Origin of the sequence: Paenibacillus turicensis (assembly GCF_017873435.1) — a bacterium.
Taxonomy (GTDB): domain Bacteria; phylum Bacillota; class Bacilli; order Paenibacillales; family Paenibacillaceae; genus Fontibacillus; species Fontibacillus turicensis.
In genome coordinates this window covers 115,343-173,013 of the sequence record NZ_JAGGKG010000008.1, presented here as the reverse complement: position 1 = coordinate 173,013, position 57,671 = coordinate 115,343, and the positions used below count along the sequence as shown (strand labels likewise).

The following is a 57,671-nucleotide window of genomic DNA, read 5'->3' as shown; positions in this document are numbered from 1 at the left end:
ACCAGTTCATTCCGAATTGGAACTCTTGAAGAATCCCTGTTACTACCCCAACTGCGAAGTTAATTAGAAATAAATGTCCCCAGAACTTTGCCATCTTTTTGTAAATTTCTTTGCCCTTGACGACATACATCGTCTCCATGATCGCGATAAGCAACACCAGACCAATAGACAGTGGCACAAAGAAGAAGTGGAAAATGGTAGTCACTGCGAACTGAAGGCGTCCAAGCATAACCGGATCCAACATGTCTCTTCCCTACTTTCTCATCATTATAATTATCTAGGCATTTTGCATAAATGCTCAACTATTGTGAATTCTATCACTGTTTTCGTGCAAGCTAACACATAAAAATCAATAATTTTGTGACAAGAATCACATGATTAATGTCACAATTGAGTTAAGTATCATCAAACCCTTGCTACACATAGCTTTATCGTAATTAGTACATGTGAATAAAATGTGTCCATTTACAATTAATTCGCTTACATGAAACTAAAGGCAAGGAAAATCATCAAAAAATGACAATTCCCCCTGCCTTCTGCTGTTATTTTATATAGATATTATATCTTAACTCCACGTAATAATACGTCTTTGGTAAAACCCTTATTCCACGCAACCCAATTTAAAGCAATGACCACCGCCATGTACAAGTAAGTGCCATACATGACCTGCAAAAATGCAAAATGAATAAGTGCAATTAAAAAAGCAACAAGCATGATCGGCACAACCTTTACGCCTTCTGCTGATTCGCCAACGCCAAAAGGCTTAGAAAAAGGTAATGACTTTTCAAAATACATGAAGGTTAAGACGGTGTATAAAAACAAGCTCAACAATACCGAAATTAAATCAGGTACAATGACAATCCCAAATAGATAGATCATCACGATACTAACAAGGAAAAATACAGGAGCCACTAGACGTAAAAAGCAAGCTTTAATCATACTTTTATAGATTACCGTCTCATCCTGGACTGGAGTAATTTCATAAATCCAAGCGCCTTTATGCTTTTCACTATATTGAATCATAATGATAACCGTCGGAATAAGCATGGCACAAAAATAAATGAGTAAAAACATGGGCGAGCCTTGAGTTTTACTAATCCCCCCAAAGCCTGGGCTAAATAAAAAAATAAATGGAAACACCAGTGACAACCCTAGAGAGGGATAGACCTTAAGCTTAAATTTGCGTTCCTTCTTAATCATGGTCCAGGTAAACTGGAAAAACACTCTTTCGATTTGACTTCGACAGCTTAGCTTAGCAAGGAGCTTAGCAATTTTGTTTTTACTTTTATCCACCCCACTTGGTGCGGCTAACTTCTGCACATAACGCTCTAGCGTAGGCAAAAATTTTAGATAAATGATAAATGACAAAATAGGAATCACGAGCGCAAGCAGGCTGAATAGTATAAACAAGGGGTCATGTATACCATTTAACGTAGTCTCAAATAGAGCCGCAAACCAGATCGGTGGAATTAAAAATTGCCACCACTGGGACTGAAATACGACAGCCATATCTACAACCCCAAATAAACGTATTAATAGCTGATACCCCACCGTAATCCCAACAGTTAGTCCAATTTGCACATAATTAATCATATCCTTAAGCTTCTCACCATCAAAAAAGCGTAACACTAGTAAATAAATAAGTGCGGTTAAAACGACTGTAAATAAATCAATCAGCACTACACATAAAAGCATCAGGAGAAAAAATAAAATACCATGCCGATACAGTCCTACGCCTAAGGGAATGAGAGCAATCGATCCTGTTAAAAACAGCATATAGATGGATACGTGCATTGTTTTTGCCATAGCAAGCGTTTTTTTGTCAATCGGCTTACTGAACAATATCGTTCGATCCCGAACATCTAACAATATTGAGGAAAAGCTGGAAATTAAAATCGTTAATAGCATAAATGTAAAAATGCCAAAAAATATACTCATCTGAAACAGATAATTGTCAGCGATATAAATGAGTGGACTGGTAATTAAGCCAAATAAGCAATAAAACCATAAAGAACCTATAAATTGATTTTTTTCTTTTTTTGCCTTAGTTTGCTTCTCTCCACTAGATTTAGCATTGGCTAATAAAAAGGAAGAGGTTCTTGCATCGAGCGTTAGCTTCACCTGTAGGATATGCCGCATCGCTGTATAATCAATCCCGAATTTAGTAAACCACCCACTACATTTATCTAATAGCTGCAAAGTTCGATAATCCTTCATATGGTTACCCTCCTTGCACAATTGATACAAATCGTTCAGCAATCTCACGATGCTCATTAAAGCCTGTCAGCTGATTAAAAATTTGTTCTAATGAACCTTCATGACTCTGCTGTTGTAGCTCCTCAAAGCTGCCATCTGCGACAATCCGCCCTTGATCTAACAAAATGATACGACTACTGATCTTCTCCACCACGTCCATAATATGAGAAGAATAAAAAATCGTTTTGCCCGCAGCTGCAAGCAATGCCAGCATTTCTTTAATAATGATGACACTATTAGCATCTAGTCCACTTAAAGGCTCATCCAAAAATAAAATATCCGGATTATGAAGCAAGCTTGATATGATCATAACCTTTTGCTTCATCCCTTTTGAGAATGTGGATATGGTAGCATGACGCATCTCCCACAGCCCTAGCTGATCCATCAGCCTTCCTGCCTTGCTCTCTGCTTCATCTGCATCCAAGCCATATAACTGTCCAATAAAAACAAGATATTCCATTGCGGTTAACATATCATACATCTCAGCAATTTCAGGGACGTAACCAACTCTTTTCTTAAAGTCTATTCCCTCTTCACCTACACGTGCACCTAACACAGTCACATCCCCAGTGAAGCCTTCCACGAGACCAAGCATGATTTTAACGGTAGTACTTTTACCTGCGCCATTTGGGCCTATGTATCCAATAATTTGTCCTGGGTAAACCTCTAAGTCAACACCATTTAACACGTACCGATCGCTATATTTCATCCTTAAATCTTTAATTGAAATGACTGGTTTATGATGGGTTAACAAGCCGATCAACTCCTTTTAGGTCATATTTAAAAAAATTACTAGACCTTAGTCTAGTTTATATTATCCCTGTAGACGGAAGCATCAGTTTTAAAAAGTATAGTATACTGAACTTGTTCCAAAAATGATAAAAAGTAAATTACATATTATAAACAAATTCCAGGGAGGAATTATTAAAATGAATAAAAAAACTTGGTTAGGACCTATTTTAATCATTATCGGTATCTATTTGTTGTGGTTTAAGGAGCAAGCACTCACCCCGGGAGCTATATTTGCTACCTTTTGGCCTACGATTTTTGTAATTCCAGTTGGACTATTGTTACATTGGTTTTATTTTTCGTTTTCTTACCGCAGGCTTACAGGATTGCTCATCCCCGGCGGTATTTTGTTCACAGTAGGTCTCGTTTGCCAAATCTCTACCTTATTTGATAGCTGGCAATACATGTGGCCAGGGTTTATTGCAGCACCCGCAGTAGGACTCTTTGAATTTTATTGGTTTGGCAAACGGAACAAATTTTTATTAATCCCCATTAATATATTAGCTGGATTATCCTTATTATTTTTTGCCGTCTTTTCACTTAGCTCCCTATACAATCAATTTGTGTTTGGGCAACCTGTCCTTGCGCTCGTCTTTATTATTATAGGAGCTTTTTTCATGATAAGACCTAAACGTAATTAGGCATAGATAGCCGCCAAGATCAAAACAACAATACGGGACATATTTGTCAGCATAAAGTTACTCACTGCTAATTTAAAGGTCAACCTTTTAACTGGCTGAGCAATAAATTGCTTGGCATTTCTAGTGACTGGAATGATCGAGAGTAAGGCAATCAACAGTAAGATTGGGGAAACACCCAGCAAATAGAGTACAATGAGGTCTAGAAAAGAGGCGTAATATAATATTTTAAATAAAATCAAGGCATTTTCACGACCAATATAAACAGGAAGGGTATAACGTTTATTTTCAATATCCTCTTCCATATCGCAAATGTTATTGGCTAACATAATGTTTGCAATACATAAGATTGCAGGAATAGAAACAAGGAACAACCATAACGTCTCCGTCCATACTAATTCCAACAGTATTTTGTTGTGCTCAAATGTTAAGATTGCTAATTGATTACCCACTTGAATGTAGGTTGAAATATAAATTATGACAAAACCCATAAAAAGACCCGAAAAAATTTCACCAAGTGGCATACGTGAAATGGGAATAGGACCAAACGAATAAAGGATACCAACCCCAAAGGAAAGTCCACCTAATACGAGGACAAGCCAACCCGTGTGTAAAAATAATATGACACCTGCCCCAATCGCAAGCACCAATAAAACAATAATTAATAGCGCCACATTACTTGGATTCATTTTATACCTTACAATTGCATTATGCGCCTCATAACCATATCCGTGTTTTTTGATCGCCTTACGATAGTCATAATAATTATTTATGGCGGTTGTAGCCATGTCGAAGCTTAGCAATGACACTAACATTAATATAAAATGCTCTACTTGAAACGTATCAAAGCGAAACCACGCATAGGAAGTCCCCATTAAAAAAGGGATCATACTGGCTGCTTTTGTTCTTATCTCTACTAAATCTAAAAATTTCTTCATGTTTGTCTTGTCATCCTCCTACTAAAAGGATATATAATTTTTGAAGTAACGTCCATAAAAACTATAACTTAACGAATTTTCATTACTAGAAGAGGAGTTTCCACTCACATGTTAAATCTAAACCAGTTAAACCGATTCACCTCCAGCTTTTCAAAAAGAAGGACATTATGGTTAACCTTGATTTTTGTAGTTGCTGTGTTACTACGTGCGCTTTATGTTTTTGTGACAGGTACGCAAGACTTCTTCGGTGGGGATGGTAAACGCTACTACAGTATGATAGAGCAACTAGCTAATAACCACATTTATGGTTACGGAAGTGAGACCGCTAACGCAAGAGTAACACCCGGATTTCCGCTCTTTGGTTATGTTATTCTAACCTTAACCTCATTTAGTTTAACCGCTTATAAATGGGTGCAAATCCTGTTGGGGGCAGCAACCATAATTCCAGTATTTTATCTGATACGAAGCAAGGCCTCAGTGGGCTTAGCGTTATTAGGTTCCCTTTTTGTAGCTATTTATCCGCCATTTATTTTTATGACCGGCATATTTATGACAGAAACCTTATTTGTTTTTTTACTTGCTTTATTTTTTGCTGCATGGGAGAGAATGTGGAGAAACCCGACGTTACTTAATATCATTATGGCCTCTGCGATCTTAAGTTATGGAATTTTGACTCGACCAAGCATGTTGCCTGTAATTGTATTAGCCATTATATTTTTGGCATTTGTTAGAGAAAAGAGGAGGAGCCTCCTTCCCTTTGTGGCAACGATGGTTGTTTGCTTTTTACCATGGATCATTAGAAACTATGTCTCATTACATGAATTTACGATTTTAGCTTCGGATAGCGGTAATGCCTTATTAGCAGGTGCCTATCCTTATTTTAACGAGCCTATAAACTTTAAAGAAATGTATGCGCTTGGTCTAGATCAGACTAGCTATGGGCTTCAGGTTATTTTAGAAGGGTTTCAAGCTAATTTCCTGCTATACCTCAAATGGTTTACTGTAGGCAAGCTACAAGTCTTGTTTAGTAATATGTTTGTAAGTGATACGTTCCATTTTCCTCAATTATACGTTTACGGTGGTGTAATCTTACATTATCTTACTTTGCTCATTGCCGTACCCTCTATACTATACTGGCTATTTAAACGTAATTTCTTGGCATGGTGCTGCTCAGGCATGTTAGCGTTCCAGCTTTTATTTATACCTACTGCCAGATACGGAACCCCATTTATCCTGCTTTTTATGGTTTTAGGTACATGGGCTATTTCTCTGCTTCTAAAGCGATTGTGGCCAAGCTATAGCACTTCAAACTAAATCTGGATTTTACACAGTTTAACAAATTAAAAGGAGGAAGATGGCCCGAACATGACGGTTTATCTTCCTCTATTATTGTTCTGAAAAATGATTTTTATCTAAAAACCTAACCTCAACGTCTGCATTCCCTCTTTTTACTCCATACATCGACTCATCCGCCCGATGAATCATGTCCTCTAGCGTTTCACCTTCTGTCGCTACACAGATTCCAATGCTTGCACCTACTCTAATATGACCGGTTTGAATTTGCGACAAATTATGCTTAATGCGGTTCGCAACCTTTACTATACTTTGCTCATCCATATCAGTTAGTAAGATAACAAATTCATCGCCGCCCAGTCGGCAAATCGTATCCTCTTCTCGTACAACAGCTAATAGCTTTTGTGCTACATCCTTTAATAGTAAATCACCACTCGCATGACCTAATGTATCGTTTACTTCTTTAAAATTGTCAAGATCAATAAATAACATCGCTAAAGAGGAACGAGCCCACTGACTATATTCCTTAAATTTCTTGCTCAGCATTGCCCGATTAGGAAGTCCCGTCATCTCGTCGTGATAAGCTAAATACTCAATTCGCTGCTCCATCTCTTTACGTTCAGTAATATCGATGACAACCCCATCTAAACGAACTAAATGCCCCTTATAATCAAAATGAGGACGTCCTCGGTTTTGCAGCCACGTAATGGAACCATCCTTATTTAAAACTCTAAAGTCTTTAGAAGAGGTCTGTCGCCACAGCACCATTTCTTGCTGCGCATCCATAATTACTTTGCGATCATCAGGATGGATACATAAGTACATGGTTGCTAAATCAGTCATTGCTGTGTGATGTTCCAGCCCTAACATTTTCTCCAATCGACCAGACAGCTCCAGCTTCTCCGAATGGATATCGTAGGACCACGTTCCAATCGATACATTGTCTAAGATGGTCTGCAATCGATCCTCGTTCGAATCAGCTCGCTGTAAAATATTTTTAAGCATTTTAGTGTACATAATACAAAATATAGATATAAATCCGGAAAAGGCAACGACATAAATCCAATCTTCTTTACCCATACCAGGGAACATTAAATCGCCTTTATACCAGAAAAAATATAAACCAGAACCAATATATAATACGCTCGATAATAATACAGGTCGTAAATCATGATAAATCAAGCTAGAGATCGGTACCAACGCCATAAATAAATAATTAATGTAATGAGGAGTGTGGAAAATTAATGAGTAAAAATACACAAACATTAACACACAGATCATCATCATTGTAAAGCTCGACAAACGGGGGATTTTTATAAAAACAAAGGCAATGAAAAATAGGAGTAATGTTACACCAAGATGGCTACCAGAGATTTTGCCTCTAACCAGAGTATGAATAATAAAGGCACAACCATAAAAAAGCGCGATTATGCGCAACATCCAAGTGTTTTTCTGATGTATTAAGTTCAGCCCGCTACGCATTTATCCCACTCTTTTCTTAAAAATAGGTATAAGCAACTATGCCTAAAATACTAGTATACTAAAAAAAATCACCATAGGCGTGTTCATCCTTAAATACCTATTCTATTATCAGCCTAAAAAATACTTTCAATACCACTTTTGTGACTATTTATCTTCACCCAAAATCCCCTTTTAATCAGTATATAGCGAAAAAAATGAGCGTCAAGATGGGCATGTTATTTCAAATCCAATCATAAAAAAAGCACAAACAATCAGGAAGGGATGCTCCTGAAGCCTGTGCTTCTAATTATAGCTTATTTTCTCCCCTCATTAAGGGACATACTGTTGAACAATTGATGTAATTACACCGTCTTGAATTTTAATATGGTAAGGGAAATTACTTAAATCTAAATTTTCATTGTCAGCAAAGATTTTATTAAATTTAGCCAACGTAATTTGTTCATTTGCTTGAATGTCCATATCCTCAAGCTGGCCAGTACGATCATAAATTTGCATCATCACTGTTGCATCTGGAGAGACAGTATACGTTTCTAAAGGCTTATGGTTGTTCACGATATAATAGCCATCTGGTGGCCCATCAAGACCAGCATCTGGTTCATGCGTTGCAAAAGCTTTACGTGCTTCTTCACCTTGATACCATTCAATTGGCTCTATCGTCAATGTTGTTCCAGAAGCATCCGTACTTATTTGATTAATATATACTGTCTTTGTCACTTCAGTAATTTGTTTAACTGTTGGGGTAACATCTTTATAATCAGATGCTTTTGTATTTGAAAGTAAAAATGGTGTCATCACCACAATCATCAATATTGACAGACATGTTTTTATCCATTTATTCATGTCATGTACCACCTTTCTAGTAGAAGGTTAAACTGCTTTATAGTCATTACCCTAATTAGCATCATCATAAACGAGATGGATATGTATTTATATCTCTTATGCCATCCTTCTCCTTCATTATAATGTGCAGCAAATGTGAATTGGTCACAATCGCTTTAAAATAAAATGACAAATTGTATTAATTGTAAGTGCATTCAGCACGCTCTGTCATTTAAACAAAGGACTCTTGGAGTTGAAGTTAGTCACTTACTTTTGGTATGATATAAATTGTAAACAATTAATTGTGTAACTAATAGACAGGGAGGCTTTATAAGTGACAGATCAAGCTAAAAATCATACATCCAACATATTAGCAGGTACACCCATTTCGATTCTCGATCTTGCCCCAGTAACTGAAGAAGGAAGTGTGGCCACTTCTTTAAAAAATACAATTGACTTAGCACAACATGCAGAACGTTGGGGTTATCATAGATATTGGTTGGCAGAACACCATAATATGCCCGGAATTGCGAGCTCCGCAACTTCGATTGTAATCGGACAAGTCGCCGCACATACCAAGCAGATTCGTGTTGGCGCTGGCGGAATTATGCTACCTAATCATTCACCTCTTGTTGTGGCTGAGCAATTTGGCACCTTGGAAAGCTTATTTCCAGGTAGAATTGACTTAGGCTTAGGGCGCGCACCAGGCTCAGATGGCGCTACCTCTCAAGCGCTACGCCGAGGGCCTGGAAGCAATGGACAGGATTTCCCTGAACGTCTTCGTGAGCTTCGCGCGTATTTCCAGCCTGATCCTCATGCCCCTTCTAGAGTAAGGGCCATTCCTGGTGAAGGTTTAAATATTCCCATCTGGCTACTTGGCTCTAGTGGCTTTAGCGCAGAGTTGGCTGGTCGTTTGGGCTTGCCTTTTTCATTTGCTAGCCATTTTGCACCTGAATATTTAATGCCAGCACTTGACTTGTATCGTAGTCATTTCACCCCATCTGAGGTATTAGATAAACCACATGTCATGATAGCAGTGAATGCCGTCGTAGCGGATACGGATGAGCAGGCTAAATATTTAGCGACTTCACAGCAACAGCAGTTTTTGAATCTAATCCGAGGAAAAACAGGAAGACTTCAACCGCCAACGGACGATATGGATTCTTTATGGAATGCACAAGAAAAGGCACTGGTTCAAGGTAAATTTAGCTTTGGAGCTGTAGGTAGCCCTAACACGGTTGCTGCGAAGCTAGAATCACACTTGGAACTAACGGGAGCAGATGAGATCATCCTATCCGCACAAATATATGATCATACAGCACGTTTACATTCCTATTCATTATTAGCAGAAATATTCGGGAACACTACTGAGGTATGATTTAAAGCATTTCATGGTGCATGTTATAATTAAGGGATTACATTGTCTTTTGAAAGGAGCTTGGAAGTATGGATCCCGTAACGATGATTGCAGCCAGCTCATTAGCTATCACACTTCTGCTTACAGTTAAAGTTATTAGTTTGCAAAGACAACTTCATATTGTGCAAAAGCAATTAAGAGATGTGCTTGTCTATGGCACCTCCAATGTATCGACAGGAAACGTGCCAAAAGGAACTCCAACCTATACTTACGAAGACCAGGCAAGTCATACTTTAGGCAATGGTCCTTTAATTGTAAATGCACACTTACAAGCCGAGCTTCGCACACTGGTAGAAAATGGACAAAGCATTCGTGCGATCAAGAAGCTACGTGAAGCAACAAATTTACCGTTGATTGAAGCAAAGCGGATGATAGACCAATTAGAGGTTCAAATTAAATAATATAACTAAATGGAGAAAGAAGTGTGCTAAAAAATGAAGCAGCAATTGAAAGAAGAAATTGTAGAGGACCTGAAGCAACGCTTTATTTCATATGCAAAAGTAAATACACAATCTAATGAGGATAACTCAACTTGTCCTTCTACTCCTGGGCAAATGACGTTGGCTCACCAGCTCGTGAAGGAGCTGAACGAAATTGGCATGGAGGATGTCACTGTTGATCCCTATGGATACGTGATGGCAACCTTACCCTCAAATACAGAAAAGGAAATACCCGTTATTGGCTTTTTAGCCCACTTGGATACATCACCTGATTCCTCTGGGGAAAATGTTTCGCCACAAATTGTAGAAAATTACGACGGACAAGAGATCCTTTTAAATGCTGCATTAGGTGTTAAGCTTTCTCCTGCTGACTTCCCTAATTTGCACAACTATAAAGGACATACCTTAATTACAACAGATGGGACTACTTTACTTGGTGCAGATGACAAAGCAGGGATTGCTGAAATTATGACAGCCATGCATTATCTGATTAAGCATCCTGAAATTAAGCATGGTAAAATTCGCGTTGCCTTTACACCTGATGAGGAAATTGGACGTGGACCTGAGAAGTTTGATGTTGCAGCGTTTGGTGCTACATACGCCTACACCGTGGATGGTGGACCTGTAGGAGAGCTTGAATACGAAAGCTTTAATGCTGCAGCAGCTACATTGACCTTTCAAGGGGTTAGTGTACATCCTGGAACCGCCAAGAATAAAATGGTGAATGCCTCTAAGCTAGCTATGGAGTTTCACTCGCTGTTGCCTACGGCTGAATGTCCTGAGCAGACAGAAGGCTACGAAGGGTTTTATCATCTGACAGATATATCCGGTAACGTTGAAGCTGCAACTTTAAAATATATTATTCGTGATTTTGATCGCACTGCCTTTGAGCAGCGTAAAGCACTGATTGAGCAAACTGCTAAGCAGCTTCAAGCTAAATATGGAGAACATACCATTACCGTGCAAATTAAAGACACCTACTACAACATGCGCGAAAAAATTGAACCTGTGTTTGAAATTGTAGAGATCGCCAAAGGTGTGCTTGAAGCGTTAAATATCACGCCGATTATTCAGCCAATTCGCGGAGGTACTGACGGTTCCCAGTTATCCTACATGGGACTACCTACACCTAACATTTTTACAGGTGGGGAAAATTATCATGGTAAATATGAATTTGTGTCCTTAGATAACATGGTGTTAGCTACACACGTTGTCATTGATGTAATCAAAAGGTTTGAAGCACAAGGATAAGTTTAGTCTAAGAAGTTTAGTCTAAGTCTTGGGATTTCAAGGGTTTAAGCCTTTTCTAGACATAAAAGTGGTGGATGATCGGAAGCAAGTGAAGCTTCTTAGAACATCCACCACTTTGTTTAATTAGATTGCTTAGATTTTGAATGAAGTAATCATCTGTTGTAGCTTAATTGCAAGGTGAGCTAACTGTTCGGATGAAGATGAAATTTCCTCCATCACCGCCATTTGTTCCTCCGTAGCTGCTGAAGTGGTCTGTGCGCCATCTGCAGAGCGTCGAGACACACTAGCCAGATTCGTTACTGTCGCTGAAATCTCTTCTGTACTCGCTGAAATTTGCTGAGCTGCTGCCGAAATATCTTGGATCTGTTCTGAAATTTGCAGCGTAGAATTTTCGATATTTTTAAATACTGATTCTGCGTCTTGGCTCACCTCTAACCCAGCACCAACCTCCTGACGAACGTTACCGTTCATCATCTCACTGGTTTTATCGATAAGATCAATCATTTGTCCAATTGTCTCCCCAATGTGACTTGCTGTATCACTCGACTGCTCAGAAAGCTTCTGCACCTCGCTTGCAACAACAGCAAATCCACGTCCAGCTGCACCAGCACGTGCTGCCTCAATTGCAGCATTCAAGGCTAACAAATTCGTTTGTCTTGCAATATCCGTAATGGCTTTATTCATTTGGACAGCAGATTCCGATAAATGCGAAAGTCCATTGACCATCTCTGTCGATTCATCCACCGCGATAAGGATTCGGTTCATCTGCTCCTTCACCTTTCCAATCGCTTTACTTCCTACCGCGACATCTTGCTCTGTCTGCTCTGCTGAGCTCACAATTGAGGCAGCAGATTCTGCAATAGAGCCAACTCCCTTTGCCATTTCCTCCACAGCATCTGCCGTCTGGGCTGCCCCTTCTGCACCTGTACTAGATATTTCCGCGGTTTCTTGCATTGTCTCTGCGACATGCTGAATCGATAATGCCGTCTGCTCTGTACTTTCCTGAATGGTTCGTGATGAATCTGCTAGCTGGGACGAGGTTACCTGTGTTTCCGCTACAACCTGACGTAAGGACTGCGCCATTTCGTTGAAGCTATTGGCAAGATTACCAAACTCATCATGATTTTTCAGTTCAATTCTAGCAGTTAAATCGCCATCTCTTATACTTGTAGCACCTAATGTTAGCTTCTTCATAGGGACAGAGAACGTACGAACCATCATAATAATGATGCCCGCTGATAATACGATTGAGGCAGCAATTACAATTAAGCTTTTTAACAAAATAGGCGCTGCTGCTGCACGATAGTCAGCTATATCACTGAGTCCTATAATTCTCCAACCTGTTGTTTCATCAATAATCGTGAACATTTCCATCTCTTTATCTTGATACACAATATTTTTTAAGGAAGTGTTTGCCCCGGCATTGGGGTCCCGCTCTAAGCCTTCCAGCACCATGTTAGGCGCTAATCCATCAGCAAATAGCTTCCCTGCTCCTGTCACCACTTTATCACTATTGGTAAGTACTACAAGTGATCCAGAATCTCCGATTTTTACATCCTTTAAAGTATCCATAAGCCGACCTAAGTTTAAGCTCTGTCCAACTGAACCCTTGCCATCGGTAAATGCCATGCCCATCGTTACAATTAATTTACCAGAAAATCTACCTATCGTTGGCTCTCCAAAGGAAATTTTACCTGGTGATTTAACACTGTCCTGATACCAAGGCTGTTCCCGAGGATCATAATCTGTTCTCGTTGTTGTAGGTGATCGTAAGGATTCTCCATTTTCATTACCTAAAATGATTCCATCTAATTCACTATGTGCTTTTAATATCGTATCTAGACGTGCCTGAACCTCATCGCCACCCCGAGGATCACTCTCATCAAATTCAGTTGCAAATAGCATACCATTATTAATTACAGCAGTAATATACTGCTTAATTTGTTCTTGGACTAGCTTCATGCTATTTTCTATCGCTTCCGTCATTTGTTTCCTGACTTCATCTTTTGCACTTTGATAAGATACATATCCTATTAAGCCACTGGGGATCAACAATACAATAAGCAAAGAAGCAATAAGCTTGGTCTTAATGAGCGTAAGCTTTCCTCTTATACCAAAATACTGTTTTTGTGAGCTCTGTCGTTCATTCATATAGACAACTCCCTTCCCTTTAAAGCAGACCTCTAATTAAGGTCTCTGCTATACTTCCTATTTCGACATTTCAAGTCAAATTATGAATAAGGAATTTAGTAGGTTGGGCATGAGAGAATTGTCAAATCTGTGTCATAGAAAAAAGGGAAAAAAGAAAAAAATAAAACGAGGAAAATAAAGGAGTTTACCCATTATGTAAAGAAATACAATATTACCAAATACATTCCTGTGTCGTTAAATATAAACTTTTATCGAAAGTAGCTACAAAGGTGGTGATTGTTTGACACAGAATAATATAATAACCTCTGAATTAGAAAAATTTATGAAGGAGCACGGTTACACCTTTCAATACTTTTCAAAGCTTACGAAAATTAATGTAGGGACATTAAGTGCATTGGTAAATGGCAACCGCTCCCTTGCTATGGGGCAGCTTGATAAAATTACAGCTGGAATGGGACTACCTCCGGATGCATTTTATGATGCGTATATAGACGATTTCTTTTTGCATTCTCCACCAAATTGGCGCCGATTGAAGCCCTTTTTGTACCGTTGTGCAGAGCTCAATCGAATTGATTGTATCGAGCGGGTCATCGGACTTACGATGGATACACTCGCCTACATCCCTCAACTGTTTGAGACGGCGGAGGACTTTTTTAGGCTTGATTATTACGACGCATCACGGATACTCTACAAGGTGATTGCTGAATGTGAAAAATATCAGCGTTCAGAGCGCTTAGCGTTATGTCAATATCGCTTATTTTTATTAAGTATTGGCGAGGATTACACTGAAACTGTCAGAGCTGCCGCCATATTTGAAAACTATATTGATAATTTAAGTGAAGAAATTGAGCTTGATGCCATCAAGGACTTAGCAACAACATATCTGAGACTAAAGGATTGGAGCCGACTGGATCTTTTAGCGGAAAAGCTTACGATAAAGGCGCAATCGTATTACCAGTACAAGCACCATTCTTCTAAGAAAAACTCCTTTACTCTTAAAATAAAACAGCCTCTGTTTTCATATATTTTAGAGGGGTATTATTTAAGAGCTAAAGTATGTGGACAGCAACAAAACTATGAAATGGCGCTACATTATACAACATTATATAGGAATTTAGAATGTGTGGAGGATCATGTAGAGGAAGCTGAGACTTGGATTAACTATTATAGAGAACGTGCAACAATCGATACGTTCCAGTACCAGCTTATGATGGGTAAAATTCAGGTATTATCTACCTATTTAGATTATATTTCTAATCAAGAAAGTGAAATACTCCCTGCATTAGTCATTATTGTTCAAGCGGCTAACAAATATAACTTTGAAATTGAGCCCATTCTTCACCGTTTTCAAAGTTATTTGTTAAGCTTAGACGTAGAGCAATTGATGCACATGAGCCAAACTTCATTAGATGATGCTTACATTTCATTTTTTATTGAACTAGCTAGTTTTTATATTGAAAAAGGAAGCTATGCGGAAGGGATCAAATGTATTTTAGATGGGCTCACCTTAGCTATTCGCTTTAGTCAAGCAGGGGAGATTATAAAATGTGTAACATTATTTGAAAAATATCGTAATTTAACCTCAAAAAGTGAACAAAATCGCTATCATCATTTAATTTGTGCCGTATCTAGCCATCATGAATCTAAGCCTGTAGTTTCTGTGTAATCACTTGAGCTAACCATAAAATACAATGAGCAGTGCCTAAAATGCTAGCCTGATATTAGGGACTGCTCTAATATATTATTGTATTCCTCTTCTACTCTGCTTGCTTAACTAACCATACGATAAGAAGCGTAACGGCAATACAAGCCAAGACAAAAAAGGTAATTTTCCAAGCACTTTTAGGTGCCCTGCCTGACACATCACCTGTTTCACCGTTTACCATATATCGATATTGCTTATCCTTATACGTGTACACAGCGTTCCAGACTGGCAATAAAATATGCTTATAGGTCTGGTCAAAATAATTCGTTTTTATTCGCAATCCACGTACCTCATCACCGCCGATGATAGAACGCACACCCGATTCAATTCGTCGATCCATCTCATGACAGGCTTGATTCCAGCCATCCTTTAAAGAAACAGAATAACGCTCGGCAATGAAGCCACTCAAATATTGAGGCTGATACGAATGCAAGCTCTTCAAATTAAAGCCACCAATTTTACGTAGCAAAGCATCATCATAATGACTAGAAGCAGGAATCAACACATCATCATAAAATTGTCGATATACCCCACTAGCATGATGCCATACCGTATAACGTACACGTTCCTGATAGGTCTCTACCTTCCCATTCACTGTACGTGTTCGTGTTTCGTAACGATAGTGGTAGACGCCTACCTCTGCAGAATACGCGGAGGAGCTATCAGCGTCATAAGTCCAAAATGGAATATAAATTCCATTTAAAGTTGTATTTAAATGCTGACGTTTAAAATCATTGGGGGCAAACCAACGCTTTTTCTTCCAATTTCTAAAGGAAGCCAACGCCTCCTCTTTAGACAGACGGAAAGGCATAAGCGATTCAGGGCGAATCGTACTCTCAACATGCTGCTGAGGCAATACCTTAGGCGAACCACAAAAAGGACATAATAATGCACTTTGTAGCCCATCCACGACCATCTGTCCCCCACAATTTGTACATGAGATCACTTGTTCAGAAATATCCCATTCTGCCGCCGCAGATAACTCCATGTTAGCAACATTTAGCTTATATTCTGCGGGTTGATCTAAAATAGACTCTATGCTTTCTTCTCGTCCGCAATACTGGCACTTTAAGCTTTGGCTCTCTGTATTAAATAACATTTGACCGCCACAGCTAGCACAAGGAAACATCGATGACGCTGTATTGGGTTCACTCGTCATAAATCATCGTTCCCTTCTATTGCTTACTGCCACACCCTGAGCAAAATTTTGCATCTACAGCTAGCTTCGTTCCACATTCTTTACAAAAACTAGCGACAGGTCTTTGAGTACCACAATGAGAGCAAAATTTATCCTCTGGCTTCATCGATGTTTGACAGTTACCACACGCCACTTCACCCTGCACATTTGGAGCTGCATTGACATTAGGTTGCTCTGATGGCTGTACTGGTGGGATGTTACCACCTTGTGCGTTTGGATTTAATGCCCCTTGCATCATTTGTCCCATTGCCATCGCCGCGCCCATACCAGCACCTGCACCTGCTAACCCACCACTAGTATTGTTCGCTGATTCACGAATCGCTTCTGCGGTCTGATACTTCATATATTGATCTAAATTGCCTGCAATGTTCATTGAAGATTTACGATCAATCATTGCCTCAACTTCTGGTGGTAAAGATAAGTTTTCAATCACAAAACCTGTAAAAGCAAACCCTAACTCACGAAAATGAGATTCCAAGCGTAATGCAATGCCTTGGCTCAGCTCTTCATAACGTGTAGCAAGATCAATGACAGGAATTTGTGATTCCGCCAAGGCGTCACTCAACGTAGAAATCATTAACGTTTTAAAGTAACCATGAATATTATCTGGCGTAAACTGTTCGTTACTCCCAAACAAGGAACGCATAAATAAAGCTGGATCACTAACCCGATATGAATAATTGCCGAAGCCGCGAACACGTATTGCTCCCAGCTCAGGATCACGCATAATTACTGGATTAGTTGTCCCCCACTTCTGGTCTGTAAAGATCGCAGTGCTCACAAAATAAACATCTGCCTTAAACGGAGAGTTAAAGCCATATTTCCAAGATTTTAGCCCTGTTAAAAGTGGCATATTTTCAGTTTGTAATGTATGTCTACCTGGTCCAAATACGTCGGCAATAACCCCTTCATTCACAAAAATAGCCGCTTGAGCCTCACGCACAATAAGCTGTGCGCCCATTTTTATCGCATTATCGTAAACTGGAAATTTGTAAACAATGTCCCCTGCTGTATTGTTCCATTCGATAACTTCAATAAATTGACCTTTCAAAAACGAAAAAAGACCCATATGTTATTCATCCTTCCCCTCTTCGATGTGATAACACTACTATTTATTACTTTCTAACTTAATGCTTACTCTGAGCTGGTTAATATCCTCTAGTATACGTCAATTCTAGTAAATTTGACAAAAGCGGACATGGCTAAATTCTTTCCATGTCCGCTTAGATATAACAATATGAACAATAAGATTGTCCCGTTACATTTATATAATAAACTTGATTTAAAATTGACCACTTACATCATTTTAACAAATTCACCCACAGGCTTACGGTAACCACGAGGACGAGGTCTTGAGGTATCCTCTTTTCCAATAGCTACAAGCAGCACTGGTTCATAGTCATCGGAGATATCCAATGCACTTGTCAGTGCCGTAGCATCAAAGCCAATCATTGGGCAAGTATCCCAGCCTTGATCCTTGGCAATCAGCATAAGCTGCATCGCAGACAAGCTAGCATTACGAATCGCTTCATCACGCATGAAGTCTTCACCACGCGCTGCATATTCATGACGAACGATTTCAACCTCGCGATCAAACTCCTGCTTGCTCAGAATACCTAAATTCAGCATACCCTCATTGAGCTTTTCCACATCTTCATACGCTCTTTTATTACCTAATACGACGATGACTGCGGAAGACGTTAATATTTTGTATTGCTTATAGGCTGCCTCGTATACTTTTTGTTTATTTTCCTCTTCACGCACAACGATATAATTACCATGCTGTAGATTATAAGCAGAAGGCGCAAACTTGACTAAAGAGAAAATTGCATCAATTTCTTTATCTGTAATTGGTGTATCAGGGATAAACTTGTTAGCAGAACGTCTTGATTTCACTAAATCGGTAAATGATGAATTACTCAAAATGATTCCCCCTAGGATGTAAACTTCTTAATGACTAGTTTATCACTTGTCCATATTTTGGAACTGTGATAATTCCAACAATATATAGGCATTTATACCTAAGATTGCTCTTGCGCTGCTTTCCCTAACTTTTTCAGTAAGGCCGTTGCGATTTTTTTCTCTTCTAAGGAAAGTCCACTCACTGCCCTTTCAATCGCTTGAACATGTTTAGGAAAATTACGCTCAATAAACTGGCTACCAGCAGGCGTAACCTCCGCATAAATTAAACGTCTATCCTCGCTAGAAGCCCTACGCTTAACAAACCCCTTTTTCTCTAGCTTATCTACGACATATGTAATGTTACCGCTACTCATCAACACCTTGTTTCCGATCTGCTGAATAGGCTGAGGTCCTTTATGATGTAACAATTCTAACACTGCAAATTCAGTACGTGTCATGTCATTTTCCCGTATATCTTGATCCGAAATGGCATTTACCCATTGGTTAGCTCTTGATAATGCAATAAATAAATCCAATGCTTCATTACGATTTGGACTCATATTTTCACCCCGTCATTAAGTATCTTAATATTAAGATAAATCAATACCGTGTTGATGTCAAATTATTTATAATGGTAAGCTATGGGTGAAAACTATTATGTTGATGGAGGCGATCCAGCTTGTCACTAAAAAATAAAAATGCCATTATCACTGGAGCAGGAAAAGGAATCGGAAAGGCCATCGCCATTGCACTTGCAAAGGAAGGGGTAAATCTCGGCTTAATTGCTCGTACTACCGCTGATTTAGAATCATTACAGCAGCAATTACAGCAACAATATGGCGTTAAGGTTGAAGTTGCTAGCGCAGATATTGCTACCTATACAGAAGCAGAATTCGCGGTTCAAAAGCTTACCAATGCGCTTGGTTCTGTGGATATTTTAATTAATAATGCTGGCGTTGCTCAGTTGGGCACTGTCGCTGAGATGGACATTGCAGATTGGGAGCGTATTATCCAAGTGAATCTAATGGGAACGTATTATGTGACCAAAGCGGCTTTGCCTTTTTTACTAGAGCAAAAAAGTGGAGATATCATCAACGTAGCATCCACTGCGGGTGAACGAGGGTTCGCAACAGGCTCCGCGTATTGTGCATCCAAATTTGCTTTAATGGGCTTTACGGAGTCACTTATGCAGGAGGTTCGTAAATCTAACATTCGTGTCGTAGCATTAACACCAAGTACTGTGAATACTGATCTTGCTGTCAATGCAGGGCTTAAAATCGGAGATGAGGATCGGATGATGCAACCTGAGGATGTAGCAGAGCTTGCACTTGCCACCTTGAAGTTACCACCCCGTGTATTAGTGAAAACAGCAGGAATTTGGACCACAAATCCACAATAATTTCAGATTAAACACTTACATTATTTAATGATTCAGCAAGCTTCTCTATAAAAAACTCGCTCTAGTATTGCAGAAGGACTTAGATAAAGTTTAATCCTGTTCGCTGTTCAGTGCACAGTGTTCACTTTACCTATGACTCTCCCGCTCAAGAGCGAGTATTTTTCGATGTTATTTAGAACTTGTTATTTATATCTGTTATTTATATCTTACAGCGATAAGCTTTCCCCAGGCTGTAGCACCTTGCCCTGTAAGCCATTCTCCTCAAGCCTCATCACAAATTTATTTGCATCCTGCTGAATCGCAGGGAAGGTATTCCAATGTACAGGAATCGTCAGCTTGGCGCCATACCACTGTGCCGCCTGTAACGCATCCTCAGGGTCCATCGTATAATGCCCACCAATCGGAATGAAGGCTACATCAATATCATAACGTTCCCCAATCATTTTCATATCACCAAACAAACTTGTATCACCCGCATGTAAGATCGTTTTGCCTCCGGCTTGGATGACGTAGCCTGCTGGCATACCTCCATACATGATTTGCTGCTTATCCTCGATTACAATCCCAGAGGTGTGATAAGCTTGTACCATTTTAGCTCGAGCAAAACCTAAGTCAACCGTACCACCCATATTCATGCCAATCGTCTCTAGCCCTTTCCAGGACATATAGGTAGCCAATTCAACGATAGCGACCACCTTTGCTTGATTCGCTTTCGCAATCGGCTCCGCATCTAAAATATGATCTGTATGAGCATGAGTTAGTAAAATAAAGTCGGTTATAATATCCTCTGGTTGACTTACCGCAAGCGCATTACCTCTTAGAAAAGGATCAATCAGCAAGGATTGTTCTTCTACTGCAATTTGTACACAAGAGTGACCATGAAAGGTTAAAATAGGCATACAATCAACTCCTTCTGAGATACATATACACCTATTTTAGCTTATTAACGACGTAGATGGAATTTTCCTAGCTCATCCTGTAATTGCTGAGCACTTGAGCTGAGCATCTCGGAAGAAGATTGTACTTCTTCTAGAGAAGACATTTGCTGCTTCGTTGCTGCTGCTACATTTCTAGCTTCCTCCGCTGTATTTCTTGTAATTCCAACCATCTCTCCAATTGCCGCAGTAACCTCTTGCGTGCTCGCTGAGACTTGTTCGGCTGCTGCAGATACTTCTTGGATATGCCCGGCAACTTGACCAATCGATTGCAACACAGTCCCGATCGCCTCTACGGCTTCTTTATTTGCAGCCATCCCTTGCTCTGTCACCTTGGTGGACTCTTCCATCGATGAAGTGACCTGACCAAGCAACGTACGTACATTCCCAACTAGTGTAGCTATAGACTGCGCCGATTCACTCGCCTGCTCAGCTAGCTTCCGCACCTCATTTGCCACCACCATGAAGCCACGTCCCTGATCACCCGCACGTGCGGCCTCGATATTTGCGTTTAGTGCTAATAGATGGGTCTGTGCAGAAATTTCCATAATGACGGATACAATAGAGTCGATTTCATTCGAATGTTGATTTAGCTTCACTGTCAGTTCACTAGATTGGTGAACAGCCGTATGAATCCCGTTCATCTGCTGTAATGTTTCCTGTAGCTTCGTCTCACCTAGGGTCGCCCCCTTTGTCATCTCTGAGGCCACATCCGATACATCTGCTGCGGTCTCCGCGATACGGTTAATGGCTGTAGCCACCTCATTCATCGCTTGAGCATTTTCCTCTGATACCTTTTGTTGTACACTAGCGCCATCAGAAATAGAGCCTACAGAATGAGCTATGTTTTGCGTTACTGAGGTTGCTTCTACCGCTAATGCAGACAGCTCCTCAGAAGCTGCAGCTACCTGCTCCGAAATCTCCTGATTATGCAGCAGTAATGTATTAAGCGAGCCACTCATGTCGTTAAATGCCTCACCGACATGCTTAAGCTCATCTCTTGTATTTAGCTGGAACTGACTAGATAAATCACCTTGTGCCATCTTATTAGCCTCAACCTGTAACGTTTTAATCGTTGAACGGACATTACTATAGAAGCCGAGATAAAATAATAATACAATTAGCATCGCTACAAATACGATGGCCAAGGTAGTTATACGATTCGAATTTAACGTGTCATAACGATCACTTAAAAGTTGATCAAGCTCCTCGACAATCAATGTATACAATTTTTGTGTACCTTCAATACTATTTTTCCCTTCAGCTTCAAAATCTGTTGCACTCTTATTGAAAGAAGTTGCATTCAAAATTTCTTTATCCACCGTTTTAAGAAATTGCTCTACTGACGTTGTGCTTATACCTGCCGTACCTTCAACACGCTGGGCTGTCGCCACATTAAAGTCCTTAATTTTAGCCATCGCCTTTTGTGTGCCTTCCAATTGATCTTTAATCTGCATACTCTGAATGGCAAGGTTGGTTCTTTCCTCCACGCTCATCTGCTTCAGATCCAAAATTTGTTTCCCTTCTAAAGTCAACTGCTCAGCCATCTCCAGCATAGTGGGAACACGATTAATCATAATATCCATGACATAATAAGAGTCAATCTTAGGATCAAGGGTAAGTCCAGATTGGTCTGCGGCAAATAGATTGAGGTCAAGTAGCTTTTCAATCAATTGGGTATGAGCCTCAAAGCTTTTTTGTTGAGTAAGCTTCGTTGTATTGGATTTGAGTTCGTTCCATTCCTGTTCAATCTTTTTCCATTGATCTGTAACCTGAAGTTGATCCGAAGTCCCCTTCTGCTCAGCATCAATAGAGGTGAGTAAGGTTGTAACCTGTTTTTCAATTTCTTCAAGCTTAGCCTTCGAGGAGGTATCCCCATTTAATAATTCATCAGCAACCTCACGATGCTGTTGAACTTGAATAACAACTGGAAAAATTGATTTTATGTAATTAACTCCAGTCCTTTCGTTTTTGGCTGTCTGAATATCGCCCTGAAGCTCAGTTAATAAGCTGACTAGCAGTACGATCAAAGGGATCACCATAATCATACTCAGCAAAATAAATTTTTGGGCGTATTTAAGTCGGGACATCGTTGCAGCAAATGGTTTCAGAAGCCAATTATTCATATAAAACCTCCTATAAAATTGTGTATATTATATCGGTCATAGAAGGTTGATTTATAATATTAAAATTTGACCAAAATTAAACAGTTTTCTAAATATAAATTGCTAATTTATGTTAGCGTTTTCAAAATATTTTGCGGTGGTAAATGGATGCTGCTCGTTGCTTAACTTAACTAGAAATTAAAAAAGGTGAGGAGAACTATCATCTCCGCACCTACTCCTGAAACACATCTAAATATAATTAATTTGTAATCACATCATAAATTAATACTGGTACTTCGGCATGTTCCCCAATACTTATGTTGTCATATATTTTTTCAATCACATGATCAATGTCAATCTTATTTGTATGAATCGTAACCAGTGTTTCGCCTTCCTCTACACGATCGCCGACCTTTTTATCGAGCATCAAGCCGACTGCAAGATCAATCTCAGAATCCTTCGTTGCACGTCCAGCACCAAGCCACATTGCCGCAGTACCAAGCTCATCTGCCACAATTTCCGTCACATAACCAGCAGTTTTGGCAGGAACCTCAACGATGAATTGTGCCTGTGGTAAACGCTCTTTATCATCTACGACTGAGGCATCTCCGCCTTGATTAATAATAAATTGCTTGAACTTGTCAAGTGCTCTGCCGCTAGTAATCGCTTCCTGTAGCAATTGCTTGGCTTCTTCTAATGAGCTAGCCTTATTCGCCAATAAGACCATCTGACTACCTAAGATTAGGCATAGCTCAGTCAAGTCCTCAGGGCCTTCTCCACGAAGCGTATCAATCGCTTCCTGCACTTCAAGCGCATTTCCAATTGCACGTCCTAAAGGCTGACTCATGTCTGAGATCACCGCCATCGTTCTACGACCAACTTGATTCCCGATGTTCACCATTGCTTGTGCCAATTCCTTAGACTCTTCAATCGTTTTCATAAATGCGCCTGCGCCTGTTTTTACATCTAATACAATCGCATCTGCACCTGCCGCAATTTTTTTACTCATAATCGAGCTTGCAATAAGTGGAATTGAGTTTACTGTTGCAGTGACGTCTCGTAATGCATACAGCTTTCTATCCGCAGGGGTTAAATTGCCTGATTGCCCAATAACTGCGAGCTTATGCTCATTGACAAGCCCAATAAACTCCTCCGTCTTGATCTCTACATGGAAGCCTGGAATCGATTCTAGCTTATCAATGGTTCCCCCTGTATGTCCTAGACCACGCCCTGACATTTTTGCCACAGGAACGTCCAATGCTGCAACAAGCGGAGCTAATACTAATGTGGTTGTATCGCCCACGCCCCCTGTAGAATGCTTGTCTACCTTGACGCCATCAATAGCTGATAAGTCGATCATATCGCCAGAATGCGCCATCGCCATCGTTAAATCGGCACGTTCTCGTTCCGTCATATTTTGGAAGTAGATTGCCATTGCAAGGGCACTGACTTGATAATCTGGAATCTCATCCTCAGTATATCCTTTAATAAAAAATTGAATTTCCTCTGTCGTTAATTCATGCCCATCTCTTTTTTTTGCAATCAGGTCAACCATCCGCATGTGTACATTCTCCTTTATAGGGAAAGTGGAATTTTATTATTCATCTATTCATGACGATTATAATTGGGTTTCTAAATTTATGCAAAATATGAATATGAAAGCTAAAACTACACTGTGAAAAGAACATTAGTACTTTCCATTTACGATAGAATATGTTTTAATCAAGCATAACTGAGCGATTACTCAAAAAGACGAACATTAAGTGATCTATGATTGATACATATTCGGAAAAATCTACATTCTAACTATGAACTAGGAGGCACAATAATGAGCAACATTGATGAAATCATGAAGCTGCATTTAGGCGGAAAAATGGAGACAACACTAAAGCATCCCATTGAAACGATGGAGGATTTAGCTAAGGTGTATACGCCTGGCGTAGCAAAAGTATGCCAAGCCATTGCAGAGGATGACAGCAAAGCATATGAATATACCATAAAGCAAAATACGGTAGCAATTGTTAGCGACGGCACAGCAGTGCTTGGACTTGGTGACATCGGGCCTAAAGCCGCTATGCCTGTGATGGAAGGGAAAGCAGCTTTATTTAAGCGTTTTGCTAATGTGAATGCGGTGCCGATTTGTCTAGACACCAAGGATACAGAGGAAATTATTGCGACGATTAAAGCCATTGCGCCTTCATTTGGCGGGATCAATCTTGAGGATATTGCCTCTCCACGTTGCTTTGAAATTGAACGTAGACTGAGAGAAGAATTAGATATTACCGTCTTTCACGATGATCAGCATGGAACAGCCATCGTTGTGTTGGCAGGTATCCTTAATGCGCTCAAAGTCGTAGAGAAAAAAATAGAAGACGTTAAAATTGTCGTAAACGGCTGCGGCGCAGCAGGGATTTCCATCTCTAAAATGCTATTGAAGGCAGGCGCAGTTAATTTAATTGGTGTTGATCGTGCTGGTGCGATTAACCGACTGGAGACGTATTCGCAGCCACATTGGACAGAATTTGCAAACATCAGCAATCCGAATTTAGAAAAGGGAACCTTATCTGACTGCATTAAAGGCGCTGATATTTTCATTGGTGTTTCCGCACCAAATGTACTCACCGTTGAAGATGTGAAGCAAATGGCACAAGACCCGATCGTATTTGCAATGGCCAATCCAGTGCCAGAAATTGACCCTGCCCTAGCAGCACCTTATGTAAAAATTATGGCGACGGGACGTTCCGATTTCCCCAACCAAATTAATAACGTGTTGTGCTTCCCTGGCATTTTTAGAGCTGCATTGGATTGTGGCGCAAGTGATATTAATGATGAAATGAAGCTCGCTGCGGCACAGGCAATTGCCTCTGCCGTTTCGGATGAGAAGCGTAATGCGGAGTACATTATTCCAAATGCATTTGATCCTAATGTGGTTGATTACATTCGTAAGGCTGTAATTGAAGCGGCTGTGCGCACAGGGGTAGCAAAAGTGGATCCCATAACGAAGATTTGATCAGTGCTACACCGATAAGTTCAACAAGAAAGCATAATGACCATGATCTAAAAATCATCTAAAAAAGCCCAACTATGTTGATTTCTGAACACAGTGGGCTTGATTCATTTTGTTTAATATGCTGACTTTATTTAATTAACACTTTATTTACAGTATCGTTCCAAAACCTTATGTGAAACAAATAAAACGACAACCAAACTACACACGATAGCAAAATGAAGGGTAAAAACTGTATTTCTTCCTACCCATGCCAGCAATACAGTAACAGCCACAAACACCACATCTAGGAGGGCAATTCTGATAATATTACGTTTGCTTGAATAATCAAAAGACGTTTTAGTCACTAAATGAATGAGAAGAATCGAACAGATGATAATTAGTCCATAAGCAATTAATGCCCCCAATGAGATAGAGATACTGTACTTAGTAGGCTCACCTGCAAACCAATTCCGAACAATTGAAAAAGTATCCTTAGATGTTACTAAAAATATTAGACCTAAAATAGAGGAAGATAATAAAATAATATCCAACAGCTCTATCATTCGATCCTTCCAGGTTAGCTTTGGAACATTTGCTACAATATTATCAGCGAAGCTTTTATAGTCCTCTCCAATGACGGATGCGATATCCTCCCCACGCTCTTGTGCAGACAATACCATTTCCAGTAAGTCCTGTCGAATAAGCTCCTGATTATATTCCGAAATTTTAGCCCCACGTAAGTAAACAATAATATCCGTTAACACCTTGTTATTTTCAGGTGTTAGCTTTTTATCTAGCTTGTTGTTCAGCTTTCTAAGCTCCTTCGTTTCCTTATACATCTTGTTGTCCTCCAATCTGAAACAAATTATTAACGGCTTGCTGTAATTCCTGCCAATGTCCTAAAAATAATTCCAGCTCTACCTCTCCCGCAGGGGTAATGGAAAAATATTTACGTTTAGGTCCTACTGCGGATTGTCGATATTGCGCTGAGATTAACCCATTTTTCTCAAGACGTAATAATAGTGGATAAATTGTTCCCTCAGAAATATCTACAAAGCCATATGCCTGCAATTGCTGAGAGATTTCGTAGCCATACGTTTCTGTAAAGCTGATCACTTTAAGAATACAGCCCTCTAGTGTTCCTTTAAGCATCTGGGATGGAATCAATGTCATTCACCTCAATTAGGAGCTATCTTGCAATGCAAAATAGTGTTGTCTATATTGTAATACATAGTAGTGAGGGATGCAAGGGGAGAGAGGAAATTTAGGAGTTAAAGGTATGAAATCCTAGTTCCTACATATCGGGTATTCATCTCATGAATGGGATAACAACAGGAATTAGCAACGAGGTTTTGTGCGGTATTTTAGGCGGAATTTTGGTGAATTTCATGTAGAGGAAGGGAGGATTTTTAAAATGTTTTTACTCACCTGCTGATTCTCCGTCTAGCCAACTTGGGATATTACTGTCGGAAAATGGTCGCAAGCTTCTCAATTTATAACTTTGAGCATACAGTAATTGTTTCTTATACTTTTTTAATATATTAGGATTAAAAATAGGTATGATTTTAGCCGCTGCGTATCTGGCATCATTTGAATAGTCCTCACTTTCATCTAATAAAATTTCAATTACTACTTTACATAAACGATCATCATTATTATTTACTTTAAAAAAATCAATTAAGGCTTCTCCTGTATTGCTATTTTGAGAAAAAATTAGATATTCTCTTATTACTTCTATGTCATAATCATTATCGTTTTTAATCTTTGAATGCAATAGTTCATTTACTTTTTGTTCAACCCATTGACTATAAGCTGAATGATCCATAGTATTCTCTCCTGTTCTATGCTTGTTTGTTCACAAAGGAGCCGTCATCTACAATGCAGTCCCATTGTTATTCCTTTTTACTATCATCCATTTGGATGCCAGGTCATCAAATTAAAACTGTCCCTCTTTATCTAGGATAATATTTAAGCATCTCCAAAACATTCATCATATGCGAGCATGCCAACTGTGTTACTGCATCGGGGTAGGGATTGCAATCTAGTTTTTTAATCAAAAAATAGTTTCCATTTACCTTTCCTCATATAAAAATTAATTTAGCGAAATAAGCCCCAAGAAGAATCAAAGGGTTGATTTATGGTAAGCTAACCATAAAATCCCCTTTTATTCTTACACTACTATTATAAGAAGTTTTCTGGAAGACTGATTTATTTAATCATGTAATTTTTCCAGACATTCAGTAAATGAATTAGCTACAAAAAACACATTATCTCGTGCTCTATTTTCGACTTGTTCTTTTGATAACCCCTCTTCCTGCATGAGCATAAACTTCTCCCAAGCCCCTTCATGCTCCCAAAACACAACAACGGGGCTACCTTCATTGTTTTTATAGTCAAAACAAATTAAGTTCCCTGCTGGATCAAATGCAAAGGGAATTACTCCTGTTGGCAATATAGTTTTCATAAACCTTTAAAAAATAGTCTGGACTTGATTCATCAAATGACAGGAGAGATCCAAAAACCTTTTCCCTATTTCTAATATTAAAAGCCTCAGGCTCTACATTAGCACCATGATTAATTACTGCACATTCTATATAATCCAAAGAAAAGCTAACACCTATTTCTCGTGCTACTCCCTCAACTTGTTCTCTACTTACTTTTTCATCAGCAAACTGCCAATCAATTTTCATCATTTTATTCCATCCATATGCTTGTTTGTTCTCAAAGGAGGCAGCATCTACAATACAATCTCATTGCTGTTCATTTTTTGCTTACATCGATTATGAGCGCATCAAATTAAGACAGTCTGGCTTTTATCTAAGCTAATATTCAAGCATACCCATAAAATGAGTAATAATTTGGATATGTTCAATCAGTTTCACTTTTTTTAATTTTTCTACACTCTCTGTTCCACCTAAGCCAAGTAACGGGACATAACCAAAACATTCATCATATGCAGGCGTACCATACTGTATCACTGCTTCAGGATAAGGATTCCATTCTAGTTTTTTAGTCAAAAAATAGTTTTCATTTAAATTATTGAAGAAATGTTTACCACCCTTGCAGACAATGTCTACTTCACTCTTTCTAAATTTTAAAATTGTTATATATCCATCTTCCCATACTAAAATATCACCTAATGCCGTTGTAAATACAGGAATTGCTACCTGACTTCGCACATAGCTATCTTCTAAGATTTCTGTAAAATCATCTGGATTTATAACTTTAAGATATCCTTTTATAAACTTCCTGCACCATATTCCTTCCAAACCTCTATTATTTCATCAGGAACACGACCACTATACTTCCCAATGGTTTCTTTAGGAATTTGATTTTCGGGATTAAAATCACTAAATATACTCAATCTAATCCCTCCATAACATATTTTATTCTAATAACTTGATATTTAAATAAGTTGTTTTTCTTTGTTCAACAGTCATATTTTTATATAAATCTCGAATTCTCTTATCTAACTCCTTAATATTTGTTTTCCACTGAGATCCAATAGATGAATTTATTCTTTTATCCCCCATATCATCTACTTTAGATGCATATCCACCTGGAATCTGATCAGGGTTGTGAAGTGCAGCCGTTCGATAGTCGTTGATATGCTTCGTGATTGTGAAAAAGACTTATCTCATTTATCATTCAGAGTGAAATAGGTCTTTGCTTGTACTGTAATTCTAAGTTATATTTTATCTCTCAATGTTTGAATGTGATACATTCAACACTGGATATTCTTAATTTATGGAGAAAATCTCCCAAAAGTTTGTCTTAATTATGTAATTCTGCTAATTTATTAATCCTGAGTATTAAAGTAGTTCTCTACAAATAATTTATTCTTTTCATTTTCAGGAAGCCAACCTAAAAATTGATACTCAAAAATTATTTGTCTTTGAGTTGATGTTAGTGTTGAAGCTATTATATCATCATAACCATAATGATCTTCAACTTACCAGGATACATCCAATTGCTTAGTAAAATTTGGTTTTGCTAAGAGTTCCTCTTGTAGTTGCATTTCATTAAGGATGGCTCCAGCTAGGTTTTCTAGCCTACTTTCGCCCTCAATCCCTACCCTAAATATAGTGCTTTTTTCAACTTAAGTATGCTTCAGAGCAAGCTTTTATTCTACTTTATTAAATTATCAAAAAAAGCTTACCTCTATTAAACAGAGTAAGCTTTTAGTATATTAAAATTAATTTATAACTTTTATTTCAAAACCATCTCCACCGCAACAGGTTTTAGCCTATATACACCAGGCACTTCATCTTCATTAAGATATTCTCTTTGACAAATATTATACAAACAGTTATCTTTTAGTTCTGTATGAATTGCATCTCGTTCATTATATCTTTCAAAAACTAATTTGAACGCTTCAAAAATTCTACTAAAATTCTCCTTTTTACATCTAAATCCTATTCCATACATTCCTAGTGTGTCGGAAGGATGAATATATGTGTCAATATACAACAATTCTTGTGTTTTTTCATTTAGAAAAATATATATCTTTTCATCTTGAGAATCATCAGGGAAAAGTTTTTCTTCATACTCTTCAATAAAACTTGTAGCATCTAAGTAAATACCTATTAGTTTTAAAAATTCATATATTTGTTCAACTAGAATATACTGACAATCATAATATACTAAATACTCTTTATACATGTTTGACCATCCTTTTTAATACAATTTTATAATTATAGGGGATTATTATAATATATATTTATATTAATATTAGGAAAATCCTCTAAAAATTGAAAAATAACATGTTGACAGCTAGAACAAACACTTTTTTCAGTAAACAATTCTATTGTACCTTTAGCGTTGTTTCTACTACCTAGTTGTTTTCTTATTTCCTCTAGTATTTTTGCTTCAGTATCCTTACTTCCAGGTCTCTTAATAGAATCGTCTAAAGTTTCTAAGGGACTTCTAGAGTTTGTTTCAAATACTAAATTATTATCCCTTATAAACTTCTCTCGTTCTATTGTGTTTAGGTTTATATCTTCAGCAGATTGCCATTTACTAAACGCATTCATTTCACTCTGAACACCTTCAATTTTTATTTCCGCTCTTCCTATGTTACCACCTCTTTTTTGTTTCCTTGTTAAAACTTTTTCCACGTTATTCTTAAAAGTTTCTGAACTTGATGCAATAATTTCTTTATAAGAAGTTTCATTTTTATAAAGTTTACGGATTCTTGCCTCATTGAAGGCCTCTAGTGGTGTAAAATTTCTTATTCCACTTTTATCACTATTATTAGTCGTGGTTAATAATTTCCTTATATCTGATGATTTAATTTCATCGCCATTTCTAAATTTAAATATTTCATTTTTTTCTAAAAGTTTCAAAATATCAGAGTCTGCTGAGTTTTTTAAGTTCTTTACACTATCTATATAGTAAACTTTATTTCCTTTACTAGGAAGACCGTTTACATAATCCTTCCATCCTGAACTCTTCCTAGCCTCTCTCACTGCCTCACTCTCGGCAATATTTCCTTCCACTCGTTTACGTATTGCAGCTTGCTCTAGTCGCTTCGCATCTTCTATCCGATCCATCTCTACTAATGCCTTAACCCTTCGTGCGTCTGCCCCTACATTAGCAGCCTTCCATAGCGAGACCCCAATTGTAGCTGCAAACGAGGCAAGTCCCAATATATTCACGACACTCTGATTCATCCCTAAAAATGTCGGATCTGTTTCGAGCTTCCCTTCCATGAGATCATTTTTCTTTTTCGATGCAATCACAATATCTGCCACAGATAAACCTATATCTGCTACCGCTAATACTGTTAATGTTAGCGATCCTCCTAATGAGAATGGGGCTAACACTAATCCTAGCAAACCCGCTGCTATTTGTAGATCACTCCAGAACATTAACGGGGCAACTTGGAATTGTAAAAAGGTGTACCTTGCATAATATTTACCCCCATCATCCAACTGCTTTGTATAATAATCTGGTTTTGCTGATAGTTCCTTCTGTAGCTGCATGTCATTAAGAATGGCTCCCGCTAGGTTTTCGAGTCCGCTTTTACCCTCAATCCCTGCTCTAGACATATCCATGAGCTTTCCTAGGTAGTTTCCTGCTTTACTTACTTTACTACTTATATATCTACTTGTACTCCCTTGAGAGCCAACACTTTCCTGATGCCCACTGCTTTGACTTTGTGCAGCTGCTGCGCCGAGTACAACTGTGCCTGTCCCTGACTGTTGCTCCGCTCGTTGTGCTTCCTCTTTTCGAGTACGATAGAGATACTCCTTATGCCTCTGCTCTATTAAATCTGGTTTCCATTCTTCTACCCGTGCCCGAGCTTTTGCACTTGCATTAGGATCTTTACCTACTCTCTCCCTTACTCCTTCTCTAATTCCTGCACTCTCTTTATCTGATATTGAACCTGGATGAGTAAATCCATATGTCTTTGTTGAAAGCAGATTCATTTCTTCAATAGACGCTTCACTATCAATATACATCTCTTTTAAATCTTCTTCATTCAGCATATCAAGCAGGCTCATTTCAACCTTATGGAAATTCACCTTGTCACTCTGTATACCCACTTGATTGTCCCATATCTTCATGGCACTGTTTCCACTCTGGGTTTGAAATTGGATATACTCTACTGCCGACATTCGAATCCGTTTCGACATAGAGTTTGAATTACCCATCTCCATTGTGTTCTCTGCATGTACATAGAGCACACCGTCGGATTCCACTAATATATTTGCTTGATCTAGCCGCATCCGAACTGTATTCTTTTCAAATAATACTCCATCTTCTCCTAGCTCCATCTTCGCCGCCCCTGGCATATGGAAGACCTTCGTAGATGGCTTCTGGAAGACCGTTCTGCCCTTCATCTCCTCATGTTTTCCACGAGAAGAGTTCACTGCCATTGCCCCCTTTTCTGTGCCATTCGGAAAATAAACCTTGATCCGTGCACCTTCCTCTGGCATCGCATGCACCATGTTATTGCCATCTGGTGAATAGGGGAACCACCAATTGCTCTGCTCATCAAAGCCATTATCAATATCCAGATGAACCTGCACCATATTATTCGCTCTTTGGACCACTTTTCCTTCTAACGATACGCCTTGGATACGTTGATTCATCTTGGACTTACGCTGAAATGCGCTCCGATCTACAAGTACATGCTGATAACTAAGCATTCCTTGTTCATAAGTGATTTGAGCGCTAGTCACTACCCAAGACTTACCTTTAAAAGTGACATTGCTCCCTACCTCATGATAGTTATTCGACTTCACCTCATAGTGAGCAACATCAGTAGGATGGATTGCACTAGTACTTTCTTCTGTATGCGCAGCATAATCAAGATATTTAGCATGATCGTTCACATAACGATAGTAATAGGCCTCCATTTTTTCGCCCCAAGAAAAGTCAGGCACGCCAAAATAAATCCGTGGGGCATCCATGGTGATATCGGGTAAAATCATCGTACCCACTCTAGAAGCTAGTCGCTTCATGAACTGCCAGTCTGTCTCCTGATATTGCACAACTAGCTCACCAATCACGGCACTTGGATGTGTCGCTTCGTTGCGAGCTGCACCTTGGGAGTAGGACTTCGCTAACTGTTCAATCAATGAGGAATACGTCGTTTGTTTATTTTGAAAAGATCGACTTCTTCGCTCTACATCCATCTGATGAGAACGCGATATCCCTGTTACTTTGACATGAGAAATACCATCCTCCATATCAATATCTACCGCTGCAATGCCTCCACTAAACCAATACTGTGTCTTGTCTTTATTATTATGACGAATCTGGATGGTATGAATAAAACTTCCCTTTTCCATCAGTTGCTGTGCATCTTCCTCAGACATGACGAGCGCAAGTGTACATGTTGTATGTGCATTGAAGGTTCGATCTATTGTAAAACTGCGTACTGCATGAATGGAGAATGGAAAGTCTAATTCAAACCCGTCGCCTTGGAATGAATTAGTAATTGAGATCACCCCACTTTAGATCGTCTGGCATCTCTTCCATGCCATTTGTAAGAAAACGAATCGTACCTCCCCATTTACAATGTAAACAAGCATTAGTAGTCAACGCAGGAACTCCTTCAATCGTAACTTTAGGATGACCCGGTTCCCATTGTGGTAATGGGGCTAGTTGAGGTTTAAGCAAATTAATAATTGAAAGCAAGGACTCTGGGGTTGGAAGTGGTGTTATTTTCATCATAGAAGCTGCTGCCATTAATTTAGGTGCACAAGGGTATATTTCTTTACCGGAGATCGAACTCAGTGTATTGGGATCTACATCCTGAATCCAAGAGGACATATCTACTCGCTTTCCCTCTTCTGCATGATTTTCACTGCGACAAAAGCCAAATGAATATAGATTGCCATCCATCTCATTTTTGAGATGATTGTACGTATCAGAATACTGCTCAGACGAAGAAACCTGGCAATCACTAACTGTCATTAATTCATTCCTATTTACAAAAACACCCTTAGAGGCTGGTCGGTTTAACCTTTCCTCATGTGTTCCCATACTGCAATACATAAATGCACCACGAGCAACAAACGTCTCCCTTTCATCTAATGCGGCTCTTAGCTTCGCAATCGTTTCCGTTTTTAAAAATGTTTCATTTGGTGGTACCATCATTGTTAATTCCCTCCTCCAGGTGGACTTTCTCAATATGTAAACCAAATATTTGCACTTTAAGTAGGCGCTCTGCTACATCTAAGTTGCTAATCAAGATGGACTGATGATAATGCTTTACACACAATAAATTTGGAAGCTGTGAATGATGTTCATGGAGCTGAACAAGCAGAGTATCCTCTTGCTTAATAATTCCCCCGAGAACTTGCTGAAATTGACAATAAGCATATTCCTGTCTTGTCCCTTGCTTGGCATTGAAAATCGTAATGATTTTATATTCCAACTCAGGTATACATTCACAAAGAACACGCCTAATTTGATCAGATACTAGTAATACAGGTTGTTCGATTAGACAAGGATAGCGGAACAGTTCCTCGTTCTGGATCGTTACTACCTCACCATTTTCTGTCTTGTCATAACTTTGAATTAGGTGTGCAGGCAACTTTAAATTCCCCCCCATACTTTCTATACGTGGGTCTAGGCCTAATTTGAAATATTCCATCTACGATCCCCCTATCTATTTCTTGCTACTCCCTTCCAACCCATTCAATGCTGTCTTGTTGTACTTGTGTTAGTTTTATTTGGTCTCGGTCTGCAATTAACATCTTGCTCCCACGTAGGTCTGCACCAGTGAGGTCAACTCCAGCTAATTGTGCATACCTAAAATCACCTGCAATACGTGCATATCTAAATGTAGCACCCCTTAAATCCGCATACTTGAAGTTCACACCATGAATACCAAGAAATATTCCATACTTTTCACTTTCTATATGGCTCCCACCCTCGCAGTAATTAAAGGAAGCCCCTTGCAGCTTGCAGTAGCTAAAATTAGCATCAATGATCTTACTTTCTTCCAAATCTGCCTCTATTAGCTGGCATTCTTCGAATTGTGTGTCTAATAATAAACACCCTCGAAGCAGGCTATGAGATAAGTTCACTCTCTCAAAACGAGTATTATTCAGCGATAACTCATTAAACTGTGCACTAGTCAGATCCACATCTGCAATATGTTCGTAAATGTACTCGTCTGGAATCCGACTTTCTAACCACCCTTTACAAGAATCCGAGGAACGAAGCTGCTGTTTGTATCGATATACAGATTCACTAATTTCTTTGTTTCTGTATTCTCCTACTCTGATTTCAAACTCTCTTCCTTGATTCAGGGCTTTAAACGAAGTTTGTTTTCTAATTGTGTCCATAGCATACCGCATGGCGTGAACCATATAGACATGAAATGGATATACCTGTGCGGCAATCAGTTGCTCTAATAACAACTCTGGCATCTTACCCATATAAGCTCTACGGGCTTGCTCACATTGCAAAATCCAGTCATTCCAGTACTTTCTAATCCAAGATGCTTCATAACAAAATGTCGTACTTTGCTCTGCTGACTCTGGTGTCACGTTTAGCTCTATGATGTAGCTCCATGAACCAGACAATAGACTTGTTCTCATAAGTGAAATCCCGATATTGTCCAGTCTTTTTAACTGCTCCTCTTGCTGAAGGTGTAAAATATACTCCCATATAGGCTCACACCATGCTGCAATCTCAAGTGCAAGCTCATCTTTATGCTGAACAAAGTATTCATGTAGTGCATGAAGTTGCCCTTTTCGAAACACTAGCACCTCATTTAAAACAAAATTCTCCCACATTTCTGTACTCAGCAAATTTACCACCTCTACTTATTTACTTGTCTATTTATCCATGAGGACTTCTACCCCATTTACAATGACCTGTCCCTCAGAAATACTCATTCCGCCATAGCCGTCCTTGGTAGACATTTCGATCTTATTACTAACCATCACAATACTATTAGCTGACATCTCTAATTGACTGCCCGCCTGTAATGTAATCTTATTGCTGCTATTCAAGATGATATCCCCTGAATTCGTAAGGATAATCGAGGCTCCATTTTTGGCTCCTAAAATTGTAATCTTATCTTCCTCGAACATAATCCGCTGCCCATGCGGAGTCATAATAAACTTCGTGTTAGGATTGGCCATAAGATCCTCTTTTAAATCCTTATCATAATGGACAATCGGCTGTAGCTGCTCTGTCTTCACCACGGTATTGGTCACCGTTTGGGTATTGGTCACGACCGTGGTATTCCCTCCACTTGTACTGCCGTTTCCACCTGAACCACCCGTTGCTTGCCCTCCACCGGCTCCAGTCGCCTGCGCAGGTAGCTTCTTCCGCACCGTACTTAACGCAATCCCTTCCGCTTCCTGCGGACCTGGGAAATAAATGCGCACATCGTCGCCAAGCTCTGGCATACAATACCAGCCTGTCTGATCCTCAGAGGCATACATGGTGGAATATGGGAACAGATACGCTGTGCTTTTGCTCCACTCCTGGTCATATTCTAGTGAAACCTTGACCTCATCACGTACCACCTGTGCAACCTTCCCTTGAATCGAAGCGCCAATAATACGTTTGTTCACCATTTTTTGTTGGTACGCAGAGGCTTTGGAGCGCAGGGTGTAGGTATGGGTTAGCACCCCTTTTTTCATTTCTGTCACGACATTAAGGACATACAACGCTTTACCTTTAAATTTCACCTTATCCCCTAGCTCAAAAACCTGATCGGTTACAACCTCATAGCAGATGAAGTCTTGCTCATTTAGCTTCGCACCTGTGCCCTCTACTAAGCTTTTATAGGTTAAAATATCCTTGTACACACGATAATGTGTTGCCTTCAGTTCTCCACCATCTTGATGGTGAGGAATCCCCACATACACCCCAATGTGGTTTTGCGTCACTGCTGGCATTAATGGCGCGTTGTAATGTGAAGCCAGTCGTTTGAAAAATTCCCAGTCTGTCTCTTGATACTGTAATGTGAATGCACCAAGCTTCTTCTCCTCAGTAAAGGAATTGAGTACACTCGCCCCTAAATAGGACTTACAAATGTGCTTCATAACCGAGAGAATACTTCTTCCCGCATCTTGGAATGCTCGGTGCTGAGGCTTAATATCTAACGCATACGTATGCGACACTGCCTCCGCCTCTAGCCAATACGCCTCCTTATCCACCTTCACATGTAGCTTCAAAATGATGCCGTGAAATAGCGTATGTGTCGTGCCTTTAGCATCGTAATAATACATTTCAATCGGAAGCTGATTGCTTGCCATTTTCACATACTTCTCTTCTAGCTCTGGTGCAATCCGCCCAGTAAAGTAGAGACGAGCATGGTCTTGAATTTTCTTTTCTAGCTTAAGTTCATGTAAAGTCATTTCAAAAGGGGCAATTTTTAACTTTTCATACGTAACGGTCTGATAAGACATTTCTTCTCATCCTCACTTGTTCGCTGCCCTATACAGCTACAGCTTATTTTGTAAAACTTAATCTACAACCATTCGATTTAATCCCGGTCTTGACCCACTTGGATGAATGCTTCGACCTCCATCCTCAGTGAGAACACGCACCAATAGCTGGTGTAGTTTTGCATGATCCATCTCCCGCACCTGTATTCCAAAGCGAAGGACTAGGTAGCGCTGGATGACTTCATGCTCCATACGTTCCTGGTTCAGGCACAGGAATGCAAAGTTCTGATCTAGTGGATTTTCCACGCCTGAATCTAGCAATTCTCGTGCAAATGCGCGGCATATTTTAGGAGACAACGTTGGCTTCTCTTGACCTGCGTACATCGTATAAATAAAATTGAGCGTATTGTATTCTGTCGCCATATCTGCAAAGTTTAAATAAGCTGAACGGAGAATTGCTCCTGCTTTTAGCTTGAATCTAGCAAGCTCAATTTCTTGGTCTGAACAGATAGATTCGTTTAATATAACCTCACCCATAGCCTGCTCATAATCTGCCGAGGATGCAACAGGTTTAATAGCAACCTTTAGAACAGAAAGACGACCTGTCGCCTCATAGGGCACTTGAACTTGCTCCTTGAGCATGTACAATGTGCCATCATGTTTAATGATGCCTGGATGTACGATGAGGACGTCTTCCTTTACACTGATGTCCACACCTGTAATGATGCCATTGCTATAGCCTTGATACGTAATATTAGCAAGATCACGAGGGAAATCTCGCAAGCTTTCTAGCATGGCAGTTTTGAGAATTCGTCCTCTCTCGAACTTTGGACTTACATTGATAAACATAGTCTCCCTCCCCTATTTCATCCCATCAAAAAAGTCCAACTCCGACATATCGTTCTCAAATGGAAATAATACCTGCTCACCGACATACAGTTGTTCGGCTTGTCTGGCAATCGGGAATACTTGAAAGCCCCAAGCCTCGTGATCTGCGAAGACGAAAAATTTCGTTTCACCATTCATAATGGAATCTGTATCATCCTGAGGAATACGTCCGTCTAGCCGCTTGGCAATCTCCTCATAGAGCATCGCAGTATACTGTTTAGGCTGATTTATATATTTATATTTCTGACGAACCGCTCCATCACTGCCACGTAAAAACAGCTCTACCTCTGCAACCTCAGATGGTCTGGATATGGCACCAGGTGCGCCATCACTACGATTAAGATGCTGAATCAAGCCTACTTCACGTCCATTATGTGTGTATGCTGTAACCGAATACGGGATGACCGCCGCTTGATTTGTAATTTTCGCTTCGATCACACCCGACTTCCGCGCATTTAAATACCTAATTGCCCCACGCAGACAAGCAAGCTTCAGCTCGGGTACACGTCCCTCGATCGGCTTCTGGCGAAATTCAATGCTTCGTCCCGGGACAAACTCCTTCAAGGCTTCACGAAACACATCGATTCTGCACGATTGTCCAGTTAGCTTAATAATCGAGTATTCGCTTAGTCTGCCTGTGTTATAGAAGTCATCGAGAAATTTACGAACGACATCATAAATATCACCTTTGATCAGCTGTGTAATTTCTTTAATATTGAACACGACATCTGGGAACTCATATTCATCCTTCAGCTCCCCATTACGAAATACGGAGAGGAACCAGCGATCCATGGTCGTAATCTGTAAGTCATTATCACGGGTATCATCTACCTCCGAGTAGAAGCGATTCCGGAGTATCCCGGTTTTACGGAAAAACTGCTCCTTCATCTCCTCTGCAATCTCCCACAGAAAATGAAAATTGCCACGAACACGCAAATATTCATCTCGAGGTCGGTTTTCGAATAAAGCAAATGCCGTTGGAATCACCTTTTCAGCTTGTTCATAATAATCATCCAGCTTGACATACACACCTGCTAATCCATGCACATCAATTTCGCGAAATAAATCATTACTAGGAATGTCAATCAAGGTATCAATATCTGTCACACCACGCTTGCCATGGCGATAATAGTCTGCAAATACAATTTTCATAAATTGCATAATCCGATAAGTAATGTTTTGCCCCCCAAAGTGGGTATCTCCATTTTCATACGTCGTTTGAATATCGATTTTATAAGACATGTGTCCATCCTCAACCGTGAAGCTACACGAGGATAAATCGGTGGTTCCACCGCCGCAATCAATGACTAACGCTTTGTATTCCTGTCCCTCCATGAAGCTCCCTTGCTCTAGCCCATCTGCAATCGTGTTGTACAGTACTGCCATCCCTTCATCTAGTGCATCGTCTTGTTCAATCTCATATTGGGGCAAGATCGCGGCGAACATGGTAAGAAAAGGCTTCTTCATCTTCACAGGAGAGGAGAAATGCAGACGCTTAAATCTACACTTGAACTGGTGCTCTGCCATGCTAATAATGTATTTTAAATACGCCCCTAGCAGATCGCTGCGAGATACGTGCGTGGTATTGCCCTCTGCATCCATAACCTCAACTAGGCGGGTATAATCGCTAACCCATCTTTTCATACCTTGAAAAAGACTTGCCCTACTGCTATAGCTGCTACGACGAGCATACAGAAGTGCATCATAACCGAATTTGTACACCATATGCTCTGGGTTGGCGCAGTCCGCTACACAAAGTGCGGTTGGAATAGACTCAATCCACTGAAGCTCCTTATACGTAGGATCTGGAAATTTCACGAACTGGATTTCTTCCGTATCAACCAAAAAAGACCCCACCGTCGTATTGGACGTACCGAAGTCAATCGCCAGAACTGCATCTGTTGGTGCTAGTTCTCTAATTTCCAGCTCTGCCAGCGGAATTTTATAAAATTGAAGGTGAACAGGTGGCATAACATAATCCTGATAATAGGTGTTGTACAGATATTCAGAATCACGCTTACGGAAAAACAACAAGCTATATTGACGATTAGGTGTAATCACCCATTCGCTATCTGAGGATGCTGATAAATAAAATCCAGCCCCAAAGATATGCTTACGAAGGTTAAAAATTCCGCACAACTCCTGCTGTTCATTCACAAGTAGCACATTGGAGTCAACCAGACCTTGACTAGACGCAACAGCATAACCATCCCGTTCATCAATCGCAAGCCCTTGGTAAACGAGCAGGCGAGCAGGCACAGTAATTCCACCATTGCCCTGTAGAGGCACGTTTCCATACCTAGACAATGCATAGCGAAGCCGATCCATGCCCCCCTCACAAGGACGCTCAATAAATAAATGCTCCTCTGCACTCAAATATTTCAAAATGACCGAAATCAAGGCTTCCCGATCCAATCGCTGCATTAGTCCGTCGATCAGACGTTCCTTGTAACAGATGTTTCTCATTTGAAACGTCGTCATTTCCTCTAGCTCACTGCGTGTATACCGCGTAGCACCTGCACGACTACGCTTACGATCCGCTTCCGCTGAGTCTCTGTATATCGTATATCCCTTCATGAACGTACACCTCCTTAATCCATCCTATTTCATTGTAAATACCTTTTTATCCAGCACGATTCATTGTTAATACATCGCGATATGATCCTGAATCATCGTGTTTTCTGCCTCAATAATGCCAAAATGGCAGTCCCAATACACCTGTGTCTGGAACCGAACGGGTAAAAACAAAGTCATGAGTAGCTGCAATTTCCCACTACTGCGTTCGCTTTGTTTACGTCCAATAAAAAATAGCATTTCATCCTTTTCCTCACGATTGACATAGATTGTTGAACGAGGAAAGATAGAGCGGACAACGGACTTAAGTAGCTGTAGACTTTCACCTGTATCGTACATACGAAGGATGCCCTCTGCGATCATCTCTTGTTCCTCTTTGGTGAATAAGCTCATCCAGTTCTTGACCGCCGTCCCATACAGACCAGATTCTATGTCTAGCAGCACAAATGAAATATAGTATTCTCGTTTGTTCATGCCCTGCATTAAATCTAGGTCTGCTAGAAAGTGAATCACAATATCAAATAACGTATATCTTAGCTCCACATCTTCTGTTACATTAATATCAAACAAATCTCGGAAAATATCATAAAATCGATAATAAGGATTGACCTCTACAACATTAGGAATTACCCCACCATTCAAATCCTGTTGACTTAACTCCATATAGGGCGAATACACCTCAGCAGGCTTAAACGTAATTTGACTTGGATCTATTCCCGCTTGCTTCGCCTTAATCACAAGATCCCAAATATAATTCAAGCCCATTCTCCTCTACAGCTATATTCAGGGAAAAAGAGTTGTACCTGTGAGACTAAGAAGCTAAGTAAGTCATCGCCCATATACTGATGTGCCGCAGTCATCCCGACATTTCGGAAAGTTAGCACCATACTTGGCTTGGCATGATCTACTCTGACATCGTCATTGAGAAACAGGTTCAACTCATAGGTCATGCGTGGCCTGTCCCTCATTTTCTCCTGCTCATACACACTAATGTCTGTTAACTCAACAAGATTGGCACCTTCAAAGGAATGGACAATACGTACAATTTCCCCTTTAGAACGGACAATCTGACTTGCCTGAGCTACATAATTGCTTAGAAAATCTGCACGCTGACGATTCGAGACAACCGGATAGGTTGTTCTACTAACACTTGAAGTCCTTGGTTCTACTAGCTTAAGTACATTCCATAAATCGGATTGTGTATCTTTGGACACAATGGTAATTTGCTCTGGTGTGCGTTTAATATAGCGAATACGATCTGGATCACCATCAACCAGATAACCATGCTCTATACCGGTATCTTGTAATAGCAGTACATGCTCGAAATGAACCTTATCTTGCGCAGGTACAGGGAATCCACCTGTTTTGAGCTGTAGGCGTTCAATATTCCATAGCGGTACAAGATGGGTTTGCTTATAGGGCTCAAATTCCTCAAGATGAACTGACATCTCACGAATCTCCTCTTCCACACCAAGCTTACCATCACATTGTGTAAGCAGCACATTTACAAATTTATAAGCATAGGGATGATGTACTGTTTTCCATGGGAGGCCATTATTTAAAAAGATACGATACAGTCTTTCGATCTCGTTAGTATAAGCAAGATTAGCCTCAAGGGACACGGTAATCGAGTAGGTGCGACGATCCGTCACTAGCTTACCAGTAAAGGTGCGCTTACTCTTTAATAGCGCTTGAATCTCCGAATAGCTACAAGATAGAAACACAGTGAACAAACGACTGGATTCACCGCGACTAAGTCCTTCTGCAATGTCTGTAAGGGAAATATAGGTGGGCTCAACGTCTTCGGGGAGCATTGGAAACAGGTACTCATGTAGTGGATCATAGTCCTCCCGTGTACACATAGAGACAAAGATATCGTGCTTGCCATCGTAGCTACCTACCTCTTCAAATACACGTTGCTCTAATTTCTTGTTCAGCTCCTCCTGGTACTCAGTCAGATTCAAGAACACACTTGTCATCAGATTACGTAAAGCTTTACGCTGTGCCAAATCCTCCATTTTTCCTAGGCGATCCATTACAATATCTTTCATGAGTTTCCTCCCGCTGTGGTCTCATCATTTGGTTCTTTAGTTTGACCGTTCTCCTTATCCTTCTCCTCTTTGCTTGAAGATTTCGTATCAGAACTATTACCAGTACCATTTCCACTGTTATCTGTTGATGCTGGAGTAACCGGACTTAGCTTGTCATTGGCCTTGGATATTTTACGCTCCATCGCAAGCACACGCTCTAGCTTCTCAATCTCCTGATAAATTTCTTGTGCAGAGGTATAAGCGGTAATCGCCATGGAATAATCCATTGCACTCATGCTTTTGTCGCCTTTTTTCTCTAAGTTATCGGCTTGAAGTGTTTTGGTCTCCTTGTTAATGCTATCTATTTTATCTTGTGTTTCCTGAATCTTCTTCTCCATTTGCTTTTGCCCACTCTCGTATTCAGCTTCAATGGCAGCCGTTTTTGCCCGCTGATACGTTTTGAGTGCTGTATAGTAATCCTGATCCTGGAACTGCTTATCGCCATTTTTAATCACGTCATTTAAGGTAGCAATTGCGTCTGTTCGTTCAAGCTTGGCTTGAATATGCTCTTGTTTAAACACCTTATACTTAGGCGCTTCCTCAAGTGCCTTATTGTAGCTGTCCTTCGCCATGTCATACTTGCTATCTTTCACATAGCCATCGCCATCCACTACATTTTGTGCCACACGCTGCTTATTGCGTAATAACTGAAAATGAACCTTATCCTTCACCTTGCTTGCTGCATTTTTAGCTTCACTATATGCCTTTAATGCCTTAGCATAGTCTCCTGCCTGTGCATATCCATCTCCATCTTGCTCAGATTCTGTCATCTGCACGACTGCCGTTGCAATCTGCTGCGCCTGTCTGTAATACATGTACCAGATGCCACCGCCCATCAATATGGCAGATATCGCCATGATGGCAATACGCTTCGCCCACTTCTTGATATTTTTGGGCTTCTCCTGAAAAATCTTATTGATATAAATAGCAGCAGCGGTGTAATTATGTACGGTTTGCTCTTGCTTGCTAAGTACAATTTCCTCCAATGTATCTGTAAGCACATCCGGCTCACTCGCCTCTGAGAGCGCGTCGATCATTTCTGATTGCTCCACTTGCTTCCATATCCCAGGTGTACACAATAACAGGACATCGCTATCTTGTAAGGGTATTTTTTTAGAGATATAAGGCTCAAATTGATCAGGTTTACCCATATATTGCAGCAAATTACCACGTTCCTCATGATAGCTGAAGCCTTGCTCTGATATTTTTCCACTATCCAGTAATAACTGAGATAAGCTCTGATCTCGTGACTTCAGATTTAACCTACCACTTCGAAAATGGTATAACCTCGCATTACCGCAGGAAGCCCATATCAATTTGGTATAATTCGTTACAATCACAAGCACACTCGCCTTGAGCCGTACACGTTGACTCTCAAATTTGAGCCATTCATGCGCAGATTGTAGATCTCGATGAAGTTTTCTTGTTGACATAGAAGGCTTCTCCATGAAGCTCTCAAGTATCGCCTTAACTACCATTTCAGCACTCCGTAGCTCACGATCTGTATCTAGTCCATCTGCAATGACATAACAAGCCATATCGTCTAACTCTACAAAAGCAAAATAATCCCTGTTGTCGATAAATGAACCTGCTTCAGAGACAAATGCGGTCTTAAACTCACTATTCTCCTTTCTCATCGCTACCTCTCCTTCTGCCCTGATGCTCTTTCATTCAAGTCTGTACTAGCCTGTAATCATACCTGCATTATAATGACCGTCGCATTATCCTGATGCTTATAGCTTTTCCGCTCAACACATTCAATCATCTGCTCTGCCGTTTCTTGTGGACACAGTTTTTTCATCAGGATCTGCTCCATATCTACCTCAGTTAGCGCATCATAGACTCCGTCACTGCACAAAATAATGACATCATCAGGCAATACCGTGATTGGGTCACCGATCTCCATACTTTTAAAGCCTTCGTAACCAAGATAATTAATTAATTGATTACGCTGAGGATGATTTGTAACCTCCTCACGTGTAATTTCACCAGATAAAAATTTCGCTTCCAGCATCGTCTCTAACGTATGCCGAGAATTAAGTGCCATAAACTCACCATCACGAAACAACAAAATCATACTGTCGCCAACTGCTGCGTAGTGTAATCGATTGGCTGTAACTACCGCGGCTACTAATGTTGTTCCCCCATGCGCGCCTCCTAGCTGCTCTAAAATTCCGCGATTACTCATCGATGCAGCATGGTGGAAATACTCCGTAATATTTCTGGGGTCATCTAGCTTTAAAAATTCCTTGCCAAATAAAGTCACCGCAAGCGTACTTGCCATACGCCCGTGCTTAAGTCCACTAATGCCATCTCCAATGACAGCCATGGTGCCAATTCTTGTGACTAGACTCGAAAAATAATCATCTTGCTCCTGACGTCTACCAATTGTCTGTGCATTTCCAATCAATAGCCCAGTTGGCATACTCATAGCTACTTGATCATCTGATTTATTGATGTAAGAGATGCTTCCTCTTCCGCCTAATAATTTCAGTCGATATCTGATTCCAATCAACAGAAATACGATAAAGAGTGCACCTGTTAGGATCACATAAGGCTCATATGATGAATTCCATGTCAACAAATGCTCATCCCCTTCGAATTAACTGCTACCCCATTCAAAATGAGTGCCACACAGTGGAACAAACACGAACTTACTTTTACCTAATTGAATTAAGTCATAGGCATTTAGCTCTGTAGGAGAATAGACCGCTTCATCATTATGATAAGCAAGCCCTGAGGCATCACCAGGTAATAGATAAAAGCTGCGTTTCTTCGGGTCATACACGATGACAGCATGATTGCGCCTTGATACAGTGTTATCGCCAATAATACGGATTTGCATTTCCTCGGCACGACCGATGAAGTTTTTCTCCGCCATAATGCGATAATCTTGGCCATGCTGTGGCCCTTCTACACATACTAACCAACCTGTTACGGGCTGAATGCCTGTGGTTTCACCAAGATAGGGCATCGTGCGATCATCATATTCGGATGCTGCTTGTGCTTGAACACTACGATTTTCACTGCGGGAAGCAGGCTGTTGCGTAGCCGTATTACAATATGGACAAATCGTGCCGTGCTTTCTTGTGCTAAACATGTGCCCATTTGGGCATCGAGTGAGGCTCATTAAATTCATTCCCCCATATGTATAATGCCAGTTTAATTTATTTCAAAATGTTACTTAATCAAGAGTCTTGTATTTGCAATATAAATCATGTCACCTGGTACGATCGGCTCTGGTTCCTCTGCAGCTAGCTTCTTAACATCACTGCGGTCACACTTACGTATCCCTGTTCCCGTCTGTGAATCTACATCCTCGATATACCACAGATTGCCCACACAGTTCATTACCGCGTGCTCTGGACTAACGAGCGAGGCATATTCAGAGTCCGACAAATCTATGTCAACCTCGAAGGTTTGTCTACTTTTCCCAATGAGGACAGAGGTTTCTCCCTTGACGAACCATTCCTTAATCCGTTCACCGTCATCATCTAGCATGACGATTTTAGAGATTGGATCATTGCTTCTGGATATTGCCGTCTTGGTGCCTCCCCTCCAAATTAAAACCCCAGCAATAAGTGTACATATTCCTACAATCGAAATTTGTACAATATAATTTACAGGGCGGAGCAGGGCATACAGCACCATACTGGCCAATATCCCATAGATCAGCAGATCAATGATTAAGATCCACCGAGATTTCTCCGTCTTCACATCACTTACCCCCGTTAATTAAAATCCTGATTGATGATTTCTTTATTTCTTATTTCTTTATTTCTTACGTACCCCAAAAAACTGATTAAAAATATCTGTTGTATCTATCGGGTTCTTCCCTTTAGATTTTGTCTGTTCATCTTGTTGTTGCTTCTTCCCTGCCATGCCAAAAAACTGAGCATATTGCGCTTTGATTCTTTCATCAAACCCACTCAATACATCCTGCTCCGCCTTAGCTTGGGTCTTGAATTGTGGTGATGTATTTGACAAATTGGCTCTGAGCTTTGCATCATATTGCTCTCGCAGTTGATCATCCATTAAGGTCTCATAAGCTTGATGAATTAATTTGAACTTACTTTCTGCTTGCGGATTACCATGGTTCACATCTGGGTGATACTGTTTTGCTAGCTTACGGTAAGCTTGTTTGATCTCACTCTTCGACACATCCTGCTTTAATCCAAGTTGCCCATAATAGTCTGTCATGACATGCGCCTTCTTTCTATTGCTGTAGCGACACTCAGGTCTATCCTATTTATAGACTCCAAGAGGCCGTTTGATAGGCCCCCTGAAGTTGTGTTGCCTTAGTTTGCAGCGTATCCGCCGTTAAGCTTAGCAAGTTCTGTTTTGTCTTTCTTTTGTTTCACATACAATTCAAATGTTCCGATTCCTTCGGTATCACCAAATTGTTCTTTGTAATCTACAACGAACGCATTTGGGAATACAATCTCACGAACCACTTGATCCGCAGCGATCACTTCCAAAGTCAGTTTGCGATAGCAATCTGATTTTTCAGCAGGGACAAGAGACCATAACGCCAATTTCAAGGTATCATCTGCTTTGTCACCATCTGTCGCTGTAATGATTTTGCCAGAAACCTTCAAAGTTGAGCCTACATCTGTAGATCTTGCATTGGAATCATCCGGTGTATCTGTGTCGTAAACGACTCTTTGAATGTTATCCAAGCCTAGTTCAATTGTTTCAGCGCCTTCCACTTTCAATCTGAATCCCATAAGTAAAATTCCTCCTTAAAAAGTTGTTTGCTCAAAAGCTATGATTCATAGCCAATGAATTTATGTAACAAGATAGCTGCTTATTGCATGGTGCAGCTAATCTTCTACATACGATGTATATATTGATTTTCTAGGGGCCAGCCCTCAGCACATGCCCCCAGCTCGTTATCGTTTAGTAACCGTTAAATCATAGTTAAGTCTTATACCTTTACGCCTTTACAGCACTTGTTCCCTTTGTAATCATAACTTCCAAATTTTTCACATTTCCGTTATAGATCAGGTCGATATGACAAAGGTTGTTCTTCTCATCAATCACATAGCTAATGTCATCCCCATCATGTATGATCGAATTGACATATCCCCGCTTAGACAGCCATTTACTCTTCTGACTGCTCGGATTGTTACTGAAGAACTTCACAATATTTTCATGCTTGAAATCTGCTGTTGAGAAACGCAAGATACGTTCGATATATGTACTAACAAGCGTCTTGTAAATGGAATCGAAACCATCCTCCGAAGCAGCCAGGCTTCTTGCCTTGTATACTGTGATACGACGAACATCTTTTTCTTGGAGCTGTGCATTCTCAGATGAAAATACAAATCCAAAGTTTTTACGATTAATCGTGTCTTTGATTGTATTGGTAAAGCCTGTAATCTCCTTCGCCATCGTTGTTGCAGCACGTAGGCTGTTCTCTCCTGCTTCAATATCGAAGCGTACGCCCGGGAATTCCTTACTTGTGCTCTTGAAGTTTTCCTTCAGGTATTCTGGACATTGATACGCAGCAACAATACCAGCTGCAACATAAGAAGCGCCTACATACACGCCTTCAATCCACAATCTCAAGACATCCTCCTTCTCCTTTGAGAGCTGGACTCCGTATTCGGTCTGGATCATTCGGCTATCAATGACAACCCCAGACTTGTCCTTCGGAATGATGGTAAAGTTCGGGATACAAGGGATGCAGTATTCACTATAGTCTTTGCGAATGAGTGGCGCACACTTATCGATGTATTTATCTACACCAGCTGTTGCCATATTGTTAAAGGTCGTTTCCTCGCCTTGCTCAAAGCTAAAGAAGATTTGAATTTTGAAGTCCTTCACCACATCCATTAGCATAGATAAGGAGGCCATGTTATTGCTGTCTTGCTTCACGATCTTTTCATTTCCTTTGAAGCGCTCGCGTGAAACCTTCACCTTGCCTGCAGTCTCCAGCTCTACAGAAGGAACAATACCAAACCAAATTGTATCGTTGAAATCATTTTTCGAGTTTACAGTATTCAAGTAAGTTTCAAGACGAGGAATATTTGAACTTTTCACAGTCATATCTAACTTAGAGTTTGTAACTAGTAGCGTTGGAACCATACCTTTATTTTTAATTGCATATTGGTCAAAGAACATTTTTACGCCTAGAATCTTCTCAACTAAAGGCTTTACTGTCTTCACAAAATCATCTTTAGCGGTTTTATAAAATTCGAGATACGTGTTGTAGTTCGATACCTCAAGCTCTACGTTTACTTCATTGGTTACGGCTGGTAACGGGCTAAATGTACGAACAACAAGGTCCTTCACATACCCTGATGGTGTGGCAGAAATAGAGTTATAATCCTCTTCAAATACAACAGCCAAACCATTTGAGCTATTCTCATCAAGAAGAACAAGCTCTGTGCTATCACTTTTTGGTGCTTCGATAATCTTAAGCTCACCGCTCTCACCAATCGTTAATAGACCAATCTGTACCGCTTCGCCTTCATTTTCCTCATTCATTCCACCAAGCAATAATCTTGTTTTGATATCTTCAATCGCAAGTGGAAGCATTGCCATTACGTTGTTATAGTTATAGCTTGCCTCTTCAAACATGGCATTCAGCTTGTCGCCCATATCCAGCTTCTTCGGATCTTCATCCTCGAGCTTCTCATATTGCCCATACAAGTAGTGAATTTCCTTCCGCACTTGACGAATATCATCCATCACTTTTTTTGGTGAGATCATATCGAGTAAATGCTCGAATTTGAAGTCCACATTGGTACTTCCTTGGCTACGCTTGGTGTCAATCAAGGTAAATAGCATTTTTAAAAAGTCGTTATTCTGGTCAATACGAATACCCGTAATTGCATCTTCGTCAATGCCTTCTGGCTTTTTCAGGGTATAGACTACTTTTTGATTCGCAGCGTTAAAAAACGAATACACGGTTGGGGAAAACTTGTCTAGAAACTCATCAAAACTACGCACAAGTAATTCTTGGTTAATTTCCTTGATCTTATCATCACTCAAACTGTCGATACCTTTGACATCGCCAACAATCGTAATGAGATCCAACTTCTCTGGATTAATTTCCTCGAACAGCATTGTTCGATTGGTCTGACTGATAATGTCCATAGTTTCTCCTCTCAAATCTCTGGATACTTTTGTAAAACTAGCTAATTGCATAATAATTTGGATTTACATAGGATTAATTTCTTAGTGCACCTGAGTCTTAGGGGTAATATTAACTATCAACTGCGTAAATTGTCAATATATTGTATTACTGATAAAAACAAGGTCCGGAGAACTACAAAACTAACATTTGAGTCATATATATCCAATCAAAGTCCTAATTTTTGGATACGTATACAAAATAAAAGATTCAATTCCGATAAACTGATAAATATACATAAAAATTACTCAAACATACATATTTCAACAAATTCTAGTACATAAGGTGGGTATATAAAAATGAGAAAGAAATACTCAATGCTAATAAATGGTAAAATTAGGGCTTTTGCCCTGATTTTAATATCTACTATATTTTCCTCCCTGTTTTTAGGAGCTTCGCACACACATGCAGCACAATCCCAACCCCCAATTCAGGATGCATTTGATGCCGTCTTTGTATTGGATACGAGTTACTCGATGAATCGTGCCGACCCCAATAAAACAGCTAGTGAAGTTATTCATATGTTCATAGACCTTAGTGAAGCAAGCCGGACTAGGGTAGGGTTTGTTGCGTATAATCATAAGATCGTAGCTTCTCATCCACTAACAGATATTTCGATTGCTTCTAAGAAAAGCGCACTGAAGAAGGCGGTCTCCAATTTAAACCGCGGAGGGTATACTGACCTTGGATTAGGACTTAAAACAGGTGGCAATCTACTTGCAAAAAGTAGCTCAGGTAAAAACGAGGGACAACGCCAGCCTTTTATGATTTTACTCTCTGATGGAGAAACAGATTTTGGGCCCTCCTCTCCTAAAAACCGAACTGCAGCCGATTCTGCCAAGGATGTGGAGTCAACCATTGCACAAGCTAAAAAGCTTGGCTACCCCATCTATACAATTGGTTTAAATCATGATGGGACAGTGAATCCAAATGAGCTCAAGCGAATTGCAGAAAAAACGGGGGGCGCATTTTATAACACGAGTAGTGCAGATGATCTACCTGAAATTTTTAATACAATTTTTGCAATGGAGATGCGCTCAGTATTACTTCCAGTTGCAGGCGTAACAGCGACAGGACGATTACAGGAGATTGAGGTCGATATCCCTAACTCCGATATGGAGGAAGCTAATATTATTTTGCTCTCTGATCACGCTATACAAGAATCACAGTTGTTTTATAGCTCTGAAAATATGCGTATGTTTAAATCTAATAGTTACACCTTAATCAAAATATCTCAGCCCAAAAAGGGAAGTGCTAAATTAAAGTTCCATGGTACAAAGGGGGACTTAGTCAAAATTAATCTGTTAGGCAGCTATGTAATGGAAGCTTCGGCAACATTAGGGGATCAGCCCCCCATTAAAGGTAAGCCAACTAAGATTGAGGCATATTTGTCCTCTGGGTCTGGGGAACGTTTAAAGGATGAACCGTTGTATGACAAAGTAAACGCTACTTTATGGGTCACAGAAACAAGCACAAAGCAATCAACTGAGATCCCTATGAAAAATCAAGGAAATGGATTTATAACCGAATATACATTTCCTAACTCTGGTGACTATACATGGCGCATCAGGTTAGAAGGACCTAGCTTTTTCCGTGAAACCGTGTTAGCTCAACAGAAAATCAGTAATTTACCACCACTTATTCACGGTGACCAGCATATCAAGCTATTAAAAGAAGATGGTTTAACTGAAGTTGATTTACTAGACATTATTAACGATCCAAATGGGGATGTGTTAACCTATAACATTCATAATGCAGATGCACTGTCAGGCTTAGGGGTAACACTCAGCACAGGCAATAAGCTAGAGCTATCACCGAACGGAACAGGTAGCAATCTGCTTACGATTACAGCAACTGATACCGAAGGAGCATCAACAACAGTAGAGCTACAGATTGAAGTGAAGTCAAAATATACGGTATTGATGTGGAGTATTGCAGGTGGAGTGGTATTCCTATTCGTCGGAGTAGGATTATATTTTGTTTTCCGTCCAAAACCAGCATTTGAAGGGAAACTGGAAGGTTACTTCCTTGCCACCGCAAGCGGAAGTGACGTACCAGTAAAATCTTGGGTGCTGACGTCTTTCTCTAAGCGTAAAGTTACTTTGCTGGAGTTATTTCAACTGCTTGATGTGCATGAGCCATTGCCCGAAGCTGCACAAATTGTATTTGTACCTGGTAAAAAGGGCGTATTGCTCGTTAAAAATACATCTCGTTGCTCCATGGTGCGTAACCGAACTCCTCTCGCTCAAAATAAACAAGAAATCCTGAAATATAATGACAAGCTGTACATTACATTTCAGGATGGAATTACTGAAATCGAGTTAAGATACAAAGTCATTAAAACAAACACAAATATTTTTACCCACTCTGACGCCGTGAACGAATAGAAAAACTAGTAAAAAACTCTAATCGAATCGCATGTTTGAACCATATTAATGAAGATAGTCGTTTCTGCGGGGATACCACAAGTCCCCGAGAAACAGCTTTAGATAGCACCTTCCATGAACAACGATGATTTGAGGGTAAAGAGATATGCTCATCATCAAATAATCGTTGTCTTACATCTTTTGGGGCTTGTCCCTGACAGCAATAATAAATAACTGCCGCTAGGCTGTACACATCCGATACGGGACCTTGTTCTGATTTTTCAGAATATAACTCCAGTGGAGAATATCCAGCCGTTGTCATAATGGGATAACCCGTCCCGGGGTAACGTACAGCAGAGCCAAAATCGATTAACTTTAGCTCACCTTGTTCATTAATTAAAATATTTTGTGGTTTTAAATCACGATGGATCACACCTCTCGCATGTATATACTCTAACGCTTGGATGAATGGTAGTAAGCTATGATAGAAAAAAGAAGGAGTAATTATGGTGCCTTCTGCCTGAATATATTGATCCAATGTAATTCCTTCACAAAATTCCATCACGAGATACACGGTATCATTTTGCTCAAACTGATCCACATAACCAGCTACCCCTTGATGCTGACACAACTTCAATAATTCACATTCCTCTAAAAAAGCTTGCCGCAGCATTTCATATTTTTCTGGAGCGTACCTAGCACGATGCTTAGCCTTAGAAGCATTTTTATCCCGATAAAAAAAAGCTTTAGGGAAAAATTCCTTAATAATATATTTCTTCCCCTGCTTATCATCCCTAGCACTATACACGATAGCAAGCTCACTCTCGGAAATAACGTGACGGATACGGTATAATGTAGTTTGCTTATTAGCTTGATTTCCTAATTTTGTATTACGACTTAATGCTGAACTCCCAATCTTAATATTCAACTTAATCCTCCATAAGATGTGATCTAATAGGTTATTAAAATATGTATCGTATATACGTTACTTACTATTAATATCGTATTAGCCCCAATAAAATTTCACATAAAAATAAAAATCTTACATAAAAGCAAAACCTCTACCGATTAACGGTTTATTTATCTAAAAAATAAATTATTCAACTTTTTTATATGATACAGTTTATTTTTTCAACAAAACTGTTATACTCATATTAGCATCAAGCCAATTCACCATTGGTATGTCACCCAAAAAATAGAGTTAATATTTTTATATAACAGTTTATTAAAATTATTTGTATTTACTAGATTATTACAAATCATAAGAATGGGTAAGGTGAGAATAATGAAAAAGTGGACAAAACTATTAACAATCGGAGTGTTAGGGGCGATCTTGCTTAGTGGCTGTAACAGTAATGACAGCTCAGACAAAAGCTTAAGTAAAGTAGAACAGGAGAAGACTTTAACTGTAGCGACTTCTGGAACCTTGTATCCTTCTTCTTATTACAACGATAAAAATGAACTAGTTGGTTATGACGTAGATATAGCCAAAGAGGTTGCTAATCGTTTAGGTGTTAAGATTCAATTTAAAGAATACAATGTGGATGGACAAATTGCTTCCTTGACCAAAGGCGAAGCCGATTTTGCAGCCAATGATTTTGGGATGAACGCAGATCGTGAGAAGAAATTCAGCTTATCCAGTCCCATTAAATATTCCTTTGATAGCATGATCGTACGCAAGAATGATAATTCAGGTATTGCTTCCTTAGAAGATTTAGCTGGGAAAAAGGCAGCGGGTGAGCCAAACACAAGTTATATGCGATTGGCTGAGCAATACGGTGCAACACCTGTGACCTACGATAATGCAACAAATGATCAGTATTTGACAGATGTCGCTAACGGGCGTACAGATGTGATCCTTAATGATTATTATTTACAGAAGATGGCATTAGCAGCACTACCTAATGTCCCTGTAAAAATTTTAGAGGACGTATACTTTAATCCAAATGAAACCGGATTTTTATTTCTGAAAGAGCATATTGCACTTCGTGAGAAGATTAATACAATACTTGAGGATATGCATAAAGACGGCACGTTCAAAAAAATCTCGGAGCAATATTTCCAAACTGATATTTCTGTGAAATCAGATAAACCCGTTCAAATGGTTGAAACGAAAAACTAATGTATATCCCAACACTTGACTTCGACCTAATGAGAGAATCGATTCCTTTTTTACTTTCGGGTTTAGGGTATACATTAGGGATTGCAGTTAGCGCCTTTTTGGCAGGAAATGTTGTGGGCATCTTGCTTGTATTTTTGGGGATGCTCCCTAGCAGATTGGTGAAAGCAGTCGTTGCTCTTTATCTGTCGTTCTTTCGGGGAGTACCGGCACTAGTGCTGCTATTTTTGTTGTACTTTGGGTTGCCCTATCAACTACCTGCATTAACTGCCGCTATTATTTGCTTTACACTAACGAGTAGCGCTTTTATTGGTGAAATCTATCGCGGATCGATTGCAGGTGTAGAGCGTGGACAATGGGACGCTGCTTATGCGCTAGGCTTTAGTTTTACGAAAACATTACGCTTGATCATTTTGCCACAAGCCTTTCGTATCTCCATTCCTGCATTAAGCAATGTTGCCATGGATCTGCTCAAAGGAACATCATTAGTCGCGATGATTTCAATCCCAGATGTGTTTCTTAAAGCAAAGATTGTTGGGGGTAGAACGTTTGATTACATGTCGATGTATGTGCTGGTAGCCATCATTTATTGGTTACTATGTATCGGCATAGGGGTATTACAAAAGTATCTTGAACGCCGCTATGCTCGCCAATTTGAAATAGATCGGCATAAATTAAAAAGCTAAACTTAATTAAAACAACCAAGCGAAGGAGTAGAGAGATGGTGGAAAAGCGAGAGCGACCGCCTTTAAGGTCATAATTTCATCATTACAACACTTTTATCTAAGAAATTGGGACCACTTCCCTCTATTCAATTACACCACATCCTTCTGCTCAATACGATGAATTACGCTATACGCAATAAGTAAACCAACCATTGAAACAAGGGTAGGGATGATAACAATACTACTCAATGTAAAACTCGAACCTGAAACGGACACATTAGAGTACAGCAGGAGTGAAATAATTATAGAAGATACAATCGTTGTACTGACGGAATGTTTTCTCATACCAAAATAGAGTGGAATCAGACTAACACAACTCATCAAAAATGAATTAACAATCAGTTCCACTCCATTTCTCCATATAAAAATACTTGTCAGCTCTTGTTCAAAAAAGTGTGCATACTGATTAAAGAAATACACCCCGGAGAAAATTAAGAGTTTGCTAATAATACCAAAGATAAACGTAAAGGCAGAAATAATAATAAGCTTTGAAATCAGGAATTTTTTCCGCGGGATCGGGTACATAAATAACACCATAATCGTTTTGTCTTTGTATTCATTAATAATATATTTAGTAATTAAGGTTGCTGCAAAGATGATAAATGTACATGAGACTGTAATATTAATAAACCCTATTACATCCTCATAGTTTTTCATAACGGATTCTTCATCGTAATTTATGAGAATAATGAACGCCATCCAAATTAAGGTCGTGATGAATCCACCAATCACACTCCCTCGCATCTTGTATTTCTTCATTTCCAATTTCATAATATTAAGCATGTGGTTGTCCTCCATTCCATATTCCTTAGACAGCATTGTGCTACATAGCCACTTAACTCACCTCAATTACACCAGGTCCTTCTGATCAATCCGATAGATTGCGCTATAAGCAATAAGTAACCCAATAATAGAAACAAGGAAATGAACCATAACAATGTTACTCAACGCAAAATTCGAATCCGAAAAGGACACATTGGAATACAATACGCTTGCAACCAATATAGACGATAAGATTGTGGTAATAATCGAATGTTTTCGCATGCCAAAATAGAGTGGAATAAGACTGACACAGCTCATTAATAAAGTGTCTAGAAGTATCTTCACCCCATATCCCCATAGCAAGGCGCTTGTCATCTCATGTTCAAATAAATGCGCATATTGATTAAATAAATAGAATGCTGTATAAATGATAAGTTTACTAATAACGCCAAAAATAAATGTAAAGGCTAAAATAATTAGTAGCTTGGCAATTATAATTTTTTTGCGTGGGATTGGATAAGTAAATAATATCGTAATCGTTTTATCCTTGTATTCACTAATAATATATTTAGCAATTAATGATGCCGCAAAGATGATAAATATACATGAAACGATATTATTGATTAGGCGCATCGTCTCATCATAGCTCCCCATTCTCGCTTCTACATCAAAATTCAAGAGAATAATGATTGCCATTGAGATAAAGGTTATGATAAATGCACTAATCACACTTCCTCGCATTTTGTATTTCTTCATTTCCAATTTCATAATATTAAGCATGTGGTTGTCCTCCATTTAACAAGGATAAGAAGTAATCCTCTAAAGAACTATTTTTACTATAAATTGATTCAATTTCTACATCATGCATGACAAGTATTTTATTTAGTTCATTTTGTGGAATACGAGTTTCGTATACACGTAATATATGTTCATTTATGACCTTAAAATTTGAAAGGTTCAACTGATTAGACAATACAAATGCTGCAGCCTTGCTATCTCGAACGGTAATTTCAATATAGTCCATATTTTTCTCTTTGACCTCTTCCATGGATACCTCCTGGATCAGCTTCCCATGATTGATGACACCAATCGTATCCACCATTTGCTCCACTTCCCCTAACATATGACTAGATACTAACAAGGTAATCCCGTATTCCTTGGATAACATTTTGAACAAATCACGAATTTCTTTAATTCCTACAGGGTCTAATCCATTAATAGGTTCATCCAATATTAAAATTTCGGGTTTTGTGATGATGGCTCTAGCTATGCCAAGTCTCTGCTTCATTCCTAATGAAAACTCACGAACGGATTGATCCCCAATATGCTGAAGGTTTACGAGCTCCAACGCATCTTGCATCGCTTTCTTGTTATGGTAGCCCATATACTTACAATGAAGGTCTAGATTTTCCCTAGCACTTAGCTTGTCATA

At 39.6% G+C, this 57,671-nt stretch carries 51 protein-coding genes and 2 pseudogenes (2 of these 53 running past the window's edge); 11 read left to right on the top strand and 42 right to left on the bottom strand.

Going from position 1 to position 57,671, the window contains the following annotated elements:
* From J2Z32_RS10395 to J2Z32_RS10385, 3 genes are all read right to left on the bottom strand, one after another.
* Window positions 1-241, bottom strand: the beginning of a protein-coding gene (locus tag J2Z32_RS10395; RefSeq protein ID WP_210089124.1) for a cytochrome ubiquinol oxidase subunit I. It extends 1,160 nt beyond the left edge of the window; 241 of the gene's 1,401 nt are visible here — the first part of the coding sequence; its start codon is at window positions 239-241; the stop codon falls past the left edge of the window.
* Between the two features lie 317 nt (window positions 242-558).
* On the bottom strand, window positions 559-2,217 hold the full coding sequence (locus J2Z32_RS10390) for a hypothetical protein (protein ID WP_210089086.1): 1,659 nt from the start codon (window positions 2,215-2,217) through the stop codon (window positions 559-561).
* A 4-nt stretch (window positions 2,218-2,221) separates the two neighbouring features.
* The gene (locus J2Z32_RS10385) at window positions 2,222-2,965 is read right to left on the bottom strand and encodes an ABC transporter ATP-binding protein (protein WP_210089123.1); all 744 of its coding nucleotides are present in this window, start codon (window positions 2,963-2,965) and stop codon (window positions 2,222-2,224) included.
* 220 nt (window positions 2,966-3,185) lie between these two features.
* Here J2Z32_RS10385 and J2Z32_RS10380 point away from each other — a divergent pair, with 220 nt between their 5' ends.
* On the top strand, window positions 3,186-3,686 hold the full coding sequence (locus J2Z32_RS10380) for a hypothetical protein (RefSeq protein WP_210089085.1): 501 nt from the start codon (window positions 3,186-3,188) through the stop codon (window positions 3,684-3,686).
* Here the strand turns inward: J2Z32_RS10380 and J2Z32_RS10375 are convergent.
* Window positions 3,683-4,621: a 1,4-dihydroxy-2-naphthoate polyprenyltransferase gene (locus J2Z32_RS10375; RefSeq protein ID WP_210089084.1), complete on the bottom strand. Its 939-nt coding sequence runs from the start codon at window positions 4,619-4,621 to the stop codon at window positions 3,683-3,685. The two genes, J2Z32_RS10380 and J2Z32_RS10375, sit on opposite strands and share 4 nt — an antisense overlap.
* Before the next feature lie 108 nt (window positions 4,622-4,729).
* On the opposite strand from J2Z32_RS10375, the gene J2Z32_RS10370 reads away from it, so the two are divergent.
* Window positions 4,730-5,935, top strand: a complete 1,206-nt coding sequence (locus J2Z32_RS10370; protein WP_210089083.1) for a glycosyltransferase family 39 protein — start codon at window positions 4,730-4,732, stop codon at window positions 5,933-5,935.
* A 72-nt stretch (window positions 5,936-6,007) separates the two neighbouring features.
* On the opposite strand, the gene J2Z32_RS10365 is transcribed toward J2Z32_RS10370, so the two are convergent.
* Window positions 6,008-7,354 (bottom strand): sensor domain-containing diguanylate cyclase, encoded by a 1,347-nt coding sequence (locus tag J2Z32_RS10365; protein ID WP_210089082.1) that lies wholly within the window; start codon window positions 7,352-7,354, stop codon window positions 6,008-6,010.
* A 351-nt stretch (window positions 7,355-7,705) separates the two neighbouring features.
* Window positions 7,706-8,236 (bottom strand): hypothetical protein, encoded by a 531-nt coding sequence (locus tag J2Z32_RS10360; protein WP_210089081.1) that lies wholly within the window; start codon window positions 8,234-8,236, stop codon window positions 7,706-7,708.
* A gap of 313 nt (window positions 8,237-8,549) precedes the next feature.
* Between J2Z32_RS10360 and J2Z32_RS10355 the strand changes: the two genes are divergently transcribed.
* The 3 genes from J2Z32_RS10355 (at window position 8,550) to pepT (ending at window position 11,323) form a co-directional block, all read left to right on the top strand.
* Window positions 8,550-9,593, top strand: coding sequence for an LLM class flavin-dependent oxidoreductase (locus tag J2Z32_RS10355; protein WP_210089080.1), 1,044 nt, complete (start codon window positions 8,550-8,552; stop codon window positions 9,591-9,593).
* Window positions 9,594-9,661: 68 nt separating this feature from the next.
* Entirely contained in the window at window positions 9,662-10,033 is a 372-nt protein-coding gene (locus tag J2Z32_RS10350; protein ID WP_210089079.1) for a hypothetical protein, read from the top strand.
* Between the two features lie 33 nt (window positions 10,034-10,066).
* Window positions 10,067-11,323: a peptidase T gene (pepT, locus tag J2Z32_RS10345; protein ID WP_425342993.1), complete on the top strand. Its 1,257-nt coding sequence runs from the start codon at window positions 10,067-10,069 to the stop codon at window positions 11,321-11,323.
* A 132-nt stretch (window positions 11,324-11,455) separates the two neighbouring features.
* Here pepT and J2Z32_RS10340 read toward each other — a convergent pair whose 3' ends face one another.
* Window positions 11,456-13,474 carry a methyl-accepting chemotaxis protein gene (locus J2Z32_RS10340; RefSeq protein ID WP_210089078.1) on the bottom strand — a complete coding sequence of 673 codons (2,019 nt, stop codon included), beginning with the start codon at window positions 13,472-13,474 and terminating at the stop codon, window positions 11,456-11,458.
* Between the two features lie 280 nt (window positions 13,475-13,754).
* On the opposite strand from J2Z32_RS10340, the gene J2Z32_RS10335 reads away from it, so the two are divergent.
* Window positions 13,755-15,140, top strand: a complete 1,386-nt coding sequence (locus tag J2Z32_RS10335; protein WP_210089077.1) for a helix-turn-helix domain-containing protein — start codon at window positions 13,755-13,757, stop codon at window positions 15,138-15,140.
* 91 nt (window positions 15,141-15,231) lie between these two features.
* Here J2Z32_RS10335 and J2Z32_RS10330 read toward each other — a convergent pair whose 3' ends face one another.
* From J2Z32_RS10330 to J2Z32_RS10315, 4 genes are all read right to left on the bottom strand, one after another.
* Window positions 15,232-16,338, bottom strand: coding sequence for a TFIIB-type zinc ribbon-containing protein (locus J2Z32_RS10330; protein ID WP_210089076.1), 1,107 nt, complete (start codon window positions 16,336-16,338; stop codon window positions 15,232-15,234).
* A 16-nt stretch (window positions 16,339-16,354) separates the two neighbouring features.
* Complete coding sequence (locus J2Z32_RS10325) at window positions 16,355-17,446, bottom strand: SPFH domain-containing protein (RefSeq protein WP_210089075.1); 1,092 nt, start codon at window positions 17,444-17,446, stop codon at window positions 16,355-16,357.
* Between the two features lie 227 nt (window positions 17,447-17,673).
* Window positions 17,674-18,300 carry a nitroreductase family protein gene (locus tag J2Z32_RS10320; protein ID WP_210089074.1) on the bottom strand — a complete coding sequence of 209 codons (627 nt, stop codon included), beginning with the start codon at window positions 18,298-18,300 and terminating at the stop codon, window positions 17,674-17,676.
* 98 nt (window positions 18,301-18,398) lie between these two features.
* Window positions 18,399-18,839: a MarR family winged helix-turn-helix transcriptional regulator gene (locus tag J2Z32_RS10315; protein WP_210089073.1), complete on the bottom strand. Its 441-nt coding sequence runs from the start codon at window positions 18,837-18,839 to the stop codon at window positions 18,399-18,401.
* A gap of 119 nt (window positions 18,840-18,958) precedes the next feature.
* On the opposite strand from J2Z32_RS10315, the gene J2Z32_RS10310 reads away from it, so the two are divergent.
* A complete protein-coding gene (locus tag J2Z32_RS10310; RefSeq protein WP_210089072.1) occupies window positions 18,959-19,678 on the top strand; it encodes a 3-ketoacyl-ACP reductase in 720 nt (239 codons plus the stop codon).
* Between the two features lie 206 nt (window positions 19,679-19,884).
* Here J2Z32_RS10310 and J2Z32_RS10305 read toward each other — a convergent pair whose 3' ends face one another.
* The 3 genes from J2Z32_RS10305 to J2Z32_RS10295 all read right to left on the bottom strand — a co-directional run bounded on the left by J2Z32_RS10305 (window position 19,885) and on the right by J2Z32_RS10295 (window position 24,279).
* Complete coding sequence (locus J2Z32_RS10305; RefSeq protein WP_210089071.1) at window positions 19,885-20,577, bottom strand: metal-dependent hydrolase; 693 nt, start codon at window positions 20,575-20,577, stop codon at window positions 19,885-19,887.
* A gap of 44 nt (window positions 20,578-20,621) precedes the next feature.
* Entirely contained in the window at window positions 20,622-22,739 is a 2,118-nt protein-coding gene (locus J2Z32_RS10300; RefSeq protein WP_210089070.1) for a methyl-accepting chemotaxis protein, read from the bottom strand.
* Window positions 22,740-22,977: 238 nt separating this feature from the next.
* Entirely contained in the window at window positions 22,978-24,279 is a 1,302-nt protein-coding gene (locus J2Z32_RS10295; protein ID WP_210089069.1) for a pyrimidine-nucleoside phosphorylase, read from the bottom strand.
* 267 nt (window positions 24,280-24,546) lie between these two features.
* Here J2Z32_RS10295 and J2Z32_RS10290 point away from each other — a divergent pair, with 267 nt between their 5' ends.
* Window positions 24,547-25,728 (top strand): NAD(P)-dependent malic enzyme, encoded by a 1,182-nt coding sequence (locus J2Z32_RS10290; protein WP_210089068.1) that lies wholly within the window; start codon window positions 24,547-24,549, stop codon window positions 25,726-25,728.
* Between the two features lie 143 nt (window positions 25,729-25,871).
* On the opposite strand, the gene J2Z32_RS10285 is transcribed toward J2Z32_RS10290, so the two are convergent.
* The 24 genes and pseudogenes from J2Z32_RS10285 to J2Z32_RS10170 all read right to left on the bottom strand — a co-directional run bounded on the left by J2Z32_RS10285 (window position 25,872) and on the right by J2Z32_RS10170 (window position 50,230).
* A complete protein-coding gene (locus J2Z32_RS10285; protein ID WP_210089067.1) occupies window positions 25,872-26,546 on the bottom strand; it encodes a DUF1048 domain-containing protein in 675 nt (224 codons plus the stop codon).
* Window positions 26,539-26,859 carry a PadR family transcriptional regulator gene (locus J2Z32_RS10280; protein WP_210089066.1) on the bottom strand — a complete coding sequence of 107 codons (321 nt, stop codon included), beginning with the start codon at window positions 26,857-26,859 and terminating at the stop codon, window positions 26,539-26,541. The genes J2Z32_RS10285 and J2Z32_RS10280 overlap by 8 nt, the downstream gene beginning before the upstream one ends.
* Window positions 26,860-27,127: 268 nt before the next feature.
* Window positions 27,128-27,532 (bottom strand): hypothetical protein, encoded by a 405-nt coding sequence (locus tag J2Z32_RS10275; RefSeq protein ID WP_210089065.1) that lies wholly within the window; start codon window positions 27,530-27,532, stop codon window positions 27,128-27,130.
* A 387-nt stretch (window positions 27,533-27,919) separates the two neighbouring features.
* Window positions 27,920-28,400, bottom strand: a pseudogene (locus tag J2Z32_RS10270) (SMI1/KNR4 family protein).
* A 129-nt stretch (window positions 28,401-28,529) separates the two neighbouring features.
* Window positions 28,530-29,071 (bottom strand): annotated as a pseudogene (locus J2Z32_RS10265) (T6SS immunity protein Tdi1 domain-containing protein).
* A gap of 22 nt (window positions 29,072-29,093) precedes the next feature.
* Window positions 29,094-29,315 (bottom strand): polymorphic toxin type 15 domain-containing protein, encoded by a 222-nt coding sequence (locus tag J2Z32_RS22365; RefSeq protein WP_342453949.1) that lies wholly within the window; start codon window positions 29,313-29,315, stop codon window positions 29,094-29,096.
* Between the two features lie 191 nt (window positions 29,316-29,506).
* Complete coding sequence (locus tag J2Z32_RS10255; protein WP_425342996.1) at window positions 29,507-29,596, bottom strand: hypothetical protein; 90 nt, start codon at window positions 29,594-29,596, stop codon at window positions 29,507-29,509.
* 320 nt (window positions 29,597-29,916) lie between these two features.
* Entirely contained in the window at window positions 29,917-30,369 is a 453-nt protein-coding gene (locus J2Z32_RS10250; RefSeq protein ID WP_210089064.1) for a hypothetical protein, read from the bottom strand.
* Window positions 30,370-30,401: 32 nt separating this feature from the next.
* Window positions 30,402-33,665 (bottom strand): deaminase domain-containing protein, encoded by a 3,264-nt coding sequence (locus J2Z32_RS10245; RefSeq protein WP_210089063.1) that lies wholly within the window; start codon window positions 33,663-33,665, stop codon window positions 30,402-30,404.
* Window positions 33,649-34,317 carry a PAAR-like protein gene (locus tag J2Z32_RS10240; protein ID WP_210089062.1) on the bottom strand — a complete coding sequence of 223 codons (669 nt, stop codon included), beginning with the start codon at window positions 34,315-34,317 and terminating at the stop codon, window positions 33,649-33,651. The genes J2Z32_RS10245 and J2Z32_RS10240 overlap by 17 nt, the downstream gene beginning before the upstream one ends.
* Window positions 34,298-34,816: a hypothetical protein gene (locus J2Z32_RS10235; RefSeq protein WP_210089061.1), complete on the bottom strand. Its 519-nt coding sequence runs from the start codon at window positions 34,814-34,816 to the stop codon at window positions 34,298-34,300. The genes J2Z32_RS10240 and J2Z32_RS10235 overlap by 20 nt, the downstream gene beginning before the upstream one ends.
* 25 nt (window positions 34,817-34,841) lie before the next feature.
* The gene (locus J2Z32_RS10230) at window positions 34,842-35,981 is read right to left on the bottom strand and encodes a pentapeptide repeat-containing protein (protein WP_210089060.1); all 1,140 of its coding nucleotides are present in this window, start codon (window positions 35,979-35,981) and stop codon (window positions 34,842-34,844) included.
* A 27-nt stretch (window positions 35,982-36,008) separates the two neighbouring features.
* On the bottom strand, window positions 36,009-37,595 hold the full coding sequence (locus tag J2Z32_RS10225) for a contractile injection system protein, VgrG/Pvc8 family (RefSeq protein ID WP_210089059.1): 1,587 nt from the start codon (window positions 37,593-37,595) through the stop codon (window positions 36,009-36,011).
* A 57-nt stretch (window positions 37,596-37,652) separates the two neighbouring features.
* Entirely contained in the window at window positions 37,653-38,423 is a 771-nt protein-coding gene (locus J2Z32_RS10220; RefSeq protein ID WP_210089058.1) for a DNA and RNA helicase, read from the bottom strand.
* A 12-nt stretch (window positions 38,424-38,435) separates the two neighbouring features.
* A complete protein-coding gene (locus tag J2Z32_RS10215) occupies window positions 38,436-41,039 on the bottom strand; it encodes an acetate and sugar kinases/Hsc70/actin family protein (RefSeq protein WP_210089057.1) in 2,604 nt (867 codons plus the stop codon).
* Window positions 41,040-41,105: 66 nt separating this feature from the next.
* The gene (locus J2Z32_RS10210; protein WP_210089056.1) at window positions 41,106-41,801 is read right to left on the bottom strand and encodes an iron-dependent peroxidase; all 696 of its coding nucleotides are present in this window, start codon (window positions 41,799-41,801) and stop codon (window positions 41,106-41,108) included.
* Window positions 41,792-43,087 (bottom strand): normocyte-binding protein, encoded by a 1,296-nt coding sequence (locus J2Z32_RS10205; RefSeq protein ID WP_210089055.1) that lies wholly within the window; start codon window positions 43,085-43,087, stop codon window positions 41,792-41,794. Before J2Z32_RS10205 ends, J2Z32_RS10210 begins: the two co-directional genes overlap by 10 nt.
* The gene (locus J2Z32_RS10200) at window positions 43,084-44,763 is read right to left on the bottom strand and encodes a serine/threonine protein phosphatase (protein WP_210089054.1); all 1,680 of its coding nucleotides are present in this window, start codon (window positions 44,761-44,763) and stop codon (window positions 43,084-43,086) included. Before J2Z32_RS10200 ends, J2Z32_RS10205 begins: the two co-directional genes overlap by 4 nt.
* A 56-nt stretch (window positions 44,764-44,819) precedes the next feature.
* The gene (locus tag J2Z32_RS10195; protein ID WP_425342992.1) at window positions 44,820-45,710 is read right to left on the bottom strand and encodes a PP2C family protein-serine/threonine phosphatase; all 891 of its coding nucleotides are present in this window, start codon (window positions 45,708-45,710) and stop codon (window positions 44,820-44,822) included.
* Window positions 45,711-45,728: 18 nt separating this feature from the next.
* Window positions 45,729-46,256 carry an FHA domain-containing protein gene (locus tag J2Z32_RS10190; RefSeq protein WP_210089053.1) on the bottom strand — a complete coding sequence of 176 codons (528 nt, stop codon included), beginning with the start codon at window positions 46,254-46,256 and terminating at the stop codon, window positions 45,729-45,731.
* Window positions 46,257-46,306: 50 nt separating this feature from the next.
* Entirely contained in the window at window positions 46,307-46,843 is a 537-nt protein-coding gene (locus tag J2Z32_RS10185; RefSeq protein WP_342453946.1) for an FHA domain-containing protein, read from the bottom strand.
* A 57-nt stretch (window positions 46,844-46,900) separates the two neighbouring features.
* Complete coding sequence (locus J2Z32_RS10180; RefSeq protein WP_210089052.1) at window positions 46,901-47,326, bottom strand: J domain-containing protein; 426 nt, start codon at window positions 47,324-47,326, stop codon at window positions 46,901-46,903.
* A 98-nt stretch (window positions 47,327-47,424) separates the two neighbouring features.
* The gene (locus J2Z32_RS10175; RefSeq protein ID WP_210089051.1) at window positions 47,425-47,853 is read right to left on the bottom strand and encodes a membrane-associated protease 1; all 429 of its coding nucleotides are present in this window, start codon (window positions 47,851-47,853) and stop codon (window positions 47,425-47,427) included.
* 208 nt (window positions 47,854-48,061) lie between these two features.
* A complete protein-coding gene (locus tag J2Z32_RS10170) occupies window positions 48,062-50,230 on the bottom strand; it encodes a transcriptional regulator (RefSeq protein ID WP_210089050.1) in 2,169 nt (722 codons plus the stop codon).
* Between the two features lie 336 nt (window positions 50,231-50,566).
* Here J2Z32_RS10170 and J2Z32_RS10165 point away from each other — a divergent pair, with 336 nt between their 5' ends.
* Window positions 50,567-52,654 (top strand): VWA domain-containing protein, encoded by a 2,088-nt coding sequence (locus tag J2Z32_RS10165; RefSeq protein ID WP_210089049.1) that lies wholly within the window; start codon window positions 50,567-50,569, stop codon window positions 52,652-52,654.
* Here J2Z32_RS10165 and J2Z32_RS10160 read toward each other — a convergent pair.
* Window positions 52,626-53,561: a serine/threonine-protein kinase gene (locus J2Z32_RS10160; RefSeq protein WP_210089048.1), complete on the bottom strand. Its 936-nt coding sequence runs from the start codon at window positions 53,559-53,561 to the stop codon at window positions 52,626-52,628. The genes J2Z32_RS10165 and J2Z32_RS10160 overlap by 29 nt on opposite strands.
* Window positions 53,562-53,918: 357 nt before the next feature.
* Here J2Z32_RS10160 and J2Z32_RS10155 point away from each other — a divergent pair, with 357 nt between their 5' ends.
* Both J2Z32_RS10155 and J2Z32_RS10150 read left to right on the top strand, forming a co-directional pair.
* A complete protein-coding gene (locus J2Z32_RS10155; protein WP_210089047.1) occupies window positions 53,919-54,755 on the top strand; it encodes a transporter substrate-binding domain-containing protein in 837 nt (278 codons plus the stop codon).
* Complete coding sequence (locus J2Z32_RS10150; protein ID WP_210089046.1) at window positions 54,755-55,438, top strand: amino acid ABC transporter permease; 684 nt, start codon at window positions 54,755-54,757, stop codon at window positions 55,436-55,438. The genes J2Z32_RS10155 and J2Z32_RS10150 overlap by 1 nt, the downstream gene beginning before the upstream one ends.
* 129 nt (window positions 55,439-55,567) lie before the next feature.
* Here J2Z32_RS10150 and J2Z32_RS10145 read toward each other — a convergent pair whose 3' ends face one another.
* The 3 genes from J2Z32_RS10145 to J2Z32_RS10135 form a co-directional block, all read right to left on the bottom strand.
* On the bottom strand, window positions 55,568-56,260 hold the full coding sequence (locus tag J2Z32_RS10145; protein ID WP_210089045.1) for an ABC transporter permease: 693 nt from the start codon (window positions 56,258-56,260) through the stop codon (window positions 55,568-55,570).
* A 66-nt stretch (window positions 56,261-56,326) separates the two neighbouring features.
* Window positions 56,327-57,019, bottom strand: a complete 693-nt coding sequence (locus J2Z32_RS10140; RefSeq protein ID WP_210089044.1) for an ABC transporter permease — start codon at window positions 57,017-57,019, stop codon at window positions 56,327-56,329.
* Window positions 57,012-57,671: the 3' portion of an ABC transporter ATP-binding protein gene (locus tag J2Z32_RS10135; RefSeq protein WP_210089043.1), read on the bottom strand. Its footprint extends 264 nt past the window's final position; the window shows 660 of its 924 coding nt (coding positions 265-924); the start codon falls outside the window, past its right edge; its stop codon occupies window positions 57,012-57,014. Before J2Z32_RS10135 ends, J2Z32_RS10140 begins: the two co-directional genes overlap by 8 nt.

Bases quoted from the DNA above. Each gene is read 5' to 3' on its own strand.
- J2Z32_RS10390 (WP_210089086.1), bottom strand. From the start codon at position 2,217: ATGAAGGATTATCGAACTTTGCAGCTATTAGATAAATGTAGTGGGTGG.
- J2Z32_RS10385 (WP_210089123.1), bottom strand. From the start codon at position 2,965: ATGAAATATAGCGATCGGTACGTGTTAAATGGTGTTGACTTAGAGGTT.
- J2Z32_RS10380 (WP_210089085.1), top strand. From the start codon at position 3,186: ATGAATAAAAAAACTTGGTTAGGACCTATTTTAATCATTATCGGTATC.
- J2Z32_RS10375 (WP_210089084.1), bottom strand. From the start codon at position 4,621: ATGAAGAAATTTTTAGATTTAGTAGAGATAAGAACAAAAGCAGCCAGT.
- J2Z32_RS10370 (WP_210089083.1), top strand. From the start codon at position 4,730: ATGTTAAATCTAAACCAGTTAAACCGATTCACCTCCAGCTTTTCAAAA.
- J2Z32_RS10365 (WP_210089082.1), bottom strand. From the start codon at position 7,354: ATGTTGCGCATAATCGCGCTTTTTTATGGTTGTGCCTTTATTATTCAT.
- J2Z32_RS10360 (WP_210089081.1), bottom strand. From the start codon at position 8,236: ATGAATAAATGGATAAAAACATGTCTGTCAATATTGATGATTGTGGTG.
- J2Z32_RS10350 (WP_210089079.1), top strand. From the start codon at position 9,662: ATGGATCCCGTAACGATGATTGCAGCCAGCTCATTAGCTATCACACTT.
- pepT (WP_425342993.1), top strand. From the start codon at position 10,067: ATGAAGCAGCAATTGAAAGAAGAAATTGTAGAGGACCTGAAGCAACGC.
- J2Z32_RS10340 (WP_210089078.1), bottom strand. From the start codon at position 13,474: ATGAATGAACGACAGAGCTCACAAAAACAGTATTTTGGTATAAGAGGA.
- J2Z32_RS10330 (WP_210089076.1), bottom strand. From the start codon at position 16,338: ATGACGAGTGAACCCAATACAGCGTCATCGATGTTTCCTTGTGCTAGC.
- J2Z32_RS10325 (WP_210089075.1), bottom strand. From the start codon at position 17,446: ATGGGTCTTTTTTCGTTTTTGAAAGGTCAATTTATTGAAGTTATCGAA.
- J2Z32_RS10315 (WP_210089073.1), bottom strand. From the start codon at position 18,839: ATGAGTCCAAATCGTAATGAAGCATTGGATTTATTTATTGCATTATCA.
- J2Z32_RS10305 (WP_210089071.1), bottom strand. From the start codon at position 20,577: ATGCCTATTTTAACCTTTCATGGTCACTCTTGTGTACAAATTGCAGTA.
- J2Z32_RS10300 (WP_210089070.1), bottom strand. From the start codon at position 22,739: ATGAATAATTGGCTTCTGAAACCATTTGCTGCAACGATGTCCCGACTT.
- J2Z32_RS10295 (WP_210089069.1), bottom strand. From the start codon at position 24,279: ATGCGGATGGTTGACCTGATTGCAAAAAAAAGAGATGGGCATGAATTA.
- J2Z32_RS10290 (WP_210089068.1), top strand. From the start codon at position 24,547: ATGAGCAACATTGATGAAATCATGAAGCTGCATTTAGGCGGAAAAATG.
- J2Z32_RS10285 (WP_210089067.1), bottom strand. From the start codon at position 26,546: ATGTATAAGGAAACGAAGGAGCTTAGAAAGCTGAACAACAAGCTAGAT.
- J2Z32_RS10280 (WP_210089066.1), bottom strand. From the start codon at position 26,859: ATGCTTAAAGGAACACTAGAGGGCTGTATTCTTAAAGTGATCAGCTTT.
- J2Z32_RS10275 (WP_210089065.1), bottom strand. From the start codon at position 27,532: ATGGATCATTCAGCTTATAGTCAATGGGTTGAACAAAAAGTAAATGAA.
- J2Z32_RS10250 (WP_210089064.1), bottom strand. From the start codon at position 30,369: ATGTATAAAGAGTATTTAGTATATTATGATTGTCAGTATATTCTAGTT.
- J2Z32_RS10240 (WP_210089062.1), bottom strand. From the start codon at position 34,317: ATGATGGTACCACCAAATGAAACATTTTTAAAAACGGAAACGATTGCG.
- J2Z32_RS10235 (WP_210089061.1), bottom strand. From the start codon at position 34,816: ATGGAATATTTCAAATTAGGCCTAGACCCACGTATAGAAAGTATGGGG.
- J2Z32_RS10225 (WP_210089059.1), bottom strand. From the start codon at position 37,595: ATGTCTTATCAGACCGTTACGTATGAAAAGTTAAAAATTGCCCCTTTT.
- J2Z32_RS10220 (WP_210089058.1), bottom strand. From the start codon at position 38,423: ATGTTTATCAATGTAAGTCCAAAGTTCGAGAGAGGACGAATTCTCAAA.
- J2Z32_RS10215 (WP_210089057.1), bottom strand. From the start codon at position 41,039: ATGAAGGGATATACGATATACAGAGACTCAGCGGAAGCGGATCGTAAG.
- J2Z32_RS10210 (WP_210089056.1), bottom strand. From the start codon at position 41,801: ATGGGCTTGAATTATATTTGGGATCTTGTGATTAAGGCGAAGCAAGCG.
- J2Z32_RS10205 (WP_210089055.1), bottom strand. From the start codon at position 43,087: ATGAAAGATATTGTAATGGATCGCCTAGGAAAAATGGAGGATTTGGCA.
- J2Z32_RS10200 (WP_210089054.1), bottom strand. From the start codon at position 44,763: ATGAGAAAGGAGAATAGTGAGTTTAAGACCGCATTTGTCTCTGAAGCA.
- J2Z32_RS10190 (WP_210089053.1), bottom strand. From the start codon at position 46,256: ATGAGCCTCACTCGATGCCCAAATGGGCACATGTTTAGCACAAGAAAG.
- J2Z32_RS10180 (WP_210089052.1), bottom strand. From the start codon at position 47,326: ATGACAGACTATTATGGGCAACTTGGATTAAAGCAGGATGTGTCGAAG.
- J2Z32_RS10175 (WP_210089051.1), bottom strand. From the start codon at position 47,853: ATGGGATTCAGATTGAAAGTGGAAGGCGCTGAAACAATTGAACTAGGC.
- J2Z32_RS10170 (WP_210089050.1), bottom strand. From the start codon at position 50,230: ATGGACATTATCAGTCAGACCAATCGAACAATGCTGTTCGAGGAAATT.
- J2Z32_RS10165 (WP_210089049.1), top strand. From the start codon at position 50,567: ATGAGAAAGAAATACTCAATGCTAATAAATGGTAAAATTAGGGCTTTT.
- J2Z32_RS10155 (WP_210089047.1), top strand. From the start codon at position 53,919: ATGAAAAAGTGGACAAAACTATTAACAATCGGAGTGTTAGGGGCGATC.
- J2Z32_RS10150 (WP_210089046.1), top strand. From the start codon at position 54,755: ATGTATATCCCAACACTTGACTTCGACCTAATGAGAGAATCGATTCCT.
- J2Z32_RS10145 (WP_210089045.1), bottom strand. From the start codon at position 56,260: ATGCTTAATATTATGAAATTGGAAATGAAGAAATACAAGATGCGAGGG.
- J2Z32_RS10140 (WP_210089044.1), bottom strand. From the start codon at position 57,019: ATGCTTAATATTATGAAATTGGAAATGAAGAAATACAAAATGCGAGGA.